Genomic DNA, 56430 nt, shown 5'->3' with positions numbered 1-56430 from the left:
AGAAAGTGCGCAACTTCCTCGGTTCGCCCGAGGATGCACGCGCCTTTGTCGAAGCGGCCATGGCCCGCTTCGGCGTTCCCCTGGAACCAAAGAAATCCCTGCTGCTGGCTCATGCCCACGGCCTGGATGCCGGTTTGCGCGAGCGCCTCGAACAACACAATCTGAAGGGTTCGGTGCGCCTGGCTCTGGCGGAGCCGGTTCCGTCGGGTGCAACGCTTTTGACCCGAACCCATCCCTTGACCGCGACGCTAGCCGAATCCTTGGTCGAGGCATCGCTTGATCCCGAAGCGCTCGCGTCGCTTGGCATCGGGCGCGTCGGGGCCTGGCCGACGGACGCCGTCGCCAAGGTGACACGCATCCTGCTGCTCAGGATCCGCTACAAGCTCACCATCCATGGGCGACGCGAACGGCTGCTTCTGGCCGAGGAAGCGGCTCTTGTCGCCCTGCAAGGCGGCGAGATCGTCGCGACTGGTGACGACGCCCGTGCCCTGCTGGCCGCTCCGGCGACCGCCGATCTTGCGCAGTCCGCCCGAGAGCGATTCATCGCCAAAGCCCATGATGAACTCCAGGCCCAGATTTCCGGGCCGCTCGCGGACTTCGTTCGGCAGCGGGCCGAGGCCTTGATGGAAGACCACGCCCGCCTTCGCGCCGCTGCTGGCACCGGTGCACGCGTCACAGTCGAGGCAGTGATCCTGCCCGATGTTATCGGCCTCTTCACCCTTCTGCCGAACGAGGGCTGATCCATGGCGCGCAAACCCGTCATCGACATGTCCGCATGGCCCTCCCTTACGCTTGAGGGGAACCTGATCGCGCCCGCCATGGTCGCCCAGATCGCCGCACCGAGCGAGACCGACGATACCAAGGCCAGCTACCGCATCCGCAAAGGCCTGACGATCCGCGAGGAAATCTCGACGGCTTTCCGCGTCGGCCAGTCTCATTTCGACGCCTTCGCCAAGATCGCAAACCCCTCGGCCGATGCAACGCGGCGCTTCGTCAAAGCCTTCCTGACCGAAACCTTCGGCTTTGACGATCTCGCATTAGGCAACGGCGTCACCGCCTTCATTGCAGGTGGCCGCGTGCCTGTCGTCGTTGTCCCGCCAACAGAGGATAAGCTCGACCGCCGCAGCCCGACTCTGTCGGTCGATCGCTCCCGCTCGCCCGCTTTCGCGCTGCAGGATTACCTCAACGACCATGACGATGCGCTCTGGGGGCTGGTGACCAATGGCGCCCTGATCCGCCTGATGCGCGACAACGCTTCGCTCACCCGGCCCGCCTATATCGAGGCTGACCTCGCGCAGATCTTCACCAATGAGGACGCTGCCTCCTTCTCCACCCTTTGGCTCCTGATCCACCGCACCCGCTTTGGTGTCGCTGGCACCCCCACTACCGATTGCGCGCTGGAACGCTGGCGTGATGCGGGGTCGAAGGAGGGCGAAGCCGCCCGTGACAAGCTGGCCGGCCAGGTAGAAAAGGCCCTGAAAACCCTCGGCTCCGGCTTCTTGGAAGCCAACCCCGACCTTGCCGCACGTCTGGCCTCGGGCGAAGTGAACCTGACGGAATGGTTCAACGAGCTTCTACGCCTCGTCTACCGCCTGATCTTCCTGATGGTAGCCGAAGATCGCAACCTCCTTCACCCCGAGAACGCTCCCGCTGATGCCCGCAAGCTTTATGCCGAAGGCTACAGCCTCGCCCACCTGCGTACCCAGTGTTTCCGCGCGGCGACCTGGGACAAGCACCATGACCGCTTTGAGGGGATAAAGGTCGTCTTCCACGCGCTCGCGGAAGGCCAACCCGCCCTCGCGCTCCCCGCACTCGGCGGGCTCTTCGCGGCGGACCGTCTGCCGCACTTGGAATCCGCCCGCCTGCGCAACCGCGCCTTCATGGAGGCGCTCTACCGCCTCTCCTGGCTTGCCGACAAATCAAGCATGATCCCCGTCAACTGGCGCGCGATGGAAACCGAAGAACTGGGTTCCGTCTACGAGTCCCTCCTCGAACTGCAGCCCCAACTGGGTGACGACGGCAAGATGCTGCTCTTTGCGTCCGAAGCCGCCGAGCAGAAGGGCAACCAACGCAAGACCACCGGCTCCTACTACACGCCCGACAGCCTTGTTCAGGCGCTGCTCGACACCGCGCTCGATCCCGTACTCGACAAGACAGAGGCAGAGGCGGACGAGCCCGCCAAGGCCCTTCTGAAGCTGTCGGTCATCGACCCCGCATGTGGTTCGGGCCACTTCCTTCTGGCCGCCGCCCGCCGGACCGCCACGAGACTTGCCCGCATCCGGGCTGAGGGTACGCCCTCGCTCGGGGATTTCCGACATGCCCTGCGCGACGTCGCCCGCTGCTGCATCCATGGCGTGGACCGCAACCCGATGGCGGTGGAGCTGACCAAGGTCGCGCTCTGGATCGAGACGGTGGATCCCGGCCTTCCCCTCGGTTTCTTCGACGCGCAGATCCGTTGCGGTGACGCACTGCTGGGGGTGTTCGATCTGAAAGTGCTGCAGGACGGAATCCCCGACGCCGCCTACAAGCCTCTGACAGGTGACGACAAGGAAACCGCGAAATACTACCTCAAGGCCAATCGCGATGCGACGGCGGGGCAAGGCGGGTTCGATTTTGGCACCGGCCAAGCGTCTTTGCCGGCGATGAAACCGCTGGCGCTGGATTTCTCGGGCTTCCGCGATCTCCCCGAGGATACGGTCGAGCAGATCGGGGCCAAGGCCAAGCGGTTCAAGGAACTGCGTAAGGGGCAAACCTTTGTCCGCGCCAAGGCGGCGGCGGACCTTTATATGTCAGCCTTCCTTCTGCCCAAGGTCGGCGGCGCACCGGCGGGGGCTTCGGCCCGTACCGTGCCGACGACCGAAGAGACTTGGATGGCCCTCAATCAGGGCAAGATTCGCAACGTCATGATAGACGCGCCGAAGGCTGCCCGCCAGGCGCGCGCTTTTCACTGGCCGCTGGAATTCCCTGACATCATGCAGCGCGGTGGGTTCGACGTGGTGGTGGGCAACCCGCCGTGGGAGCGGATCAAGCTGCAGGAGCAGGAGTTCTTCGCCAGCCGCTCGCCAGAAATTGCTGGTGCCCAGAACAAATCGGAACGAAGCAAGCTGATCAAGGCGCTTGCAACAGCACTTGAGGGAAGCTCCGAACACGCATTGCATCTCGCCTTTGAGACCGCCAAGCGCGAGGCAGAGGCGACCAGCGAGTTCGTCCGAGTGCCGGGTGAGGATGGAGGTCGTTTTGCCCTGACCGGCAGAGGTGACGTTAACACGTATGCCCTTTTTGCTGAGCTCTTCGCCAAATTGGCCAGACATCGCGCCGGCGTTATCGTGCCGACAGGTGTTGCAACCGATGCAACTACTGCACCGTTTTTCGCACATCTAGTTTCCGAGAGGCGGCTAGCACAACTGGTAGATTTCGAGAATTCTGCACCGCTTTTTGTCGGCGTGCATCGTAGCTTCAAGTTTAGTTTGCTAACACTTGGCCACAATCAAGGAACAGCACGTTTTGCGTTTTATATCACGTCTCCATCACAACTGACCGAGCAAGAAAGAAACTTCAGCCTTACGTCAGCGCAGATTGCTCGGCTGAACCCAAATACAAGAACTGCCTCAGTCTTCAGAACCCGATCCGATGCAGAAATCACAACGAAGATCTATGAGAACTCAACAATCCTAGTGCAAAATGACCTCGGGACCGATGGCAACCTTTGGGGTGTTAAGTTTTCAATTCTGTTCCATATGGCTAACGACAGTCATCTGTTTCAGACTGCTTCATCTCTTGCGACCTCAGGTTATGTCCAACATGGAGCAAATTGGGTTTCAAAGGAAAGCACGCCGGATCAGGAGGTATTCCTGCCCCTGTTCGAAGCAAAGATGTTCGATATATACGACCACCGTTCTGCGTCATATGAAAGTCGCGGAGATGATCGAGGCAATCGAGTTCTGCCCGATACAGAACTTCATAACCACACGAACCCAGAGTATGAAGTTCAGCCTTTCTACTGGGTCTCAAAAGCTGATGTGACCACAGCCCTGAACGACTATTCGCTTGGGGCAATGTTGGTGTTCAACAAGGTAACAGGCATCGGGAATGAACGATCCTTCATTCCAACCCTTATGCCCATTGCAGGGTTTGGGGACAGCTTGAATCTGATGAAATCTAAGCAACCGGCGCCCCTCTACGCATGCCTTTATGCAAACTGTGCATCCCTTTGCTTTGATTTTGTTGTTCGCCGAAAAGTTGGCGGGGTGAATATCAACTTCTTTCACGTTGAGCAGTTACCTGTGTGCCCCCCTGACTTCTACACCGAACAGCGCCTCGCCTTCATCACCCCGAAAGTGCTGGAACTCACCTACACCTCGCACAGCCTGGCCCCCTTCGCCCGTGATCTGGGCCATGACGGTCCGCCCTTCGCTTGGGACGAGGATCGCCGCGCCAGCCTCCGCGCCGATCTCGACGCCTTCTACGCCCGCGCCTACGGTCTGACCCGTGACGAGCTTCGCTACATCCTTGACCCGGCCGACGTGAAGGGCTCGGACTACCCCTCGGAAACCTTTCGTGTCCTGAAGGAAAAGGAAATCCGCCAACACGGGGAGTACCGCACCCGCCGCCTTGTCCTCACCGCATGGGACCGGATGGAGGCAAGCGGGGAGTTCACGGCGATGGGGATATGATGATCGAGATCCCCCAGTCCTTCGTCGTTCGCGAGGAATGCGAGAAGGCCACTTGGCAGAATGGCTTTCGCCGCAAGGTAGGTGAGATTGAGGGATGGGCTGGTTTTGCCTCGACAACGGTTCCCGGCACAATCTATCTCGCCGCGGTCGGAGCGAGGGGGCCGTGGTTTCTTGCACTTGATCATGCAGGCGTCATCGGTGAGCTAGGTTCCCCTGTCTCGGAGATGCCGGGCCCCGGGCTTGCTCGCTATGCGTTCGAGTCGCTGGGTAGGCTCTATGTTGTGTTGGAGCGCACCTACCAACTGGCAGCGAGTTTGCCCGACGCGCCACTGCGGGAGTTTCAGGTAAAGGTCGCGAACCTGCGCAAGTCCACCGAGGCGGAGCGGCTGGTGATCCAACGGATCGGGCAGGATGTTTTTCGCGCTTGCCTCATGGACTATTGGCAGTGCCGCTGCCCCCTGACCGGCATCACCGATCCGGCACTGTTGCGCGCCTCGCATATCGTGCCTTGGGCGCAATGCGACAGCGACGCCGAGCGCTTGGACATTCACAACGGTCTGCTGCTTTCCGCGCTCTGGGATGCGGCCTTCGATCGCGGACTCGTGACTTTCAACGACGAAGGCGAACCGCAATTCGCGCAAGCCTTGAGCGACGAAGCACGACGAGCACTTCTCTGGCAGGGGCCACTACCATTGACCGATGGGCACCGAATTCGCTTGGCCAAGCACCGGACTGAAGTGTTCGCCCGGCAGCGAAACACAGAATTCCCGCGATTAACCACTCACCCCTCGATTACCCTGTGAACATCTTGCAGGGCGCCGACGATCGTGCTCCTCACGCGCATAAGGGCTCAGTTCGAGCTGATGCCGTGCAATTAATTGCACGGATGATTCTATAAGTGTTTGTTGTTGCTAGTTTTTTCGTGACATGTCAAAGCTCGGCGGCAAAAGTAAGCAAAAACAGATCAAAGAGCCTTCAACGCAGCCTGCTGCGAAACAAACGCGGGGTCAATGCGGGCAATCAACGCCTGCTGATCCGGACGCAGAGCATCAAATTTGATGAGCCTCCTACGGAATTTCCACCAGTTGGGAAGCTTGTGGGCAAGAAAGCCCTCCCACAGAATTTCAAGGTAAGCGGGCTCCCACTTGGAGGTTTTGGCGTCTTCGAAGAAATACGGGAGATGCTCCATCAGGTCCAATTCAGGATGCTCGGCATCGGCGGCACAAAGTTCGTCCGGTGTCTCAGGGAAAGGTTCTTCTCCGGTTTCTTCGCGATAGATGTCTATGTCCTGCTGTATGGCCAGAAGCCGCAAGGTCGCCTCGGCGTAATCGGCATCTGAGGCATGCTTCATGAACACGGAAAGGCGCTCCTCGAACTCAGAGAACGACATGAGACTTACCTGCGGAGCATGAGACGCCTTCGGCGTGGGCGCATTGGGATCTACGAGTTTGTGCGCATGATCGGGTGCAGAGTTATCGGGAACGAGCACAGGCTCTGTCCGCTCGCCTTCGATGATTTCATCATCCGTCCATCCCCGCTCCCGCCTCTTCCTGATGGCGGCGGCAGAAACTCCCCTCAATTCAGCCAATCGAGAGGTGGTGTAAACGTCCCCCGTCCGGGAGTAGAGGAAAGTCAGGGTATCGCTTTTGTTGCTGTTCTGAGTTGCCTTGTCTGCCCAGCGCACCTTTCCAGGTGCGTATTCGGGGTCCTCGTTGTTGATCCGGTCGAGGGTGTAGTTGCCGATAGGCATCGGCCCTACATGGCGAAGGAAGGAACGGAATTCCCCGAAAGCCTGATGAATGATGGCGCCTTTGGATTTCTGCCGATTGAGCATGTTCCGATGCGAAGTGGCCTCCCTCGGGTAGAGACGGCGCAATTCCATTGCGGGCCGGTCAAAGATATCGCCTGCCGGCGAAGGAGTGGGGCAGGGCGTGGCAGAGCGATGGGTGTTCGGCAGGGCGGTGGGTACGAGGCAGGGCAGGTGATTGTTCGGCAGGGCAGGGGGATCATTTTCTCCCTTGGGGTGACATGCTTCATAATTGCTTTCGAACGTGACATTCACCCTATAGGGGGACAGCTGACAGAGCGCAGAAAAAATCCCCGTAGTATCAATGGAGTTAGCAGGCTTTTCCGGCGTGACGGCATGTCGCGTCACTTGAGAAAATTTCTCATCGCCAGAGGTATCCCGATCCGGCTTAAAAGCGATGATATTGGGCATAAAAAATCTCCACCATGTTGCATCGCAGATTGCGGAACGGGGCGCATGATGGCCAGAATCTCGCCGTCGTTCTTCATTGCGCCTTCGGACCTCGCAAGCCACGAAGGTCATCTGCCCGTCTTCAGTTGCTGCCAGCGGCGGGCAATTTCGTTCAGGTGCCTGCACAGAAAATCAGACTCGACGGCCTGGGGCCACGTGAGGTGGGTAACAGTGCCGGACAGCATTCTGTGAGACGCCTCGATCATCGCGTTGAGATGCTTTTCGATTTCGTCATTCTTGTCTCGACCGTTGGGGGGGCTGTCGGGATCCTGGTTCGGAACCACATAGTCAGGACCGATCATAAGCGGTCATCTCAAAGGCGTCTCCGGGCATCGCGGCGGCTGGCGTCAATCTAGGTCCAGCCCGGAAACGGGCATATGCCGGGAAAATGGCGAGCCCAGACTTGCAGCTGCCGCCTGCTCGCGCGAGTTCGTGGAGGCGTGCAACCTCTCGAGACGACAGTAGTGCCATGGCGGCTATGCGCGGCGATCGCGCACAGTTCGTGCCTGATGGGGCAGCTGTACATGCGAATGGCTGTAGTTTTCGACCGAAGGGCGGAAAGTTATTTCTAAGATTTATCATAAGCATAGATTTTTTTATTTGTTAGGCGTATAATATTTGAATAAATTATTGAAACAATTGTTTATATATATAAAGTTATTTTTCAATATATCGAAAGGAATGCACGTGGACTTGGATGATATTTGGTATGAGGTTCGTCAGGAAGCGATCGAGAGGCCTGATAATTTTCCCAAGATCGGGAGATTGCTTCTGATTCTGCAGGACCACGGGGAGCTCGACGTCCCCGGATTTGTGAGGGTGACGGGGATCGAGCGGCGCACCTGCTATCATTTCTTGCAGATCGCCAAAACCGTTGAGCACCTTCACATACCGGACGAACAGCAGCTGTCCATCGGCTGGACCAAGATGTCGATAATCTGCCCTGAGCTTGATGCTTCCAACATGACAGCTCTTCTGGAGGCGGCGGAGAAACTCACCGTTCGCGAACTCAAAGCCTTCGTTGCGGGAGAACCGGTACCCGGACCGGCTCGATGTGTCCTGCTCTATTTCAGACCGAAGGAGTTCGTTGTTTTCGAGACGGTCTTGAGCAAGCATGGCTACGATACACTGCACCCTTCGCCGGAGGCCCGCGTGGCGGCATTGATGAAGGCGTTGACGAACGATTCGACGTCCGGCCGAGGGAGGCTTAGATAAAGATTGCGCGGAGGCGCCGGCGCTGGTGAAGTCGACAATCAATGCTCGCTCTCAACCTACGTGCGTCGGCAAGGTGCAATAGGTGAGGGGAGACGGAGGAGATCGGTGCCGCCGCCAAAGGGGATACACTCCGGGCAAAGGCGCGAATCCCCTGGAACAGGTCCGCATCCGCCTGCCGATTTTCTTGTTCCCTTCAGCACAATGGTGATCATTATCTGGCTCGCCTTCGCCACGGTGGCGAGTGGAAATGATGATCGCATCACGCATGAGAGCCAGCCGCCTTGGTGCGCAGGCTCACCGGCATTGATAGCCAGACGATCACACTTCCTCTCTCCTTGGGCGTTCAACCGGGAGAGACAGCATGGCCTCCATCGTCATTCGTAAGCCCCGTACGATTGAAGCGGCCGCCGAATCCGCATGTACGAACGGTCGGTCCAGCGCAGTGCCGGAGATGTTGCTGACGCTCCGCCAGGTCATGGCCTTTGCCAGTGTGTCGGACGCCACCGTTCGCCGCTGGATCCGCCATGGGCATCTGCGTGTCTACAGGGCAGGGCGGCAGGTGCGCGTGGACAAGGCAGATCTCGTCAGCTTTATGCGCGGAAGTATTCAACTCTGATCATTGTGAATACCTTCAATAACTACACGCAGGGAATAATATATAAGGGCATTCATAAAATTACGGCTTTGAATGTTGGTAAATAACAATGACCAATTCTGATCATAACAACAACTCTTTCGTGACGAAGATGCCGATATCGACGCTTGGTGAACTGCGTGCGTTCGTTCATGCCTGCGACCTTCCCACGGACAAAAAGAGCCAGATCTGCTCCGCCATCAAGCGCGTCGATGAGTTGGTCGGACACAGCATGCTCGACCTTCCTGCCGACCCGCGCCTGATCCTCGACCGGCTGAATGGCTGGTCCCCCGCGATGGCCGGCATGAGCCCCGGCGCCTTCGCCAACCTCAAGTCGCGCCTGCGTGCCGCCTTCCAGCTTGCCGCGGCACGGCTGTCCAACCCGAGGGCAAGGCCTGCGTTGGAAGGGATCTGGGGCGATCTCCAAGCAAGCCTCGATATTGGCAGCCAGCGCAATTTGTCGCGCTTGCTCCACTTTGCCGACCGTCAGGGCTGGACGCCGAATGGCATTGGCGATGCCCACATGGAACGGTTCGCCATTCACCTGCGTGACGAGGCACTTGTTCAAAATTGGGATGGCGTCGTCCGCTCGACCATCCGGGCCTGGAACCGGCTCACCGAGAGCGGCGATCACACGGGACTTGCCAGGCTGACATCCCCGCCGATCAAGCGCTCGCCCTATTGGGTCGACATGGCCCAGTGGCCGGCGGGATTGCGAGCCGACACGGAATCCTTCCTGGCGCATCTGGTCAAGCCTTCGGCCTTCACCGGTAGGAAGGTGCGTAGCCTGAAGCCCACAACGGTGCAGCAATATCGCCATGTCATCGCTACGCTGGTATCGGCGGCGGTCGCGAGTGGGGTGGCCCTCGAAACCATGCCGCGCTTGGCAGACGTGGTTGATCTCGACCGTCTCAACCGTGCGCTGATGTTTCTCTATGAGCGGGCAGGTGGGCAGGTGACGAAGCATATCTTTACGCTCGCGATGCGAGCCCAGAAGATTGCCGAGTGGTGCGAAGTTCCGGAGGAAAACCAGCGCCGCATTGCCGAGCTGTTCGCCAACGTTAAGGCAGAGGCGCCGCCAATGCGCGGCATGACGAAAAAGAACCGTAGGCTGCTCGACAAGCTTGATGACCCGCGCTTCCACGACCTGGTTCTCATGTTGCCTCAACTTCTGTTTCGCAGAGCGCGTGAGCAGGCCCACAACCGCTGGTCTCCCGCCATGGTTCGCTCCGCGTTGGCCATCGAGATCCTGCTGACCTGCAGTTTGCGGCGAGAGAATCTCGTGTCCCTCGAACTCGATCGTTCGATCCGCCGGATCGGCGATGGGAAGGAGGCATCTTGGATCATCGAAGTCACGCCTGAGGAGGTCAAGAACGGCGAGCCGCTGCGCTTCACCTTGCCGGCGTCGACGGTGGAGCTCCTGGAGATCTATCTCGCCGAATGGCGTCCGAAGCTCTGTCTCGCACCCACTCCCTGGCTGTTTCCTGCCGAGGACGGCGGTCGCGTCGATCCCCGGTCCTTGGCCGCGGCCATCCAGAGCCACTCCCGCCTGATTCTGGGGCAGGCAATCACACCGCATCAGTTCCGGCATCTGAGTGCGGAGACCTATCTGCTGAACGATCCGAACGGGCTTTTCGTGGTCAGCCAGCATCTGGGCCATCGCGATCCCAATACCACGAAAACCTTCTACTCCAGGCCCAAGCAGCGTCAGGCAACGCGCCACTACCAGGCGCAGGTTCTGCGCACTCGCACCCAGGCGGAAATCCGAATCCGGCGCGGCAGCAGGCGGCGCCTGGATCCGCTCGTCGACGACAGGGAGGACGTGCTGTGAGTGACGCGCTTTCCCTCAAGCCCGCCGACTGGCCGCCGATCGACCAGCAGCGCTGGCGAGAGGCCCGCATGACGGTCGGCTTCCTGTCGGAACGGCGTCCCGCCCGTAACTGGAGCCTCAAAAGGTGCCGGATTGTCGAGCAGGGATATGGCCAGTGGCTCGCCTTTCTGGTCCGAACCAGTCAGCTCGATCCCGACCTTCAGCCCGGTGATCGCGTGACGGTCGAGCGTTTCCAGGCCTTCGTGGCAGAGCTTCAGGATCGTGTGTCTCCCTGGAGCACAGCTATGATGGTCCAGGCCGTCGCGCGCATGTTGACGGTTATGGCTCCTGGTCACGACTGGAACTGGCTCAAGACGGTGGTGGCCAATCTCAAGCAGAACGCCCAGCCGAGTCGCGATAAGCGCGGCCACTTGGTTGAGGCACGCCAGCTCTATGCGCTGGGGCTAATGCTCATGGATCGCGCCGCCGAGCAGGATGAGGAGCACCGCTATCACGCTGCCACCATGGCGCGGGATGGGTTGTTGATCGCCATGCTGACCTGCTGTCCGGTGCGTATCGCCAATTTGGCTGCGATCAGGATCGGCATGCATCTTTGGTTCGATGGGGCAGGCTACCATCTGCGTTTCGGCAAGGAGGAGACTAAAAACGGAAACGCCTTTGAAGGCGATCTGCCGCACGAACTCAGGCCCTATATCGAGCACTATCTCCAGGAGCATCGCGCATATCTGCTGGCACAGGGGGAAAGGAAAGCAAGCGATCACCTGTGGATCAATCGCTGGGGGTTGCCGATGCAAGACAGTGCGATCCGCGTCCAGATCGAGAAGCGGTCTCGCGATGCCTTTGGCCGTCATGTCTGGCCGCATTTGGTTCGCACCATCGCGGCTACGGGATTTGTCGACCACGCTCCCGAGGCGGTCGGGATGGTTTCTGATCTGCTCGGCCACACCGACACTCGCACGGCCCACCGATATTACGTCCTCTCCACCGGTGCCCTTGCCCACAAGGCCGTGCAGTCGTCGCTTGAGGCCCGGCGCGCGGCGGCGCAAGAGCGGGTGATGAGCAAAAGGAAGCGTGAGACATGAGGCGGGGCCTGTGCTTGCTCGCCGATCGTTCTCAACGCGTCCAGGCGGAACAGGACCGCTCCGAACTCACAACGGCCGAAAGAAGATCAGTGCAATTAATTGCACTGAATGGAACGCGTCGACCGCTGATCGGGTCTTCAAGGCCCGGATCAGCGATGAGTCCACTCAGGTCCCCACCATCTGGTTGCGGTTCGCGCACCGCTCTAGACAATCAGGGATGGAAGACAGGCGCACCTATTCCCGAGGATTCGATGGCGGCATCAAGCCGGCGTCCTCGCATGGCTGCGTCGCTCCAGAGGGAAGCGGAAAGAAGGAAGCTGCGCGCGTTGGAGGCGGTGCAGGGCGGCGGGAGGAACGTCAGGTGGTGAACGCGTTGCCTGCCACGTTGCCTGTGACCAGAGGTGAGATCGCGCTGCTTCGTGCCTTCCTCGGCCGGGAGATCAATGCCATCCTGTTCGAGGAGGATGACGCGCCATGAGCCAGGTTGCCATCTATGTTCGTGTGTCGACCGTACGCCAGGCCGAACGCGATCTTTCTCTGCCCGACCAAATTGCCCAGTGCCGTGCCTGGTGCGAGCATCGCGGCTGGACGGTTGCGGAAATCTTCTCCGAGCCTGGTGCATCGGCGCTCGACGACGACAGGCCTGTTTTCCAGGAAATGATCTATCGGGCGACGCGCGCAGAGAGGCCCTTTTCGGCCATCATCGTGCATTCGCTCAGCCGTTTCAGTCGTGATTCGCTACATTCGGAAATGTATGTGCGCCAGCTTGCCAAGGCCGGCGTGCGGCTGATCTCGATCACGCAGGACATCGGTGAGGATGCGAGTGGAGAGTTCATCCGCAAGATCCTGAACGTCTTCGACGAACACCAGTCACGCGAGAACGCCAAGCATGTGCACCGCGCCATGTGCGAGAATGCTCGCCAGGGGTTCTGGAATGGCGCCAAACCGCCCTTTGGCTACGGCCTCGAGATTCGGGAACGGCGTGGCACCAAGGACAAGAAGGTCCTGGTGATCGACAAGGATGAGGCGGCTGTCGTGCGCCGCATCTTCGACATGGCCTCTGGTCGGGATGGCCCGGTCGTCGGTGTCAAGGCAATCGCCGTTCATTTGAACGAGCGGGGAATCACCCGGCGTGGCCAGATATTTTCGACCGGAAGTGTCCACGGCATCCTGACCATGACCACTTATCATGGCCGCCACATCTTCAACCGCTTCGACAGCCGCAACAAGAAGCCCCATCCGCCGTCCAAGTGGATCAGCATCGAGGTGCCGGCGATCGTCGAGGAAGGGCTGTTCAATGAGGTCCAGGCCTGGCTGCAGAGCCGCGATCCCCGGCGCATGCCGCCCAGGGTCGCCAATGGACCGACCTTGCTCGCTGGCATCGCACGTTGCGGGCACTGCGGCGCGGCGCTGATCATCAACACCGGCAAGGGTGGGCGCTATCGCTATTATTGCTGTGCGTCGAAATTGAAGAAAGGGGCGATGGCCTGCACGGGGCTGCGGATGCCCATGGACAAGCTTGATGAGATCGTCATCGATGTTGTCACCAGGAAGGTCCTGCAGCCCGACCGGCTCCGGGACCTGCTTCAGGCCTATCTCGATGCCTCGAGCGACCGTACGGATGTACTCAAGGACAAGCTCTCCAAGCTGAGGGCCTCCCATCGCGATGCGGAGGCTGCCTTGACGCGACTTCTGCAGCTTGTCGAGCAAGGGTTGATGGAGGCGGACGATCCTAACCTCCGCCAGCGCCTGACCTCGCTCAAACTGCAACGTGACGAATACGGCCGCGAAGCAGCCGAACTGGGCAAGCGCGTGGGAACGGGGCGGCCCGAACTGACGCCGGAGAAGGTGGAAAGAATCGCCGTGTTGCTTCGCGATGCGCTTCACGGTGGCTCAGATGAGCTTCGGCAAGCCTATGTGCGACTGGTGCTGCAGGACGTCACTGTCGACGACAGCGAAATTCGGATCAGCGGGTCGAAATCAAAATTGGCGAAAAGCGCAGCAGATGGGCTTGAAAGCTCTACACCTGCGGTTCTCTCTTTTGTTCGAGAGTGGCGCGCCCTAGGGGAATCGAACCCCTCTCTCCACCGTGAAAGGGTGGCGTCCTGACCGATAGACGAAGGGCGCGGCGGGCGGACATATAGAGGGGTGAATCGCAGGCGGCAAGAGGAATATGCCGCCTTTGTGAAATTAGTTGTGCCGAGCGCTTTAGGTGCCGGTTTTGGGGCAAAAATGCCCCGTTTCACCACACGCCGGTGTTGGCCATCGAGGACCAGGGCTCGGCCGGCGGCAGAGAATCGCCCTTCTGCAGGATCTCGATCGAGATCAGATCCGGGGAGCGCACGAAGGCCATGTGGCCGTCACGAGGCGGGCGATTGATGGTGATGCCGGCCTGCTGCAGCTTGGCGCAGAAGGCATAGATGTCGTCGACCTCATAGGCGAGGTGGCCGAAATTGCGCGCGCTGCCGTAGTCTTCGGTATCCCAGTTGTAGGTCAGCTCGAGGGCAGGGGCCTTGCCGGCCCTGAAGGCTTCGAGATCCTCGGGGGCGACCAGGAAGACCAGGGTGAAGCGACCCTTCTCGTTTTCATAGCGACGGCCCTCGACCAGGCCGAAGATGTCGACGTAGAATTTGAGCGAGGCATCGAGGTCGCGCACGCGAACCATGGTGTGCAAATATTTCATTGGATCCTCATCGCAATTGGGGAGGTAAGGCCTAATGCCGATTGCCGCCGCCGACAAGGACGCCGTGCATCGCGAAAAACTTCTTCGCTTTGCGCAGATGCTGGCGCGAGCCGATCGCGTCGTCGCCTTTACCGGCGCCGGGCTGTCGACCGAGGCCGGCATTCCGGACTTCCGTTCGCCCGGCGGCCGCTGGAGCCGGATGAAGCCGATTCCCTTCGATGAGTTCCTGGCCGACGACGAGGCCCGGCGCGAGAGCTGGCGCCGGCGTTTCGACATGGATGACGAGATCCGCCTGGCACGACCGACGCGGGGCCATCAGACGATCGCTTCCTGGGTGCATGCGGGCAAATGCCCGGCGGTGATCACGCAGAATATCGATAATCTGCACCAGGATTCGGGCATTCCTGCCGATGCCGTGGTGGAAGTGCACGGCAACACCACCTATGCGACATGCCTCGACTGCGCCAGGCGCTATGAGATTGCAGCCTTGCGGGGACCGTTCCTGGCGAGCGGGCAGGCGCCGCGCTGCGATGATTGCGGCGGTTTCATCAAGACGGCGACGATATCTTTCGGGCAGCCCATGCCGGAGGCGGCGATGCGACGGGCTACGGAACTCGCCAAGACCTGCGATCTTTTCGTGGTCGTCGGCTCGTCCTTGGTCGTCTATCCGGCTGCCGATCTGCCGCGTCTTGCCCATCGCCAGGGCGCACGCGTGGTGATCGTCAACCGGGAGGAGACGCCGAGCGACCCTTATGCCCAGTTGCTGCTGAGGGGAGAGATCGGCGATTTACTCGAGGGGTTCACCCTGTAAATGTGGCCGGTTTATCGAGAGTTCGTCGATTTTAGGGACGTTTTGCGATTGTATGAAGATGAGGCACAAAAATGTTAATTCGGGCTTTCCGTTGAGCCTGGGGGTGTTATCGTAGCAGCATCAAGAATCGTGCGGCGGCCCAGTCCGTGGGCAATGTGTTGGATGGCGTAGATGGGTACGAACGATTTTGAAGCGAGGTTCGAGCCAGTTCGCGACTCCGGGGGACATCCGGACGAGAGGCCGGCAGGCTTGCTGGAGGTCGCCGGCACCATCAAGTGGTTCGACATTGCCAAGGGCTATGGGTTCATCGTTCCGGACAATGGCGGCCAGGATATCCTGCTTCATGTCAGTGTCTTGCGTCGGGACGGCTACCAGGCGGCCTTTGAAGGCTCGCGTGTCGTCGTCGAGGCCACGCAGCGCGCCAAGGGCCTGCAGGTGTTCCGCATCCTGTCGATGGACGAATCCACCGCTGTCCATCCCGCCCAGCTCCCGCCAGCGCGCACCCATGTGCAGGTGACGCCGACCGGCGGTTTCGAGCCGACGACGGTGAAATGGTTCAACCGCTTGCGCGGTTTCGGTTTCGTCTCGCGGGGAGACGGCACGCCGGATATCTTCGTCCATATGGAGACCTTGCGGCGGTTCGGCATCATGGACCTCAAGCCCGGTCAGATCCTGATGGTACGCTTCGGCACGGGACCCAAAGGGCTGATGGCTGCCGAGCTCAAGCTTGCGGATGGTCCGTCTGGTCCTCAGTCCCATTGACGAGAATGCGCAAGAACCCTCTTCTTTCAATAGTTTATACTACTGTTCTCGCGTTATTTGTGAGTATTGCCGGTCTTTCGGCCTCACCGGCCGAGGACGGCGTGTTCGAACCCTTGTCGATTGCCACCACAGGTGGTCAGCGCGACTTCCAGGTCGAAGTCATGCGGACCGAGGACGAACAGCGGCGCGGCATGATGTTCAGGCGCAGCCTGGAGCCGGACAAAGGCATGCTCTTTCCATTCGCGGCGGAGCGCATCGCTTCGTTCTGGATGGAGAATACCTATGTTTCGCTCGACATGATCTTCATTCGCGGGGACGGCACGATCCAGCGCATCGAGAAGCGTGCCGAGCCCTTGTCGACGCGTACGATCATGTCCGGCGCACCGGTGCTGGCGGTTTTGGAAGTGGTGGCCGGAACGGCGGACAAGCTGGGCATCAAGCCCGGCGACAAGGTGAGCTATCCGATCTTCAAGCCTTGACGAGCTGACGCAGTCATACAACTTTTTGAAATCGGAGCGCCCAGACCCTTGCGGTTCTCTGCGAGGCCCCTTAGTAAGCTCACATTCGTCCTGAACGGGGTATGGCGCAGCCTGGTAGCGCGATAGTTTTGGGTACTATAGGTCGCAGGTTCGAATCCTGCTGCCCCGACCAGCGACGGATGAGACGAAAGGCGGACGGCGAACGATGACAGCGAGAATCTACAAGCCGGCACGTACGGCCATGCAGTCCGGTTCGGCGAAGACGAAGGACTGGCTCCTGGAGTTCGAGCCGGAGGAGCCGCGCTCGGTCGAGCCGCTGATGGGCTGGACCTCCTCGGGCGACATGAAGCAGCAGGTCAAGCTGCGTTTCGCGACCAAGGAAGAGGCCATCGCCTACGCCACCCGCAACGGCATCGCCTATCAGATCTTCGAGCCGCAAGAGGCGACGACGAAGATCGTATCCTATTCGGACAACTTCAAGGTTTCGCGCATCGGTCAGTGGACCCATTGAGCGTTTGCGTCCGGCTTTGGACTGGCCCCATAGCTCAGCTGGATAGAGCGAGCGCCTTCTAAGCGCTAGGTCGCAGGTTCGAGCCCTGCTGGGGTCGCCATCCCGCTGGACAACCGGCCATGGGCCTGGGCAATAGGCAGCGCACGGCGGTCTTCGTTCCTTATCGAAGATCGGCGAGACCGGTGGAGGTTAGCATGGCCGCCTTATCCGAAGCACCTGCCGCCGCCCACGGGCCGGTTCGTATGGTCGATCGGCTGGCTGGTTCCAACCTGCTCGCGCTTGCAACGCTCCTGCTCGTAACCTTCCTGGCCCTCGCACCCGGCTTCACCGGTCTGCCGCCGATGGATCGGGACGAGCCGCGCTTCGCACAGGCCTCCAAGCAGATGCTGGAGAGCGGCGATTTCGTCAGTATCCGCTTCCAGGACGAGGCCAGGCTCAAGAAGCCGGTCGGCATTTACTGGCTGCAGACGGCTGCCGTCAGCCTGGGGGAGAGCCTTGGAGTTCCAGAGGCGCGCACCACGATCTGGCTCTATCGCATTCCCTCGCTGATTGCCGCGATCGGTGCGGTGCTGCTGACCTGGTGGACTGCCATTCCGCTCGTGGGCCGCCGCGCGGCCCTGCTGGCAGGACTGATGATGGCCGGCTGCCTGCTGCTTGGCGTCGAAGCGCGCCTGGCCAAGACGGACGCGACCCAGCTTTTGACGGTGATGGCGATGGTGGGTGTGCTGGCCCGCTTCTTCATGGCCTCCCGGCGTGGCGATCCCTTGCCGGTGGGCTTGAGCCTGCCGGCCGTGTTCTGGATCGGCATGGCGGCGTCCATCCTGATCAAGGGGCCGATCGGAGCCCTTCTCGTGGCCTTGACCATTGCCGGTACGGTGGCTGCCACGCGTGACTGGCGCTGGCTCGGAAACCTGCGCTGGCTTTGGGGCATCCTCTTCACTCTCGTCCTGGTGTCGCCCTGGTTCATCGCCATCATGATCCAGACCAAGGGTGCCTTCCTGCAGGAATCGGTCGGCAAGGACATGCTGAACAAGGTGGCGGGTGCCCAGGAATCCCATGGCGGCTGGCCCGGGACCTATCTCGCCGTCTTCTGGGGCACGTTCTGGCCCTTCGCGCCGCTGGCCGCCCTGGCCGTGCCATGGATCTGGCGGCAGCGCCGAACCGCATCGGTGGTCTTCCTGCTGGCCTGGTTGGTGCCGTTCTGGCTCGTCTTCGAATTCTTCCCCACCAAGCTGCCGCACTACGTCCTGCCGGTCTATCCGGCGATCGCCATCCTGATCGCTGCGGCTGTTTGCGACGATGGACTCTCGCGAAGCCTGTGGGCTCGCATCGTGGCGGGGCTCATTCCCTTCCTGGCGCTGGTGTTGGCCGTCGTCGCGGTCGGCGCGGTGTGGTTCTATCAGCGGGAGATTGCCTGGCTGACACTGCCCTTTGCCATCCTGGCGATAGCGGCGGCATGGTTGGCCTGGCGGCGGCTGGGAGAGGACAGAGGCGCCGAGGCCGTTCTGGCCTGTCTCGCCACCAGCCTGTTGCTCTATTGGGGCATCTATGCCGGTGCCATTCCCAAACTGCAGGCCATGGCCATCAGCCCGCGCCTGGCCGCGGCGGCACAGACGTCGCAATGCCCGCATGTTGCAGCCGCGAGCGTTGGCTTCCGCGAGCCCAGTTTGGTCTTCCTGGCCGGGACGGATCTGGATATGCCCAGCCCCGAAGGCGCAGCGGATTTCCTGGGGCAGGGCGCCTGCCGGGTCGCCTTTGTCGACAAGCGTTTCGAGCCTGCGTTTCTGGCCCGCCTCGCTGCGAACGGCACAAAGGCTGATCCGGTTTCCAGGGTTGCGGGAATCAACATCAACGGCGGCAAGAAGCTGGATATCGGCGTCTATCGCAGCCCATAGCGTTGCCTGCGGCTGTAGGTCATTGTTGTCGCATCGCTTTTGCCGAAAGGCGGCGCCCACTTTTCGGTACGATGCTCTAGGTCTCGCTTTTGTCGGGCTTGAAGGCGATGCCCTTTTGCATGGCGGTCTTGCCGAACTTCGCCCGGACGGCATCGATGGCGTTTTCGGTCGCGACCAGGCGTTTGGCGTTGGGGTCGGCGAGATCGCCGTGATCGGCATCGGCCAGATCGGCGAGGCCGGTGACCCCGATGCCGATCAGGCGATATTGGGTGCCATCCGTCTCCTTCGCCAACAGTTTCTTGCCGGTTTCGAAGATGCGGGTAGCCAGGCGTGTCGGTTCATGCAGGCTCTGGGCGCGAGTGCGGAGACGAAAATCGGCCGATTTCAGCTTCAACGTCACGGTCGAGCCGGCAATGGCGGATTTCTTCAGCCGGGACGACACCTTTTCCGACAATTGCCAGAGAATCGGCAGCAGGCTTTCACCGCTGGCAAGATCATGATCGAAGGTGGTCTCGGCCGAGACGGATTTGCGGTCGCCCTCTGGGTCGACCCTGCGGGCATCGCGGCCAAAGGCGAGGCGGGCAAGCCGCTGTCCTTCGACGCCGTAGCGCCGCATCAGAGGCAGTTCTCCGGCCTTCTGCAGATCGGCGATCGTGCGAAGCCCGTCCTTTTCGTAACGGGCTGCCCCGGCCTTGCCGACGCCCCAGATGAAGGAGATCGGGCGCGGGGCGAGAAAGTCCGGTGCCTCCTCGGGCGAGAGCACGGCAAAGCCGCGAGGCTTTTCCAGATCGGAGGCCGTCTTGGCCAGGAATTTGTTGGCGGAGAGCCCGATGGAGACGGTGATCCTCAGTTCCTTCTCGACCTGGTTGGCAAAGCGCAGCAGCGTGCGCGCCGGGCTGGCATGGTGCAGGCGGTCCGTGCCGCTGAGGTCGAGAAAGGCTTCGTCGATCGAAAGCGGCTCGACCAGCGGCGTCAGCGCCAGCATCATGTCGCGGACCTGGCGGCCGACCTCGACATATTTCTCCATATTAGGCCTGACGACCACCGCGTCCGGGCAGAGCTTGAGTGCCTGGAACATCGGCATGGCCGAACGGACCCCATAGGTGCGGGCGATGTAGCAGGCGGTTGAGACTACGCCGCGCTTGGCGCCGCCGACGATGACCGGCTTGTCGGCCAGCGAAGGATCGTCGCGCTTCTCGATGGTGGCGTAGAAGGCATCGCAGTCGACATGGGCGATCGTGAGGCGCTCGAGTTGCCGATGCCGGATGATGCGGGGCGAGCGGCAGGCAGGGCAGCGATCCGCCTCGCCAGCCTCGCCAAGACAGTCTCGGCAGAGCGCGCTCATCAATCCCAACGAAGGCCGAGCTGGAACGCCGCCCGTTGCAGGTCTTCGGGGGAGAGGCCATTTTCCGCGGCAAAGCCGGCAGCACTCTCTTCATCCGAGAGGACGTGCTGCAGCACCGAAGCTAGAAATCCAGGCTTGGCTGCGGCACTGCGAATCTCCTCGGGTGACAGGCCGGTTGCCATGAAGAAACCATTGAGTCGATCTTCATTGGCAGCAATGAAGCCGAGAGCCGCCGTCGCGATTTCTTCGGCACGTTGCTTTTGAGCTGCCTGCCCGGCGGTTTGCCTGAACATTTGATTTCCCGTTTGGTAAGGACTGACTGCTAACAACATGCCGGTAAGCGGGCGTGGTTGAAAACAGATTCGCAGCCCCGATATCCGCGGTTCATTCTAGAGCAAAGTGCGTTTTGCTGAAAACGCTTCCTTGTTCTAACTCTTTGTATTGACGCGTCTTTGCGATTCCCGGCGATTGTGCCGGATCGAAAGATGCTTTGGCGCAGACGAGGGTCTTCATGGCCAAGAAAGTCCTGATCGTGGAAGATAACGAGCTCAACATGAAGCTCTTCCATGATCTGTTGGAAGCCAACGGCTACGACATCGTGGAAACCCGCAGTGGCATCAATGTGATGAACCTGGCGCGCGAGCATCGTCCCGACCTGATTCTGATGGATATCCAGCTGCCGGAGGTTTCGGGCCTCGAGGTGACACGATGGCTCAAGGATGACGATGAGCTGAAATCGATCCCGGTGGTCGCCATCACCGCTTTCGCCATGAAGGGCGACGAGGAACGCATCCGCCAGGGCGGGTGCGAGGCCTATCTGTCGAAGCCGATCTCGGTGGCGAAGTTCCTGGAAACGGTGCGCGGTTTCCTGGGAGAGTAGCGATCTTGAGGGGCATCGAGGGATGCCTGGATCCCAGAAGTTCTCGTTGTGTCAGTCGTGGCTGAGGGGCGGGCGCGGCAGGTATTGAGACGCCTCCCTGGCAATGAAATCGAGCGCTTCCTGGGCCGGGGGGAGCAGCACCTTGTCGACCCGGCGTACCACGAACCATTGCCGCGTCACCGGCAGGCCTGCCACGTCCAAGGTCACCAGGCGTCCGTCTTCCAGTTCGGTCGCAACCGTATGGGCCGAAAGGAAGGCGATGCCGAGATCGGCGATCACACTCTGCTTGATCGTCTCGTTCGAGTCGAACTCCATGCCGATATGGGGCGCAAGTTCCGTCTGCTCGAACAGGCGTTCCATCAGCATGCGCGTGCCCGATCCGGGCTCGCGCGTGAGGAAGGTCTCATGCGACAAATCGACTGCGGCAAGGCCTCGCTCCTTGGCCAGCCAGTGAGTGTGCGATGCGATGATGACATGCGGGTTCTGGCCGATCAGGTGCTTCTCGACCTCGATGTCGGGCGGCGGGCGGCCGGTGATGGCGACGTCGAGCTTGTAGTCGCGTAAGGCCTGCATGATTTCAGCGCGATTGCCGATCGACAATGTCACTTCGATCCGAGGATGCGCGCGCGAGAAGGCCGCGATGATGAAGGGGACGAAGTACTTGGCGGTACTGACGGCCCCGATCGAGACACGTCCGGCAGTTTTCCCGGAGATGATGCCCAGTGTCGCTTCGCAATCGGCAATGGCTGCCTCGATACGGCTGTGCAATTGCAGCATCTCGACGCCGGCATCGGTGAGGATCATGCCGTCGCCGGTCCGTTGCAGCAAGGGCAGGTCGGCAAGGTCCTGCAGATTGCGCAGCTGCAATGTCACCGCCGGTTGGGTGAGGTGCAGGGCCTTGGCGGCCGACGTCACCGAGCCGCTCGACGCGATGGCGGCGAGGGCACGCAGCTGCCGACGGGTGATGTCTCGCAGGCGAACGGCCATATAAGGAAAACTTTTGCAAAGGCGAAGAAAACAAAATTTCGATTATTTTCTATTTTCGGTCAAGCTCCTCGAAAGATCGCGAAATGACGATGCCTCGCAGGAGGCGTCATCCGGGGGAGAATGCCGATGACCGACAAGCCGACTCTGGACGCCTATCTCACCCGCCACGCTGGCAGTGACATGCTCAGGGTTGCGGTTGCCGAAGTCGTCGCCAGCCTCGCCGCGGCGGCCATCCGCGTGTCGGAGGCAGTGTCGCTGGGGACCCTCGCCGAGATCGTCGAGGAGGCCCGTGGCCACAACGCCGGCGGAGACGAACAGAAGGATATGGACGTCTGGGCCGACCGCCAGTTCCGGGAAGCTCTGAAGGTCTGCGCGATTGCGGCCTTCGCCTCGGAGGAAGTCGACGAACTGGAGATCTGGGATGCGAGCCAGCCTCTCTGTGTCGCCATCGATCCGGTCGACGGCTCCGGCAATCTCGAGCTCAACATGCCCGTGGGCACGATCTTTTCCATCATGCCGACACCGGATGAGTTCGTGCTGGCATCGGCGGCCGACCGCACCCTGGTCTGGCCGGCAGGCACCAGCCAGCTTGCCGCGGGCTTCGTCATCTACGGCCCGCAGACGACCTTGGTGCTTTCGCTCGGCGAGGAGGTGGACATTTTCACGCTCGACCGTCGCAGCGGCCACTTCCGCCTGACCCAGGCCAATGTCCGCCTGCCGGACCAGGACCAGCCGGAATATTCGATCAATGCCTCCAATTACCGGCATTGGGAGGAGCCGGTGCGGGCTTTCATCGACGAATGCCAGGCTGGCGCCGATGGTCCGTCAGGGCGCGACCACAACATGCGCTGGCACGGGGCACTGGTGGCCGACACGTTCCGGGCTCTCACCCGAGGCGGCATCTATCTCTACCCGGCCGACGCCAGGAGCGGCTACGGGCAGGGGCGCCTGCGACTGATCTACGAAGCCTATCCCATGGCTTTCCTGATGGAGAGGGCGGGAGGGGCGGGGTCGAATGGCCGTATCCGTATTCTCGATATCCGCGCGACCTCGCTGCATCAGCGTGTACCGCTGATCCTCGGGGCCACCAACAAGGTCGCTCGTTTGGAAACGCTGCATAACAGGCCGGGCTTGTGGCCGCCGACCTCGGCGCCCTTGTTCGCCAATCGCGGCCTCTTCCGCGTTTGAGCTCGGGGAATACCATGTCGATCAAGCATCCGATCATTTCCATTACCGGCTCGTCCGGCGCCGGCACGACCTCGGTCAAGCGGACCTTCGAGCAGATCTTCCGCAGGGAGAACATCGAGGCGGCCTATGTCGAGGGCGATTCCTTTCATCGCTATGACAGGGCAGAGATGCGGGCCCACATGGCGGATGAGGCGGCCAGAGGTAACAAACATTTCAGCCATTTCAGCCCGGAAACCAATCTGTTCGCGGAGCTGGAGGCACTGTTCCGCGACTATGGCAACCATGGAACCGGCACCACGCGCCACTATGTCCATGATGACGAGGAGGAGATTCTCTACGGGGCCCCGCCCGGCACGTTCACGCCCTGGAAGCCGCTGCCCTCAGGCACCGACCTGCTCTTCTATGAAGGGCTGCATGGAGCGGTGGTGACCGACGAGGTCGACGTTGCCAAATATGCCGATCTCAAGATCGGCGTCGTGCCGGTGATCAATCTCGAGTGGATCCAGAAGCTGCATCGCGACCGTAGCACGCGGGGTTATTCGACCGAAGCGGTGACCGACACCATCCTGCGGCGCATGCCGGACTATGTGAATTATATCTGCCCGCAATTCACCCATACCGACATCAATTTCCAGCGCGTGCCGACGGTGGATACCTCCAACCCCTTCATCGCGCGCTGGATCCCGACGCCGGATGAGTCGATGGTGGTGATCCGCTTTCAGGTGCCGCGGGGGATCGATTTTCCCTATCTGCTGTCGATGATCCCCAACAGTTTCATGTCGCGGGCCAACTCCATCGTCATCCACGGCTCCAAGCTGGATCTGGCCATGCAGCTCATCCTGACGCCGCTGATCCTGCAGCTGGTCGAACGCAAGAAACGCGCTGCCTGACAGCGCGCCCACAAGACACAGAGCCTTTCCGTGAACCACACCACCGTCTGCCCAGGGCAGCGGAATGGGAGGACATGCCCGTGAATATCTCGACACCATCAGCCACTTTCGAGACCTCGGTGCCGCATCGCGACATGGCCAATGCCCTGCGCTTCCTGGCCATTGATGCCGTGGAGAAGGCCAAGTCCGGCCATCCCGGCATGCCCATGGGCATGGCCGACGTCGCCACCGTGCTGTTCTCCCGCTTCCTGAAGTTCGATCCGTCGGACGCGGCTTGGCCGGATCGGGACCGCTTCGTGCTCTCGGCTGGACATGGCTCGATGTTGCTCTATGGCCTCCTGCATCTCACCGGCTACCCCGAACTCACGCTGGAGGAGCTGAAGTCCTTCCGGCAATGGGGCTCCAGGACGCCGGGACATCCCGAATATGGCCACACGCAAGGCGTGGAGACCACGACGGGCCCGCTCGGGCAGGGATTGGCGACGGCCGTCGGCATGGCCTTGGCCGAGCGCCTCGCCAACGCCCGCTTCGGAGACGATCTCGTCGACCACCATACCTATGTCATCGCCGGCGATGGCTGCCTGATGGAAGGGATCAGTCACGAGGCGATTTCGCTGGCCGGCCATCTCAAGCTCGGCAAGCTGATCGTGCTGTTCGACGACAACGAGATCTCGATCGACGGGGCCACCTCGCTCTCCTGCTCGGACGACCAACTCGCGCGCTTTGCGGCTTCCGGCTGGTCGGCGCGCCGGGTCGACGGCCATGACCGCGAGGCCGTGGCCAAGGCGATCGCCGAGGAACGGGCGACGGAACGGCCCTCGCTCATCGCCTGCCGGACCATCATCGGCTTCGGTGCGCCCAACCGGCAGGGCACCGAAAAGGTGCATGGTGCGCCGCTCGGTGCCGAGGAGAACCAGGCGGCGCGCGAGGCCCTCGGCTGGCCATACGAGCCCTTCGAGGTTCCGTCCGAGATCCGCGAGGCCTGGCTGGCCGTGGGTGCCCGCGGCAAGGCTGAGCACGAAGCCTGGCAGCAGAGGCTGCGCGATGTCGGCGAGGCCGAGAGGCGGCAGTTCGACGAAGCCCTCAAAGGCAAAGTGGGTGCTGAACTGAAGCGTGCCTTGGCCGATATCCGTCAGCGCTTTGCCAGCGAATGCCCGACGATCGCCACGCGGCAGGCTTCCCAGCAGGTCATCAATGCGATCGTTGCCGCTCAGCCCAATCTCCTGGGAGGCTCAGCCGACCTCACCCATTCCAACCTCACCCAGGCAAAGGGATTGCAACCGGTCCAGGCCGAGGATTTCTCCGGCGGCTACATCCATTACGGCGTGCGCGAGTTCGGCATGGCCGCGGCGATGAACGGCATCGCCCTGCATGGCGGCTTCATCCCCTTTGGCGGTACCTTCCTGGCCTTTGCCGACTATTCGCGACCGGCGATCCGGTTGGCGGCCCTGATGGGGCTACGCGTGATCCATGTGATGACGCATGATTCCATCGGTCTCGGCGAGGACGGCCCGACCCACCAGCCCGTGGAGCATCTGGCGGCGTTGCGGGCCATTCCCAACCTTCTGGTGTTCCGGCCAGCGGATGCCGTCGAGACCGCCGAGGCCTGGGAGTGCGCGTTGACGGCCGAAAGGCAGCCTTCCGTGCTCTGCCTGTCGCGCCAGGCGCTGCCGACGCTGCGTTCCGACTGCGGCGTGAATGGGGTCGCGCTCGGCGCCTATGTCCTGGTCGAGCCGCCAGGGGTGCGTGACGTTACCTTGATCGCCACGGGCTCGGAGGTTTCGATCGCCGTGGAGGCGGCCGAACTCCTGGCGAAGGAGGGCATTCGCGCCGCCGTGGTGTCGGCACCCTGCTTCGAGCTCTTCCGACGGCAGGGGCCGATCTATCGCCAGGCGGTCTTGGGAACGGCTCCGCGCATCGGCGTGGAGGCGGCGGTCGAAGGTGATTGGCCGCGCCTGCTCGGGGCGGACGGCGTCTTCATCGGCATGACAGGCTTCGGCGCCTCGGCGCCGGCCGGCGACCTCTACCGGGAGTTCGGCATCACCGCCACCGTCATCACAGAGGTCGCGCGCCGGCTCGTGTCCAGGCCAGCCGAATAGTTTGTCAGTCTGTAAATTTCAAAAGTCGCATTTGAAACGGAGGGCAGCATGGCCCGTATCACCCTCAGGCAATTGCTGGATGACGCTGCCGAGCATGGCTATGGCGTGCCAGCCTTCAACATCAACAATATGGAGCAGGCCCTCGGCATCATGGAGGCTGCGGCAGCCGTCGATGCGCCCGTGATCCTGCAGGCCTCTCGAGGCGCGCGCTCCTATGCCAACGACATCATGCTGGCGAAGATGGTCGAGGCCCTGGAGGAGATGTATCCGCAGATTCCCCTCTGCCTGCATCTCGACCACGGCAATGAGGAGGCGACCTGCGCGACGGCGCTGCGCTACGGTTTCACCTCCGTGATGATGGATGGCTCGCTCGAGGCCGACGCCAAGACACCGGCAAGTTACGACTACAATGTCGCGATCACCCGCCGTGTCGTCGATCTCGCCCATTGGGTCGGTGCTTCCGTCGAGGGGGAACTCGGTGTGCTCGGTTCGCTCGAGCAGGGCGGAGGTGAGCAGGAGGATGGCCACGGCGTCATCGGCGAAGTCAGCGATGACCAGTTGCTCACCGATCCCGATCAGGCGGTGGATTTCGTGCGGGCCACCAGGGTCGATGCCCTGGCTATCGCGATGGGTACCTCGCATGGTGCCTACAAATTCAGCCGCAAGCCCGATGGCGACATCCTGGCCATGCATGTGATCGAGGAAATCCATCGTCGCATGCCCGGTGTGCATCTGGTCATGCACGGTTCCTCCTCGGTGCCGCAGGAGTTGCAGGACATGTTCAACGCCTTTGGCGGGGAGATGCCGCAGACCTGGGGCGTGCCGGTCGAGGAGATCGTCCGGGGCATTCGGCATGGCGTGCGCAAGGTCAATATCGATACCGATTGCCGGCTCGCCATGACCGCAGCCTTCCGCAAGGTCGCCAGCGAGAACCGCAGCGAGTTCGATCCACGCAAATTCCTCAAGCCTGCCATGGAAGGGCTGAAAACCCTCTGCCGCGAACGTTTCGAGGCGTTTGGCACGGCGGGACACGCCTCGCGGATCAAGGTCGTTCCGCTGCCCGAAATGGCCCGGCGCTATCGCGCCGGCAGCCTGGAACCGAAAGTTGAAGGCCTGGCGGCCGCAGCCTGAGGCGCTTTGCGATGCAAGGGCTCATCAAGCTCGCAAGGACGCGTCGAGACCAGGGACTGGCGCAATCCACCCAATCAAGGAGGACGAGATGAATGTGAATACGCAAACCGTCCGCGGCAAGGATCGCTACCGGTCCGGCACGATGGAATACAAGAAGATGGGCTATTGGGAGCCCGACTACGAACCCAAGGACACGGACGTCATCGCGCTGTTTCGGGTAACCCCCCAGGACGGTGTCGATCCTATTGAGGCCTCGGCGGCCGTGGCGGGTGAATCCTCCACCGCCACCTGGACGGTGGTGTGGACGGACCGGCTGACGGCAGCGGAAAAATACCGGGCCAAGTGCTACAGGGTCGATCCGGTGCCGAACGCGCCTGGCCAGTACTTCGCCTATATCGCCTACGACCTCGATTTGTTCGAGCCGGGTTCGATCGCCAATCTCTCGGCCTCGATCATCGGCAATGTCTTCGGCTTCAAGCCCTTGAAGGCGCTGCGCCTGGAAGACATGCGCTTCCCCGTGGCCTATGTGAAGACCTTCCAGGGACCGGCGACCGGCATCGTGGTCGAGCGCGAGCGGCTCGACAAGTTCGGCCGGCCGCTGCTAGGGGCCACCGTCAAGCCCAAGCTCGGCCTGTCGGGCCGCAACTATGGACGCGTCGTCTACGAGGCGCTGAAGGGGGGGCTCGATTTCACCAAGGATGACGAGAACATCAACTCGCAGCCCTTCATGCATTGGCGCGAGCGCTTCCTCTATTGCATGGAAGCCGTGAACAAGGCACAGGCCGCGTCCGGCGAGATCAAGGGGACCTATCTCAACGTTACCGCCGGCACGATGGAGCAGATGTATGAGCGGGCCGATTTCGCCCGGGAGATCGGCTCCAACATCGTGATGATCGACCTGGTGATCGGCTATACCGCGATCCAGTCGATGGCGGCCTGGGCGCGCCGCAACGACATGATCCTGCATCTGCACCGGGCCGGCCACAGCACCTATACGCGCCAGAAGAGCCATGGCGTGTCGTTCCGCGTCATCGCCAAATGGATGCGGCTCGCCGGCGTCGACCATATCCATGCCGGCACCGTGGTCGGCAAGCTCGAAGGCGACCCGAATACCACGCGCGGCTATTACGATATCTGCCGCGAGGACTTCAATCCGACCAACCTCGAACATGGTGTCTTCTTCGACCAGCACTGGGCCAGCCTCAACAAGCTGATGCCGGTGGCGTCCGGCGGCATCCATGCCGGCCAGATGCACCAGCTTCTGCACCTGCTCGGCGAGGACGTGGTGCTGCAATTCGGCGGCGGCACCATCGGCCACCCTCAGGGAATCGCCGCCGGCGCCACGGCCAACCGCGTGGCGCTGGAAGCAATGATCCTCGCCCGCAACGAAGGGCGCGACTACCTGCATGAGGGCCCGGAAATCCTGGCCAGGGCGGCCAATAGCTGTACCCCGCTCAAGCAGGCGCTCGAGGTGTGGAAGGACGTCACCTTCAACTACGAATCCACCGACACGCCGGACTTCGTGCCCACCGTCGCCGTCACCGCCTGAAGGGAGAAAGACGATGCGTATCACACAAGGGTGTTTTTCCTTCCTGCCCGATCTCACCGACGAGCAGATCGGCCGGCAGGTGCAATATTGCCTGGAACAGGGCTGGGCGGTGAACATCGAGTTCACCGACGATCCCCATCCCCGCAACACCTATTGGGAGATGTGGGGCCTGCCGATGTTCGACTTGCGCGATGCGGCGGGCGTGATGATGGAACTGGCCGAATGCCGGCGCGTCTATGGCGATCGCTATATCCGCATCTCGGGCTTCGATTCCACGCATGGCTGGGAGTCGGTGCGTATCTCCTTCATCGTCAATCGCCCGAAGGACGAGCCCGGCTTCCGCCTCGAACGTCAGGAAAGCGTCGGACGCAACATCCGCTACACCACCCACAGCTATGCCGCGGACCGGCCGGAAGGCCAGCGCTACGGCTCATAGGCTCGGATTTGGGCGGAAGTGGACAGTCTCGTTACCTTCCCCCTCCAGGGGAGGGTAAGCGCGGCGCCCACCGGCTCTATGTCTAGTCGTTCCCAGTCCGGCTGATGACGGCAGTGCCTCCCGTCTCTGGCGACCAGCCGGACAACTTGCTCCGTCGCCCCTGGGGCGGCGGAGTCTTTATCGGCGAGGATCACCATGCTCGATGCAAACACCGTGAAAGTGGCCGCCGAGACCGGTACGCCGGCAGCTGAGACCATCGATCTCAGGCAGGAGTTCGAGGCGGTCGGCATTGCCGATGTCTTCGCCCAGCTCGATCGCGAACTGGTCGGCCTCAAGCCGGTGAAGACGCGCATCCGCGAGATCGCTTCGCTTCTCATGATCGAGCGCATCCGGCAGAAGATCGGCCTGGCGAATGATCCGCCGACCCTGCACATGTCCTTCACCGGCAATCCCGGTACCGGCAAGACCACGGTAGCCCTGCGCATGGCCGACATCCTGCATCGCCTCGGCTTCGTGCGGCGTGGACATCTGGTTTCGGTGACGCGGGACGATCTCGTCGGCCAGTATATCGGTCACACCGCACCGAAGACCAAGGAGATCCTCAAGAAGGCGATGGGCGGCGTGCTGTTCATCGATGAGGCCTATTACCTCTACCGCCCCGAGAATGAGCGCGACTACGGCCAGGAATCCATCGAGATCCTGCTGCAGGTGATGGAGACGCAGCGCGACGATCTGGTGGTGATCCTGGCCGGTTACGAAGATCGGATGCAGAAATTCTTCGCCAGCAATCCCGGCTTCCGCTCGCGGGTCGCCCATCACATCGATTTTCCCGATTATGAGGAAGGCGAACTGCTGTCGATTGCCGAGCTGATGCTGCAGGAGCGCAATTACCGCTTCGATGCGCAGGCGCGGGCGGCGTTCATCCGCTACATCGAGTTGCGCAAGACCCAGCCCTTGTTCTCCAATGCGCGCTCCATCCGCAATGCCCTCGACCGCATCCGCCTACGCCAGGCGAGCCGGCTTGTCGACGACCTCGACCGCAGGCTGACTGCGGACGACATCATGACCATCGAAGCGGCCGATGTTCTGGCGAGCCGCGTCTTCGCCAAGGGCGCACAGCCCGATGGCGGAGGCGCCTGACCAAGATTGCAAGGGAAAGGAAGATCATCATGGCAGAACCGATCGTGATCGCGCCCTCCATCCTGTCGGCCGATTTCGCGCGGCTGGGCGAGGAGATCAAGGCTATCGACGAGAGCGGGGCGGACTGGATCCATTGCGATGTGATGGACGGGCATTTCGTGCCCAACATCACCTTCGGGCCCGATGTCATCAAGGCCGTCAGGCCCTACACGAAGAAGCCCTTCGACGTGCATCTGATGATCAAGCCGGCCGATCCCTATCTGGAAGCCTTTGCCAAGGCTGGTGCCGACATCATCACCGTGCATGCCGAATCCGGCCCTCATCTCGATCGCTCGCTGCAGGCGATCCGCTCGCTGGGCTGCAAGGCGGGGGCGACGATCTGCCCGGCGACGCCGGAAAGCGTGCTGGATTATGTGCTCGACCGTCTCGACCTCATCCTGGTGATGACGGTCAATCCGGGTTTTGGCGGGCAGGCCTTCATCACCTCGCAGCTCGACAAGATCCGGCGCATCCGGGCGATGATCGGTACAAGGCCGATCCGTCTCGAGGTCGATGGCGGCGTCAACCCCGAGACGGCAGCCCTGGTAGCCGCGGCCGGCGCCGATACCCTCGTGGCAGGATCGGCCGTGTTCCGGGGCGGGGCTGCAAATTATGCCGGCAATATCGCGGCCATCCGCGAAGCAGCGGAAGACCATGTCCGCAAGGCGGCGTAGCGGCAGGATGCGGCTCAGTCAAAAACGGTCTCGATTTCCGCCCGCCTGGGCGTGGTGACGAACGCAGCCTGCAGGATGAGCACGATCACGCCGAGAGCTGCCGAAGCGAAGGCAATGTCGCGCCAGCTATAGAACGCCGTGACATAGCCTGCCACGCCGGGACCCACTGCGGCGCCGAGGAAATAGAGGGCGAGCAAGATGCTTATGGCATCGCTCCGCCACTGGCGTCGCGCATTGTCGGCCGCAAAAGCAAGGCTGACGGAAAGAAGGCTGCCGGTCGCGGCTCCCTGAAGCAGGCGGCCGATGGCCCAGACGGAAAAATCGGGAGCAAGTCCCCCCAGCGTTTCGCCAATCACGAAGACGGACGTTGCGGTCAACAAGAAGGGTTTGTCACCGACCACCGCCCGCAGGCGTCCGCCCAGTGCGAGGAATACGATGAGGAACAGGAAAACGCCGGAGGTGACGGCGCCTATGAGCGCGTAGGAGAGCGCGAATTCCTGAAGGATGGCCGAGAGGCTGACCGTGGCGGCGCCGGAACCGAAGCCGACGACCAGGAGGGTGCAGGCGAGGATGAAGAACTGCAAACCGCGCGAGGGCCCGCGAGTTTCGCCGGATATCGACATCTGTAACCTCCCACGAACCTTGCAAAAACAAAGGGCGCCCCGAAGGCGCCCTTGATTCCGATCCGGAAACCGATCTTACTTGATCTTGGTTTCCTTGAACTCGACGTGCTTGCGCGCGACGGGGTCGTACTTCTTCATTGCGAGCTTTTCGGTCTTGGTACGGGTGTTCTTCTTGGTGACATAGAAGTAGCCCGTGTCTGCCGTCGAAAGCAGCTTGATCTTGATGGTGGCGGCCTTGGCCATGGTGATGCTCCGAATATTGCTACCGGACCGTATCGGCTAAGGCAGCAAAGCCGCGCAATGGCGCGGCCCTTTTGAATCTTGGCGCACACTACTCATGGAAGAGCCGAAGTCAACCAAAAGAAGCGCATGCCGGCTGGAATTGTGCGGCCATGATGGCCATTCGTGCCTCTCCTAGATCTCCTCCCGGCTCCGCACCCCCCGTTGCTCACGATAGAAGGGCACGGGGACATCCTTCTCCAGGCCGATTTCCAGTCTCTTGGCGACTTCCTCGAGAATGGTGCGGGTGATCCAGACCAGATCTTCCGCCCGGGCTTCGTCGAAGGAGAGCCATTTCGTCTCGATCAGCTCCGAGTCGGGCCCCACGACGCCTTCGGTCCGGTGCGCGATGGAGTTCGCATCGGCCACGAAGAAGCGCGTGTCGAATCGGCGCTTCATCGCCGGCGGCGTGATGGCGCGGGCGACGAAATGCAGGCTTTCGGGCGAGGGGAACACCTCGTGTTCGGCAAAGGCGCGCCAGTGCTCGCTGCTGGTGGCGGGAGCACCGAGCCCTTTTTCGCCGAGCAGGATGCCGGTTTCCTCGAAGGTTTCCCGGATCGCGCACAGGGCCAGTGCCCTGGCCTTGGCCGGGGAAGGGCTGACGACACGCGTGAGCAAGCCGCGTTCGGTATGGGCGGCCAGCGTGCCATAGGCGCTCATGCTGCGATCGGCCGGTTCGACGCGCCCGCCGGGAAACACCATCACGCCGGGCATGAAGGCATGACCGGCATGCCGCCTTCCCATCAGGACGCGCGGCGTCTTGCCGGTGCGATCGAGCAGGATCAGCGAAGCGGCATCGCGGGGCCGGACGGGACGGGGTTTGGAGGGCGAGGACGGGATTTCGGACATCGGTTCAGCAAGAAGGAAATGGCTCAGTACGGAGAAAGCGTATCGGGATCCGGCTTGCCGGAAAAACCATGCATGCGATTCGCCCATTGCAGCCCGATGATGGCGCCCTTGATCATCGGCAGCAGGACCAGCGACAGCACGATGGTCAGCGTACCGAAGATCACGCCGAGCGACCAGAGCGGCATCTCCGTCTCGATCACGCAGGTGAGGATGCCTGCAACCACGATGTGGCCGACGATCAGCATGGTGAAATAGGGCGGAGCGTCGTCGGCACGGTGATGCGACAGATCCTCCCCGCAGACACTGCAGCGAGGAGCGACCTTGAGATAGGAGGTGAAGATCTTGCCCTTGCCGCAATTGGGGCAACGCCCGAAGGCGCCCCGCCGCATGGCGAGGGCCGCATCGCGCTGCTCGGGCCGATATTCGTTCATCGCCGACTTCCCTTCCCGGCGCGCTTGCCTTTGAGCGCCTTGGCCTTGCGTTTGGCCGCATTGCCCTTGCGATCGGTGATGCGCGGCCGCTTGACCACGCCGACCTTTCGGCTGGGCGCGCGGCGCCGCTGGCCGTCCGAGACGATCTCGAAGCGCAGCGCACCGGCAAAGGGCGCCGCCTCCACCAGCTTCACCGACACCGTGTCGCCAAGCTGGAAGGATTCACCCGTGGCTGCACCGATAAGCTGATGCGCGTTCTCTTCGAAGCGATAATAGTCGTGACCGATCGTCGCGGCGGGCACGAAGCCGTCGGCGCCGGTTTCGAGGAGCTTGACGAACAGGCCCGACTTGATCACGCCGGACACGCGGCCCTGGAAGATCTCGCCGACGTGATCGGCGAGGAAATGGGCGATCAGGCGGTCGATGGTCTCGCGCTCGGCCGTCATGGCGCGTCGCTCGCAGGCCGAGATCTTGCCGGCGATCTCGCTCAGCATGGCAGGCGTCATTTCCGTCGGCAGGCCGTCATCGCCCAGATGCAGGGCCCGGATCAGGGCGCGATGCACGATCAGGTCCGAATAGCGGCGGATCGGCGAGGTGAAATGCGCATATCGGCGCAGGTTCAGGCCGAAATGCCCGATATTGTCGGCTGAATATTCGGCCTGGCTCTGCGAGCGCAGCACCACGTCGTTGACGAGATGAGCGTTATCGGTGCCTGCGACTCTTCCCAGGATGGTGTTGAACTGGCTCGGCCTGAGCGCTCCCTGCTTGGAGAGCGGGATGTCGAGCGTGTGGAGGAACTCGCGCAGGGCGATGATCTTCTCCATCGAAGGCTCGTCATGCACGCGGTAGACCAGCGGCGTCTTCTTGGCTTCCAGCGTCTCGGCAGCCGCCACATTGGCAAGGATCATGAACTCCTCGATCAGCCGGTGGGCGTCGAGGCGCTCGGGAACGACGACCCGGTCGACCATGCCGTTGGGCTTCAAGAGGATCTTGCGCTCCGGCAGATCGAGATCGAGCGGCCCGCGGCTGTCACGCTCCGTCCTGAGGCAGGCATAGGCGGCCCACAAAGGCTGGAGCACAGGAGCGAGCAACGGGCCCGTGACTTCGTCGGTATCGCCGTTGATGGCGCGCTGGGCCTGCTGGTAGGAGAGCTTGGCGGCCGAGCGCATCATCACGCGATGGAAGCTGTGGCGCAGCTTGCGCCCATCAGCGGCGATGATCATGCGCACGGCCAGCGCCGGCCTGTCCTCGTTGGCCCGCAGCGAGCACAGGTCGTTGGAGATGCGTTCCGGCAGCATCGGTACGACGCGGTCGGGGAAATACACCGAATTGCCCCGGATCAAGGCTTCACGATCGAGGGGCGAATCCGGCCTGACATAGGCGGCGACATCGGCGATCGCCACGGTCAGGATATGACCGCCTGGATTGGCCGGATCGGGATCCGGCTCGGCATGGACGGCGTCGTCGTGATCCTTGGCATCGGCCGGGTCGATGGTGATTAGCGGCAGGCGCCGCCAGTCTTCGCGACCGGACATCGTCGCCGGCTTGGCCGCCTCCGCCTCCTCCAGCGTGTCCTTGCGGAAGACATAGGGAATATCATGGGCATGGATGGCAATCAGGCTGATCGCTTTCTCGCTGCCAACCTTGCCGACGCGCTCGACGATGCGCGCCATGGGCGGGCCATGGCGGGCGCCACGCAGGGGCTCGATGGCGACGAGTTCGCCATCTTCCGCCTTTGCGGCATCGTCGGGACGCACGAGCATTTCGCGCCCGGCATTGCGCTTCTCGATCGGAACGATCTGGCCTTCGCCGTTTGGAAGGCGGCGGAAGACGCCGAGAATACGCTGGCGCAGCCGCTCCAGCACCTTGATCACCCGCCCGGTCGGCTGATGATCCGAGCTGCCGTCGGCCATGCGCAGCAGAACCCGGGAGCCAACACCGGGGGCAGCCCCGCCGAAGCGCTTGGGAACGGTCACCACGATGCGTGGCGGCTTGCCATTGTCCTCGTTCCAGTCCGAAGGCATGGCGACGAGTTCGCCATCGCGGTCACGGCCGGTGATGTCGGCGACGAGGGATGAGGGCAGGGCGCCGGGCGCATTGAAGCCCTTGCGGCTGCGCTGCACCACACCTTCGTCGGCAAATTCGTTGAGCAGATGTTTGAGGGCGATCTTCTCGGCCCCGCCCAGGCCGAATTCACGGGCGATCTCCCGTTTGCCGGCGCGGCCATGCGACCGGGCGATGAAAGCGAGGATGTCTTCGCGGCTGGGCAGGGCGGGTTCCAATGCCTCGGCTTGTTTGTTTTTACGAACCACAGAAATTATTCCGAATTGGCGTTGGCGGCCCGGCATGCCCGGGGAAAGCGGGCAGTGGATCCGGTGTCATCATAGACCAACGCATGGGGTATTTGTCGAAGCCAATCGTGGACATCGCGCATTTCCGCAACGTCCTGCGCGATTGGCAGCTCTGTCTGTCGAAGGAAGAGATTGTCGAAGCGCTCTGCGCGGCGATCCGGATGGATCCCACAGCGCGGCAGAGCCATGTTTGGCAAAACGCGGAACGGCAGGAAACTCAACGTGCCGGGACAGACTGTCCAAAACCCTCGAGCGATCCACAGGCACTGGCGGACGGAGGGACGGTTCGATCGAACCGGACATGGAGCCATATAAGTCCCCATGCTTGGTTTGTCAACGAAAATGCTGCGTTGCAGCATTCTAGCCGCGTGTCCTCGAGAACATGCCGCGTTGACCCACCGGGGAGCGATGATATCGTTTCTGTTTTGCGGGTCCAAACCGGGAGTACGGTATGCGTGGTGCACTGATCGGACTTTACCTCTCATCGACGCTTGTCGCGGCTTCGGGCATACCTGCTCCGGCCCAGGCGCAGGACAGCGCCAAGCCCGACGACAATCTCAATGCCGTGCTGTGGGATCAGACCGCCGTGGAAGCCAAGGCCAATGCGACGGCCATGTTCGCCCTGGCGAAGATCAGGCTCGACCAGGCCCTGGCCGACCCCGCTTGGACGGCCGCGCCCGTCGAGCAGACCGGCGATTTCAAGGATCATCCGCCGGCGATCGTCCTCGATGTCGACGACACCTTGCTGAACACCTCCAACTACCAGGCCTGGAACGTCAAGGCGGGGACACGGTTCACGCCGGAGACCTGGACGAAATATGTCAAGGCGCAAGTCGATACCGTCATTCCCGGCGCGGTTGAATTCACCCAATATGCGGCCTCGAAGGGGGTGAAAGTCTTCTACGTCACCAACCGCACAAAGGAGGAGGAAGAACCGACGGTGCAGTTGATGACCAAGCTCGGCTTCCCCGATGGCGGCAATGTCGACACCTTCCTCAGCGCCAAGGAGCAGCCGGACTGGAAGTCGGCCAAGGGCACAAGGCGGGCCGTGATTGCCAAGGATTATCGCATCCTGCTGCTGGTCGGCGATAATCTCGGGGACTTCACCGATGCCTATAAGGGAACGCCGGAAGAGCGCGACAAGGTCTTTGCAGACAATGCGTCCCATTGGGGACATGACTGGATCGTGATCGCCAATCCGACCTATGGCTCGTTCGAATCCGCGCCCTACAAGAGCAATTACGAGCTTTCGGCTGACGAGCAGCGCAAGCTCAAGATCGAGGCGCTGAAGAGCTGGGATGGCCAGTGAGATTGTAAAAGCCGGCGGCGCCCGTCCCCTCACGGTCTGGTACAACACCAGATGCCCGGTCTGCGATGCCGGCATCCGGCATCAACGCAACCGGCTCGTGGAAGCGGTCAAGGCCGGACGCATCGAGTTTCTGGACATCAATCTCGAACCGGATGCCCTCGTGCGTTTCGGCGCCAGCCTCGACGATATCAGGCGACGCCTGCATGCGACGGACGAGGAGGGCCGTCTGCTGGTCGGCGCCGACGTCGCTCTGGCCATCTGGCGGCGCACGCCGGGACAGGCCTGGATCGCCGGCCTGCTCGGTGCACCGGGGATCCACACGCTGACCTGCTTCGCCTATGACCGCTTCGCGGACTTGCTGTTTGCCTGGAACAAGCGCCACGGGCGGTGGTAGCGGACCTGGCTTCCATCACGGCAAGGGAACGGGGATGGCGAGATGGCGTCGGTCAGGTTCCTCCCAGCTATGAGGCCAATAGCTCACCAATGCCACGAGCCGCGGCTTGGCATTGGCCGGCTTGTAGACGAAAAGCGCATTCAGTCCATTGGACTGGGAACAGCCGCGCTCTTGCCCGGAAGCCTCGTCGACATAGACGATTTCATTGTCCCTGTTGTTCTCAGGCAAGGTGCGCACCAGTGAAAAGCTCTTGAGCTTGTCGCGTCCGAGAGCCGAGCAAGCCGCATCGGTGATCGTGCGGGGCAGGACGTCCACCGTGACGTCCCCTCCGGGAACAGCATCGCCGATGCTGAGATTCGTCGCTTCGGCGGCCATGGTGGCGTAGGCCTGGTCGGGGAGTGGTGGATCGAAGAGCCGTGCGCCCTCATACACGGCCTGTCGGGTCGGTTTCTCGCCGATTCCGAGCCTGGTCAGCAGCGGCTCCACCTTTTTGCGCGCCTCGGTGCGGGCGGCGTCTTCGGGGCCTTCCTTGTCATGCTCGATGGTGAAGGGCGCGTCGGGCACGGATTTGCCCGTGTCGAGATCGATCACGGAGATCGTGCTGTAGGGATGGATCGAGGCATCGTGCGTGCCGTATTCCTCGAAGGCGAAATAGCGACCGTCCTTGGAAAAGCCAATGATGTCGGGCGTGGCGGCATCACCGGCGAGGGCGGCTGCAAGGGCCAGGCCGTTCAGAAGGACTGCGCCGATCAGCCCTGCAACGCGACGAACCATAACACTTGCCTCCAGCCTGCATGAGAAGAGCAGGCTAGAGGCCTGGAGCGCCCTGAGGAAGTCCCGGCGGGAACAGGGTTCCAGCTGGGCCCAGTGATCAATCGGTATCGAACGGTACCTCGTCGGAATCGACGATTGCCTTGGTTGCCTTCTTGGCAGCGGTTTTCTTGGTGGCCGTGGCTTTCTTGGCCGGCGCCTTTTTGGCGGTCGCTGCCTTCTTGGTCGCCGGCGCCTTGCCGCCCTTGGCCGCAATGAGCTCGATGGCCTGTTCCAGGGTCACCGCGTCGGCTTCCATGCCCTTGGGCAGGGTGGCGTTGACCTTGCCATTGGTCACATAGGCGCCATAGCGGCCGGGCTTGACCTCGACGCTGCCGCCACCGGGATAGTCGCCGAGGGGACGGCCCGCCGGCGCACCGGCGCCGAAACGGCGGCCTGAACCTCCGCTTTCCTTGGTGAGGATCAGGGCGATGGCCCGGTTGGCGCCGACGGCCAGTACGTCGTCATCCTTGTCGAGATTGGCGTAGGTCTTCTCATGCTGGACATAGGGGCCGTAGCGGCCGATGCCGACCAGGATCGGCTTGCCGCTGTCGGGATGCACCGCGACTTCCTTCGGCAAGGAGAGCAAAGCCAGGGCCCGTTCGAGATCGACATTGGCCGCGCTCATGCCGCGGGGCAGGCTTGAACGCTTGGGCTTCTCGCCTTCGCCGAGCTGGACATAGGGACCGAAACGCCCATCGCGGAGGGTGACGTCGAGGCCGCTCTCGGGATCCGTGCCAAGCTTGCGCGTTCCGGCTTCGCCACCGCCATCCGCTTCGCCATTCTGACCGGCGCCGGCGGAAAAATTCCGGGTGTAGCGGCATTCGGGATAGTTCGAGCAGCCGATGAAGGGGCCGCGCTTGCCCAGTTTCAACGAGAGCGTGCCGGTACCGCAGACCGTGCATTGGCGCGGATTGGAGCCATCGCCCCGGTCGGGGAAGATATGGGGCCCGAGCAGGTCGTTGAGGGCGTCGAGCACCTGGGTGGTGCGCAATTCCTTGGTGCCGTCGATCGCGGCGGAGAAGTCACGCCAGAAATCGCGCAAGACTTCCTTCCAATCGAGCTCGTGGTTGGAAATGCGGTCGAGCTGTTCCTCCAGCGCCGCGGTGAAGTCATATTCGACATAGCGGGCGAAGAAGCTCTCCAGGAAGGCGGTAAGGAGACGGCCGGTGTCTTCGGCCTTCAGGCGCTTCTTGTCGATCGAGACATAGTCGCGGTCGCGCAGCGTGGCGAGGGTAGCGGCATAGGTCGAGGGCCGACCGATGCCGAGCTCTTCCATGCGCTTGATCAGCGTGGCCTCGCTGTAGCGCGGCGGCGGCTCGGTGAAGTGCTGGGTGGCGGCGATCGACTTCTTGTCGAGCGTTTCACCGGCGCTCATGGCCGGGAGGCGCTTGGCATCCTCGTCTTCGCCTTCATCGTCGCGGTCTTCATTGTAGAGCGTCAGGAAGCCGTCGAACTTCACGACCTGGCCGGTGGCACGCAGGTCGAGCTTGCGCCCGCCCGCCTCGACCAGGATGTCGACCGTGGTGCGCTCCAGCTCTGCCGATGCCATCTGGCTGGCAACGGTGCGCTTCCAGATCAGCTCGTAGAGGCGGGCCTGCTCGTTGTCGAGGGAACGGGCGACGTCCTTGGGCGTGCGGAAAGGATCGGTCGGCCGGATCGCCTCGTGTGCTTCCTGGGCGTTCTTGGCCTTGGTGGTATAACGGCGTGGCATTTCCGGCAGGTAGCCCGGCGCATAGCTCTTGCCGATCATGCTGCGCACGGCGGCGATCGATTCCGGCGCCATGTCGACGCCGTCGGTACGCATATAAGTGATCAGGCCGACCTGCTCACCATTGAGGTTGACGCCTTCATAGAGGCGCTGGGCGATCTGCATGGTGCGGTTCGGCGAGAGACCGAGCTTGCGGCTGGCTTCCTGCTGCAGCGTCGAAGTGGTGAAGGGCGGGAACGGATTGCGGCGGGCCGGCTTGGCCTCGACGCTGGCAACGGCATAGCGGCCCTGGTCGAGGGCCGCGCGGAAGGCGAGCGCCTCCTTTTCGGTGCCGACATCGAGCCGCTGGATCTTCTGGCCGTCGGCGCCGACGAGGCGGGCCTCGAAGACATCGCCGCGCGGCGTCGCCAAGGTGGCGACCAAGGACCAGTATTCGCGTGCGACGAAGCGCTCGATTTCCAGCTCCCGGTCGCAGACCAGGCGCAGCGCGACCGATTGCACCCGACCGGCGGAACGGGCGCTGGGCAATTTGCGCCAGAGCACCGGCGACAGGCGGAAACCGACGAGATAGTCGAGGGCACGGCGGGCGAGATAGGCGTCGACCAGGCCTTCGTCGATCTCGCGCGGCGCCTTCATCGCCTTCAGGACAGCGTCCTTGGTGATGGCGTTGAAGGTCACGCGTTCGACCGGGATATCCTTGATGGCGCGCTTCTGGCGCAGGATCTCCAGCACATGCCAGGAGATCGCCTCGCCCTCGCGATCAGGGTCGGTTGCCAGAATGAGCTTGTCGCTCTCCTTCACCGCCTTGGCGATGTCGCTGAGGCGCTTGCCGGCCTTGGCGTCGTTCTCCCACACCATGGCGAAATCGGCGTCGGGCTCCACCGAACCATCCTTGGCCGGCAGGTCGCGCACGTGACCATAGGAGGCGATCACCTGGTAGTTGGAACCGAGATATTTGTTGATCGTCTGTGCTTTGGCAGGCGACTCAACGATGACGACAGGCATGGGCGGGCCGTTCAATACGCGGAAAACGAAATCTCCCCTGCCAGGAGCTCACCTCGGTGGCCGGCCAAACAGGGCATGGAAACGAGCAGGCCGTCCGGCTTTTCGGCGCGAATAGGCGTCCTGGAGCCGTCGGCTAACTGCCAAATAAGGGTAAATCCGAAAATTGCAAACTGGCGCATTTGTCAGATTAGGTGGTGTTGCAACCACCAAGGCGGCGGCAAGATGGGCAAAAGCCGGGCTCAAGTCAATTCGACCGACCGGCTTACAACAGCGACACCATACCATTGCCGTGCCGTTCGATTCGTCCCGACATATCGAGCTCGAGCAAGGCGAGCTGAACCCGTCGGGCATCGAGTCCACAGGCTCGCACCAACTCATCCATGGCCACGGGAGAGGGGCCGAGGGCGGCGATCAGCCGATCCTGGTCGGGGTCGCCTGTCGAGACGGCTGGTGGAGTGGAAGGGGAGGCGGGTGAGGTGTCGTCGAAACTGAAGCGAGGTTGAACGGGTCGGCGCGGCGGCGGCGCGGGACGTTCGACCAACGGTGTCAGGGCTTCCAGCACATCGCCGGCATGCCGGACCAGGATGGCTCCCTCGCGCAGCAATTTGTTGCTGCCTTCGTTGCGCGGGTCGAGCGGGGAACCCGGGGCTGCCATCAGTTCCCGGCCTTGCTCCAAAGCCAGGCGGGCGGTGATGAGGGAGCCGGAGCGTGCAGCGGCCTCGATGATGACCACGCCGAGCGAAAGGCCCGAGACGATGCGGTTGCGTTTGGGAAAATCGCGTGCCGTCGCCACCCAGCCGAACGGCATCTCGGACATGACGCAGCCGGTTGCGCTGATGTCTCTTGCGAGCTGTGCGTGCTGGGGAGGATAGATGTTGCCCAGGCCGCCACCGACCACGGCGACGGTGCCGTTTGCTATCGTGGCGCTATGGGCCGCTTCGTCGATCCCTCGCGCCAGGCCTGAGACCACGGTGAAACCGGCATTGGCGAGTTCGGTCGCCATGACAGCCGCGAATCGACGCCCCAGCGCGGAGGCATTGCGGGCCCCGACGATGGCGACCATCGGCCGGGACAGGGGGGTGAGCGAGCCCCAGGCGGCGAGGAGGGGCGGGGCCGAATCGATGGCAGCCAGGGAGAGCGGGTAGTCGGCTTCGCCCAGCGCCACGAAGCGGGCACCAAGGGTGGCCATCGCCTGCAATTCACGCTGGAGGCTGGCATCGGACGGCAGCTTGAGGGCTCGACCGCTGCGTCTGGCAATGTCGGGCAAAGCCTCGATCACCGCCCGGGCGGAACCGTGGCTTTCCAGGAGACCCTTGAAGCTGATGGGGCCAATGCCGTCACAGCGGATCAGGCGCAGCCAATCCAGCTTTTCTTCGTCCGAGAGGGTAGGTCCCGGCGAGGTCACGCCTTCTTTCCGATGCGGCTCTCCGTGCCGTTGAGAAGACGGCCGATATTGGCGCGGTGCATGACCCAGAGGGCCACCGAGAGGACTGTAAAGAGCAAAGCTTCACGCTGATAGCCCATCAGCAGCAGCCCGATCGGGCTCAGCAGGCTGGCGGTCAGGGCGGAGGCGGAAGAATAGCGGGTGGTGAAGGCCACCAGGACCCAGACCAATGCGAAGAAGATGGCGATAGGCCAGGCAAAGGCGGCGAGGAGGCCGAGATAGGTCGCCACTCCCTTGCCGCCCTTGAATTTCAGCCAGATCGGGAAGAGATGGCCGACGAAAGCGGCTAGCCCTGCAAAGACCGCAGCCCCATCCCCCCAGAAATGGCGGGCAAGCAGCACGGCGGCCGTGCCCTTGAGGGCGTCGAGAATCAGGGTGGCGGCTGCCAGGTCCTTGCGTCCGGTGCGCAGGACATTGGTGGTGCCGATATTGCCCGAGCCGATGGCGCGGATGTCGCCCAATCCTGCCAGGCGGGTGAGGATCAGGCCAAAGGGGATCGACCCGAGCAGATAGCCGAGCAGCAGCGCCGCCAGCGTCGTCGTCAGGGTCAGGTCGGCAAACATCGGCAGCTCGCTTCGGGAGGAAAAGGCTCGTGCGGCACACTATCGCCACTCGCCAAGGCCCGGCCACGAAAATTTTTGTCCCTATGGGGAGCGGGAGATCAAGGCAGGAGTTTTCCTCAGCCTTTGTCGGGTCGACGGATTGCGATGACCCGGGAGCACGCTAAGGCTTTCCTGGTGAGCCGAGCTGGTTCAATGCTGTATGACACAAGGGCATGCCGCATTTGTAGGAATCGGCCGGCTGAAGGAGATTTGGATGCGTCTTATCGTGGCTTCGGCCTTGTTTTTCGGTCTCGCCGGCGTTGCTCTCGCGCAGCAGCCGACCTACAACGAGCAGGTCGAAAAGGAGTTTCCTGCCTTGGACCGGCTGGTGAAGACCCAGCCCTACAAGGGGGCCTATGGTGCCCTTTTGAAGGAATTGTCGCCCGTTCCCGACTATCTATCCGATGTGCTCAGGCGCAAGGGCGACTACATGACCTTCGGCTCCAAGCAGGTGAGCGTCGATGGTTCGCCTCACCGCGTTGCCATGGTCTGCCCGACCAACGTGACCTGTGCCGAATATGGCAGCGTCTTCCTGTTTACGGCCGATGGCCGCCAGGCCTGGGCGGAGGTCCGCGACGGCGACAAGCCGGTCTATCTGGGCGGGCCCAGCACGGCGCAGAAACAGGCCCTGGACCAGGCCTTCGACGAGTGAGGCGAGAAGTCGGTCGTCATCCCCGGCTGAGCCGCTCACAAGCAGAGCTTGCGAGGATACGGTCGGGAAGGACGAGCTACCCATTTCGGACGCGGGTCCTCAGCCCCGCTCGAACACCTGCTTGCCGGCGACGAAGGTCCGAGAGACCAGGCCGCTGAGGCGAGCGCCGTCGAAGGGCGAGTTCTTGCAGCGCGAACGCAGCCTGGCGGCGTCGAGCACGAAGGGCACGTCGGGATCGAAGACGATGACGTCGGCGCTGGCGCCCTTGGCGAGGGTGCCGCCGGGCAGGCGCAGGATCTCGGCGGGGCGGGTCGAGAGGGCGCGCAGCAGGCCGATCAGGTCGAGCGAGCCATCATGCACCAGGCGCAGGCCGGCCGAGAGCATGGTCTCCAGGCCGATGGCGCCGTCAGCCGCTTCCGCGAAGGGCTGGCGCTTGGTCTCGACGTCCTGCGGATTGTGATCGGAGACGATCGCATCGACCAGCCCGTCCTTGATGGCCTGCACCAGGGCCATGCGGTCATCCTCGTGACGCAACGGCGGTGACACCTTGCAGAAGGTGCGGAAGCCATCGATGTCGTTCTCGTTGAGGGTCACGTGGTTGATCGAGGTGGAGGCGGTGACGTCGAGTCCGTCCTGCCTGGCCCGGCGCAGCACTTCGATCGAGGCGCGGCAGGTGACAGTGGCGGCGTGATAGCGCCCGCCGGTCAGGGCGACCAGGCGCATGTCGCGTTCCAGCAGCATCGCCTCGGCCTCGGCGGGAATGCCGGGCAGGCCGAGGCGGCTGGCGAACTCGCCCTCGTTCATCACGCCATCGCCGGCCAAATCCCTGTCCTGGGTGTGATGGATGATGAGGGCATCGAAGTCACGCGCATAGGTCAGCGTCCGTCGCATCACCCGCGCATTCATCACGCTGCGCGCGCCATCGGTGAAGGCGAGGGCGCCGGCTTCGCCGAGCAGGCCGATTTCGGTCATCTCCTGGCCGGCGAGGCCCTTGGTCAGCGCCGCCATGGCATGGACATGCACAATGGCGGTGTCGCGGGCGCGGCGCAGCACGAAATCGACCACGGCCGGATCGTCGATCGGCGGATGGGTTTCCGGCGTGCACACGATGGTGGTGACGCCGCCGGCCGCCGCGGCCTGCGAGGCAGTGGCGAGCGTCTCGCGATGTTCGGCGCCGGGTTCGCCCGTCACGGCGCGCATGTCGATCAGGCCGGGGGCGACAACCTGGCCCTCGCAATCGAGGACGGCCGTGTCCGGCCCGACAGCGCCGGCGGTGAGATGAGGCCCGGTATCGGCGATGACGCCGTCTCGAATCAGCAGACCGCCATGCTGCTGGGTCCGGGCAGCGGGATCGGTCAGCAGGGCATTGGCCAGAAGCAGGGGGCGAGTGTTCGTCAACTTTTCATTCCCCTCAGACATTCGGCAGGTTGCGGGCGAGCGCTTCGAGCACGGCCATGCGGACGGCGACGCCCGCTTCCACCTGCTCGCGGATGAGCGACTGGGCACCGTCTGCGACGGCGGTGTCGATCTCCACCCCGCGATTCATCGGCCCGGGATGCATCACCAGCGCATCCGGCTTGGCATGGCTGAGTTTTTCTTCGTCCAGGCCGAAATAGCGGAAATATTCTTTGATCGAGGGAATGAAGGCGCCGGCCATGCGCTCGCGTTGGAGACGCAGCATCATCACGATATCGGCATCGCGCAGGCCTTCCTTCATGTCCCTGTGGATCTCGACGCCAAAGCGGTCGATGCCGGCCGGCAGCAAGGTGGAAGGAGCAATCAGCCGGACCCGGGCCCCGAGCGTGGCGAGCAGCAGGATGTTGGAGCGGGCAACGCGCGAATGCAGGATGTCGCCGCAGATCGCCACCGTCAGCCCGGCGATTCGTCCCTTGTTGCGGCGGATGGTCAGAGCATCGAGCAGGGCCTGGGTCGGATGCTCGTGGGCACCGTCACCGGCATTGACCACGGCGCAATCGACCTTTCGGGCGAGGAGATGCACGGCGCCGGCCTGGTTGTGCCGGACCACGATCACGTCGGGCCGCATGGCATTGAGGGTGATGGCCGTGTCGATCAGCGTCTCGCCCTTCTTCACCGAGGACGAGCCGACCGACATGTTCATCACGTCGGCGCCGAGGCGCTTGCCCGCCAGTTCGAAGGAGGACTGGGTGCGTGTCGAGGGCTCGAAGAAGAGGTTGATCTGGGTTCGCCCGCGCAGGGCGGACGACTTCTTCTCCACCTGCCTGTTGAAGGCGATGTGCTCGTCGGCCTCGTCGAGCAGGCTGATGATGTCGCTCTCCGTCAGGCCTTCTATGCCGAGGAGGTGGCGGTGCGGATATGTCGCTGAAGCTGGCTTGGTCATCAAAGCCGACTTCATAGGCCTCACAGGTGACGGCAGCAAGGCAGGAGATGCGCCTTGCCCGTTTTTCCACCGCGGGCGTTGGGCCGGATCCCTTGCCTATCCCTCGGACCAATGCTATCGGCGAGGCGATACTCGAACCCGGAAAGGAGGGCTGCGCATGATTATTCGCTGCGATCATCATCGCCAGCGTGGCCCAGTTCAGGCCCTGCAGACGCGTTTGCAGGGCTGACCAGAGGTCGTATCTCCCCTTGCTGGTCCGCCCTTCGTGGCCGTGCAGGATGCGCTCGCATGCGCACCCGCACATCGTCAAACGCCGTGCCTTCGCCTGCATTTCCCGATGGCTGCGTGCCCGGGATGCCGCGTTCGCCGGTCCGGACCAGAGAATAGACCCATGAGCCTGATCACCCTGCGCAATCTCGGCGTGACGCTGAGCGCACCGCTGTTTTCGCAACTCAACCTCAGCATCAATGCCGGCGACCGTATCGGCCTGGTGGCCGCCAATGGCCGCGGCAAGTCCACTTTGCTGCGCTGCATCGCCTGCACGATGGAGGCCGGGGAGGGCGACATCACGAGGTCGCGCGGCCTGACGGTCGGCCACGTCGAACAGCAGGTGCCGCCTGCGCTCCTCGAAATCCCCTTCTACGACGCCGTCCTCGCGGCGTTGCCCGAAGAAACGCAGGCCAGCGAAGCCTGGCGGGTCGACGTCACCCTCGATTCGCTGCAGGTGCCGGACGACTTGCGCCAGCGGGCACTCGGGCAGTTGAGCGGCGGCTGGTTGAGGCTCGCCATGCTGGCCAGGGTCTGGGTCAGGGACCCCGATCTGCTGCTGCTCGACGAGCCGACCAACCATCTCGACCTTGCCAAGATCGCCCTGCTGGAAGACTGGCTCAATGCCCTGCCACGCGACGTGCCGGTGCTGGTGGCGAGCCATGACCGCGCCTTCCTCGATGCGACCACCAATCGCACGCTGTTCCTGCGTCCGGAACGCTCGCAGCTCTTCCCCCTGGCCTATTCCAGGGCGCGGGCTGCGCTGGAGGACGCCGACGCTGCCGAGGAACGACGCTATCAGCGCGACATCAAGGCGGCCCAGCAATTGCGCAAGCAGGCGGCGAAGCTGAACAATATTGGCATCAATTCCGGCAGCGACCTCCTGGTGGTCAAGACCAAGCAGCTCAAGGAGCGGGCCGAGCGCCTGGAGGAAGCGGCAAAGCCGGCCCATCAGGAGCGCTCGGCAGGTGCGGTTCGCCTCGCCAGCCAGGGCACGCACGCCAAGGTGCTGGTCACGCTGGAGGATGCCGCCGTGACGATCCCGGATGGCACGCTGCTGTTCCGGACCGGCCGGCGCTTCATCTGCCAGGGCGATCGTATCGTCCTGCTTGGCCGGAACGGCGCGGGCAAGAGCCGCCTCATCGCCATGCTGCGCCGTGCCATTGCACAGCCTGATGCCAGCGTGGAGGGCGTCAAGGCAACGCCTGCGCTGGTCCTGGGCTATGGCGATCAGGCTTTGGCCGATCTCGACGACGGACAGACGCCACACCACGCCCTGACCCATCGCTTCGAGGTCGGTGACCAGCGGGCTCGCTCGCTGCTGGCCGGGGCCGGCATCGCCATCGAAAAGCAGGCCCGCCCGATCGGCCAGCTTTCCGGCGGCCAGAAGGCGCGCTTGGGCCTGTTGATGCTGCGCCTGGCCGAACCGAACTTCTATCTCCTCGACGAGCCGACCAATCATCTCGACATCGAGGGCCAGGAGGCGCTGGAAGGGGAATTGCTGCGCCCCAATGTCAGCTGCCTGCTGGTCTCGCATGACAGGAGCTTCGTGCGGGCCGTCGGCAGCCGCTTCTGGCTGATCGAGGGCCGGAAACTCATCGAGGTGGACGGACCGGAGGCATTCTTCGCCTCTGCCAGCCAAATGGAAGGCTGATTCTTCAGGTCGGCTCTCTTGTCTGGCCATGCGCACGATCGGGAGAACGGGCAGGAGACCCCGGCATTGCCGTGTTTTTTGGATGGGCCCTTTCGCATGTTTCGAAAGGGCCTTTCCCCTCCGGAGGTTGGAATATTTCCCTTGTCCGGGCACGGGGGCTGGCTCTTAATGCCCGTGCCGGGGGGCGCCAAACAAGAACAGCGGGGGAGAACGCTCATGGCAGGCGCGGCGGCAGGTCAGTCGAAAGCGGGAACCGTACTCAGGGTCACCAGCGGCAACTTCCTCGAAATGTTCGATTTCTTTCTGTTCGGGTTCTACGCCACCCAGATTTCCCAGGCCTTCTTTCCCTCCCAGAACGAAACGACGTCTCTTCTGCAAGCTTTCATGACCTTCGGGGCCGGTTTCCTGATGCGACCGCTCGGCGCACTGTTCCTGGGCGCCTATATCGATCGCATCGGCCGACGGCAGGGGCTGATCGTCACGCTCGGCATCATGGCAATGGGCACCGTGCTGATCGCCTTCGTGCCGGGCTATCAGACCATCGGCGTGCTGGCCCCGATCCTGGTGCTGGTCGGACGGTTGCTGCAGGGGTTTTCGGCGGGCGTTGAACTGGGCGGCGTCTCCGTCTACCTCGCGGAGATGGCGCCTCCGGGCAACAAGGGCTTCTATGTCTCCTGGCAATCGGGCAGCCAGCAGGTCGCCATCGTCGTCTCGGCCCTGATCGGCTATGCGCTCAATCACCTGTTCGTGCCGGAGACCATCAGCGATTGGGCCTGGCGTATACCCTTCTTCATCGGCTGCATGATCGTGCCGCTGCTGTTCTTCCTGCGCCGGAGCTTGGAAGAGACGGCCGAGTTCGAGGCGCGCCAGGTCCGCCCGACCCTGCAGCAGGCCGTGTCCTCGCTCCTGCAGAACTGGCAGGTCGTGCTGCTCGGCGTGATGCTGGTGCTAATGACCACCGTCTCCTTCTATCTCATCACCGTCTACACGCCGACTTTCGGCAAGAGCGTGCTCAAGCTCTCCGAATCCGATGCCCTCGTGGTCACTCTGTGCGTCGGCATCTCCAATTTTATCTGGCTGCCGGTGATGGGCGCGTTGTCGGATCGGGTCGGGCGCTTTCCCATCCTGGCGATCTTTTCCTTCCTGATGCTGGTGACCGCCTATCCCGCGCTTTCCTGGCTGGTCAGCGCGCCGAGCTTTGCGCGCATGCTGGAGGTCGAGCTGTGGTTTTCCTTCCTCTATGGCAGCTATAACGGCGCCATGGTGGTGGCCTTGACCGAGATCGTGCCGGCCCATGTCCGCACCACCGGTTTCTCCCTGGCCTACAGCCTCGCCACGGCGCTCGGCGGTTTTTCGCTGGCGATCTCCACCTGGCTGATCTCCCTGCTGCAGAACAAGGCGGCTCCGGGGCTGTGGCTCTCGGTGGCGGCTGCTTGCGGATTGATCGCGGCGCTGCTCATCTATCGCACGAAGCTGGCGAGCAGCCGGCCGGATCCGGCTTCGGCGTTCTAGAACAACCGGGCCTTCATGCCTGAAAGCTGGTTTTCTCCAACCTTTTGTTGGATAAGGCCCTGTGTATTCCGGCAGATCGCGGAACGCTTCGGGGGATGATTGTCGCAAATGTCGGATGTCGTGAGATTGGGGCGAGAGGCCGCCTGGACACTCGCCCATGGCGCCTGCCGGGGGGCGGGTGCCAGTGAGGTGATTGCAAGGTCGCTCGCCGATGCCATCGTCGCTGCCGAATGGGCCGCGCGCCCCTCGGTGGGCCTTGCGCATCTGCGCGATTATCTGGCCGGCTTTACCTCGGGGCGGATCGCCACCAATGTGGAGCCGGAATTCGACGATCCGGCCTTGGCCGTCATCCGCTCGGATGCGAAGGGCGGCATCGCCCAGCTCGGCTTCGACAGGGCCTACCGGGAGTTATGCAGCCGGGCCGGCCGCTATGGCCTGGCGGTCTTCGCCCAGCGCAACAGCTATACCACTGGCGAGCTCGGCTATTATGTGCGCCGCCTGGCCGAACAGGGATTGGTGGCTATCGCCGCGTCGAATGGCCCGGCCCTGATGGCGGCCGCATTGGGCAGCGAGGCGGTGTACTGCACCAATCCGCTGGCGTTCGCGGCACCTGTCGCAGGCGGGCCGCCTTTGGTGATCGACCAGGCCTCCAGCGCCACGGCCTTCGTCACTGTCCGGAAGGCTGCCGAGAAGGGCGAGGCCATTCCCGAGGGCTGGGCGGTCGATGCACACGGGCAGCCGACGACCGATGCGAGCGAGGCCGTCAAGGGAGCACTCCTGGCTTTTGGGGGCGCACGAGGCGGCAATATCGCGCTGATGGTGGAGGTGCTGGCAGCCGGCATCAGCGGAGCGAACTGGTCGCTCGATGCCCCTCGTTTCATGACCGGCGAGAAGAGCCCGGGCACGGGCCTGTTCGTCCTCGCTCTGAAGCCTGATCTCCTGGAGCCGGACTTTGCCGATCGCCTGAAGAAGCAGTTGGAAAGGCTGTCCGGCAAAGGCGTGCATATCCCCGGCCGCAAGCGTGCCGAGGACACTATCGAAATTCCCAAGGCTGTGATCGAGGCGCTGGAGCGGCACGGACGCTGAGCGGTCTCGCCGTTGCGGCTCCGTCTGACGATTTTCGCCAAATCTTTGATTCGGTTTCGAAAATCGTCAAGTGTCCAAGGCTCGGATGCGTCGGTATCTTCCAGACTCGGTATATTTTCAATGGATCCGCGCGCCTTGGCGGCGCAGTTCCTGCTGGACCTGCGCGATCTCCAGATCGCGGAAGGAGCGCCCACTCTTTAGGGAAACTGCGGCAGCCGCGCCTGCGCCCTGGCCGGCGACGGCGCAGCACATCATGTTGCGCACGGCGGCATGTGAAACCTTGTCGCCGCCAATGCTGCGGCCGGCAACGATCAGGTTTTCGATCTTCTGAGGCAGCATGGCGCGATAGGGCACATGGAAATAGCGTCCGGTCGTCGGCAGGATCAGGATGCCGTAGCCGTCGATGAATTCGGGGAAGATGCCGATCGAATCATCAAAACGGGCCTGCTCGCGCACATCGGACCCGACCATATTGTAGAGGGCGTCGATCTTGCGGGTATCGCGGATGCCGATCGTCATGCCGAAATTGCGGAGCTTGGCGGTTTCGCAGCCCGGCATGTAGCGGCGCAAGGCCTCTACCGCCATCACGGCCTGGCGCCGCCCCTCGATCTCGCCCTTGGTGAGGTCGTTGGGATCCGTCCCGTCCAGCTCGGGCAGATGCACCAGATTGAGATAAGTGAGGTCGCCCTGGTCGGAAACCGCGCCCCAGGTGCCGCAGATCGTCGACAGATTGGTGGGAATTTCTCCCGCTTCGATTGCCTTCCTGAACGGCTTGCGCAGGAAGGGCGAGAACATCGCGTCCTCCTTGCCGGTGGTTTCGACCGTCCATTCGCCACCACCCCAGTCCTTGTAGGTCTGCGGATCGGTCTTCACCGCCTCGAGGAAGCGGCGTTTGTCGACGCCGCACATCGAGAACATCACCGAGGCGGCCTGCATCTCTTCACGCGGCGTCTTGTAGGTAGGAGCACCCGCCCGGAAGGCGATATCGGCATCACCGGTCGCATCCACCACACGCCTGGCCAGGATGGCTTCGCGGCCGGCCTTGCTTTCGGTGATCACACCCCTGATCGCGCCGTCCTCGACGATGGTGCCCACCACCAGCCTGTGGAGCAGGGGACGAATTCCGGCTTCCTGCACCAGGACATCGGCGACATATTTGAACAATTCGGCGTCGAGCGCCTGGCTGTCGGATTGCGGCTCGGGTTGGGCCGCACCCATGGCCTTGGCGCGCTGTTCGAACTCGATGCCGATGCCCTCGCTGTCGACCGTGTTTTCATGCCGATACCAGGCAAAGCCTTCGACGCCGACCTGCGTGATGTTGCCACCGAAGCAGCCATGGCGCTCCAGCAACGTGGTTTCGGCACCGGCCCGGGCGGCGGCGAGGGCGGCTGCCAGCCCCGCCGGGCCGCTGCCGACCACCAGGACGTCCGTTTCCAGGATGACGTCGATCCGGCGCGCCGGTTCAGTGATCGTTCTCATGATGCTATCGCCCATAGCCCAGGCGATCCAACGCGCCTTGCAGAATGAAGGATGCCGCCATTTTGTCGACGACTTCTGCCCGCCTGCGACGCGAAGCGTCGGCTTCGAGCAAGGTTCGGGTCACGGCCGCCGTGGACAGGCGTTCATCCCACAGGGCAACCGGCAGGTCGCTCAGGCGCTGCAGGTTGCGGGCGAAACTCTCCGAGGCCTGAGCGCGCGGACCTTTGCTTCCATCCATGTTGAGGGGATAGCCGAGTACCAGGCCGCCGACCTCGTGTCGGGCGCAGAGAGCGAGCAGCTGCTCGGCATCGGCGGTGAATTTGGTGCGGCGGATCGTTTCCAGGGGCGAGGCGATGGTGAGCATCACGTCGGATAGTGCCAGGCCGATCGTCTTGGTGCCGAGATCGAGGCCGAGCAGGCGCTGGTTGGCGGGCAAATTTTCGGCGAGGTCGAAGAGATCAACAATCAAGGAAATATCTCTGGGGGCGAGCGTCCCGGGATTGGCGCCCGGCTGCAATGCCGATAGCATTTTGGGGGCTGCGGGCGTTATGGTTTTCTAGGGCATCGCGCCGAAAAGTGGAGGCCGGTTTTCGGCAAAAAGATGCGAGAGCAACGGGCTTCCGCATCGGACCCGATTTTGAGATCGGGTTCGTTGCTGTACTCATGACACCAACCTCATTGTTCAAGGAATTGTCCAAATGCGTATTACCTGGCTCGGCCACGCCGCTTTCCGGGTCGAATTCGACGGCAAGGCCGTGTTGTTCGACCCCTTCCTGAGCGGGAATCCCTCTTTCAAGGGAGACCGTGCCGCCGTCAGCGCCGGCATCAGCCACATATTGCTCACCCATGGCCATGCCGACCATGTTGGCGACACCATCGAGCTGGCGCGGGAAACCGGTGCGACGGTGGTCTCCAACGCCGATCTGGTGACTTTCCTGGCGGGTAAGGGCGTGGAGAAGGTCGAGCCGATGAACACCGGCGGTACAGTCGATCTCGGCGGATTCAGCGTCACGATGGTGAGAGCCGATCATTCGGCCAGCCTGATCGACAATGGCGTCAGCATTGCCGTCGGCAATGCCAATGGCCTCATCCTCAAGGCGCCGGGCCAGCCGACGCTCTATCATCTCGGCGATACCGACATCTTCTCCGACATGGCCTTGATCGCCGAATTGCATCAGCCCAAGATCGGCCTGGTGCCGATCGGAGACCGCTACACCATGGGCCCGCAGACCGCGGCACTGGCGGTGAAGCGCTATCTCGGCCTCGATGTCGCCATTCCCTGCCACTACGCCACCTTCCCCGGCTTGGTGAGCAATGCCGATACCTTCGCCGCGGGGCTCGCCGGCACCAAGACGCGGGTGCTTGCGCCCAAATCCGGTGAGAGTGTGGAAGTCGGGTGAGGATGCATGGCCGAGTCGCGGGTAGCCTGCCTGCGACTCGGCGTCCAAAGCGGTGGCTATTTGTAACTCGGCCTCAGCGATACCGGCAGTAGCGCTTGCTGTAGTCGGCGGCGTTGACATCCCCGAGGCTGGAGCCCTTCTGCCAGAGATCGCAGGCCTTGTTGCGGTTTCTCGGCATGCCCGTGCCGTCATAGGTCATGATGGCGAGGCCGACATAGCCTTGTGAATCGCCGGCTGCGATGGCCTGGTTATAATAGTCGATCGCCTTCGGGTAGTTGCGGCGCCCCCCGACACCAAGGCGGTAATAGTCGCCAAGGCCTGAAAGGGCGAACATCACTTTCTCGTCTGCGGCCCTCTCCATCAGTGCCAAAGCAGCGGCAGGGTCTTTCTTGACGCCGCGCTGGTTCTTCATCAGGCCGGTCGCCACGTTGTAGATCGCCCGTTTGTGTCCCTTTTCCATGGCAGCCTTGTAAGCCACCATGGCTTCCTTGTAGTTCCCGGCCTTGTCATAGCTGCGTCCGAGCTGGAAGAACTCCCTGGCCGGCGCATCAGCAAGCTGCGTCGCCCTGAGACAGGCTGTGATGGCCGCCGAGGTGTCGAGCTTGTCGAAGGTGACGCCGGGCAGGTTGGCCGGCTTCTGCTCGTCCATCGCATGAGCGGCCGCGCGATCGCAGGCCTCGATATCGGGTGACAATGCCCCATCCTGAGCAGTCTGGGCGGGAGGGGACGAGGTTGTCGGTTCCGTTGCCGGCGGCGGTGTGGCGCGGTCTTGGGCCGTTGTCTCCGGCGCCGGCGTGGACGGTGCCGCAGCCTTGCCCAGGGCTTTCAACTTGATCTCGGCCAGCGGCTTGTAGATGCCCTTGAAGGTGCCGTTGGCCACCTGGTCGAGATAGGCTTGGAACATGGCGGGATCGGTGCTGTTTTGCACCGATTGCCAGAAGATGTCCTCGGCCGACTGGCTCGCCTGGGCGAGCAGCAGCGGGCGGGCAGGATCCGCCAGCCCCGGCGCGCTCCAGGACAGCGCCAGCGCCGTGGCGATCAGGGACCCTGCCAGCAGTTTCATCGACATCTGCGCTCTCCGCTCATTTCCAACCGTCCGACTGAATCTGCCTGCGCCTGTCGCTCAGCCCGGCGGGCATTTGGCATTGAGATTGCCGGCTGCGTCGGCATCCCCGGCGGCTGCACCCTGCCTGAAGAGATCGCAGGCCTTGCCGACATCCTTGGTCACACCCTGACCTCTGAGATAGAGCAGGCCGAGGCCTGAATAGGCCGTCGGTTCCTTGCTCTTGACTCCGAGTTCGTAGATCGCCGCCGCCTTGCGATAATCGCGGCTGGCGCCAAGGCCGTTGGCATACATCCAGGCGATTCGACTGACGGCCGGCGCATAGTTTCCATCGATCGCCTTGTAGTAGAGGCTGAGGGCCTTGATGGCATCCTTGGGAACACCGCGGCCAGCCAGATAGCGCCCGGCGAGCTCGTAGAGAGCGAGGCCGTGGCCGAGCGAGGCCGCCTTCTGGAGTTGGGCCAGCGCGAGCGAATCCTGTCCGGCCTGTGCGTAGGCGAGGGAGAGCTGATAAAAGACGCGGCGCGGCGCTGCGGGCACCGCAATGGCCTTGCTGCACGCGGCTATGGCCGCCGAGGCACCGTCGCCGGACAATCTTGCTCCGGCAATCGCGGCCGGCTTGTCGGGGTCGCGCGCATCCGCGGCTGCCTGGTCGCAGGCCGTCACAGCGGCGTCGGCGACCGCGTTACCGGGCGTGGGCTGCGGCGACAGGGTGGCTTGCTCGGCAGGTGGCGGCGAGGAAGGAGCAGGTTTCGCTGCCGGTTGCTGCGCGGCTTTGGGCTGCAGCGCGGCAAGCTTGATCTGGGCGAGCACCTTATAGGTCCCCGTGAACGTGCCGGTGCCCACCTGGTCGAGATAGGCCTGGAACATGGCGGGATCGGAGCTGTTCTGGATCGATTGCCAGAACAGGTTTTCCGACTGGCTGGTGCCGGCGGCATTGGAATCGGGCGTGACCGGTGGCGGCGGAGCACTCACGCGGGCGGCCGGCAACTCGCCCGTCAGAGTGACGCGGCCGACGATGCCGTCATAATAAGCGGGGATCTGCTCCCGCCCGGCGCTGCGGGCGAGGGTCCGCACCTTCTCCTGCGTTTCCTTGGCCATGTCGATCAATGTCAGGTCCTGGCGGCCCAGCAGGGGCAGGAAGGAACGTACGAAGACGGAGGTCTTTTCCGAGTCGGCCGGCGACAGGCGGTCCAGCGCCTCCTGCTTGGTCCCCGCCGAAAACATGATGAAGACGCCACCGTCGGCTTCCATGCGCGCGAGGCCGCGTGTGGTCGGCAGGGCGCGCGTGCCGCCCTGGGCGAAGGGATTGTTGCGGCAGGCATCGAGAATGGCCACCACCTGTCTTGCGCCCTTCGCCCGGAAGCGGTCGATGATGTCGGCGGCATTGAAGGATTCATCCTTGACGAGCCCGGATTCGCCCTCCCTGGCGGTGGGAACGTCGACGGGCAGGAGCCAGTTCTGGCCCTCGATCTCGACGCCATGGCCGGAATAGTGGAAGAGGACGGTGTCACCGGGGCTGATCGCCCCCTCCACCGCGGCCATGGCCCGGCTGATCTGGCGCTTGGTGCCATTCTCCACCAGCGTGACCGTGAAGCCCGCCCGCTGCAGGGCGTCCCGCATGGCCTGGGCATCGTTCACGGCGGTCTGCAGCGGCGCGACTTCCTGATAGGCATTGTTGCCGACGACCAGAGCCAGGAGCTTGGCCGAAGCCGGCATGACGCCGCCCCCGAAGGCCAGCATGGCAAGGAGAACAAGGGCGAGGCGTGCACTCATGGCGGTTCCCCGGTCACCGAAGAAGAATATCTTACGCAAGGGCCTCATGCGAAGGACTTCGCGCAAATGGCGTCAAACGAACGTGACTCGTTCCCCCGCTTTACGACATCATGGGGGACAAGATCGGTTGCGCCTGCAAAGCTACGCGTGATAGACCGCGCCGTTCCGTGATTTCGCGCACAA

The 56430-nt window shown here is 62.7% G+C and carries 50 protein-coding genes, 3 tRNA genes and 1 pseudogene (1 of these 54 running past the window's edge); 31 read left to right on the top strand and 23 right to left on the bottom strand.

Annotation, left to right across the window (positions count from 1 at the left end; all coding sequences use genetic code 11):
- The 3 genes in view from QM672_RS06490 to QM672_RS06480 are tightly spaced (at most 3 nt apart) and all read left to right on the top strand, a layout consistent with a single transcriptional unit that may run on beyond the window.
- Nucleotides 1–740, top strand: the 3' end of a protein-coding gene (locus tag QM672_RS06490; RefSeq protein WP_415081370.1) for a helicase-related protein. 2026 nt of this gene lie to the left of the window's left edge; the window shows 740 of its 2766 coding nt (coding positions 2027–2766); its start codon lies off the left edge, out of view; the stop codon is at nucleotides 738–740.
- 3 nt (nucleotides 741–743) lie between these two features.
- The gene (locus QM672_RS06485) at nucleotides 744–4673 is read left to right on the top strand and encodes an Eco57I restriction-modification methylase domain-containing protein (RefSeq protein ID WP_415081368.1); all 3930 of its coding nucleotides are present in this window, start codon (nucleotides 744–746) and stop codon (nucleotides 4671–4673) included.
- On the top strand, nucleotides 4670–5476 hold the full coding sequence (locus QM672_RS06480) for an HNH endonuclease (RefSeq protein WP_415081366.1): 807 nt from the start codon (nucleotides 4670–4672) through the stop codon (nucleotides 5474–5476). The genes QM672_RS06485 and QM672_RS06480 overlap by 4 nt, the downstream gene beginning before the upstream one ends.
- A 161-nt stretch (nucleotides 5477–5637) precedes the next feature.
- Here QM672_RS06480 and QM672_RS06475 read toward each other — a convergent pair whose 3' ends face one another.
- Together QM672_RS06475 and QM672_RS06470 are read right to left on the bottom strand one after the other, a co-directional pair.
- Entirely contained in the window at nucleotides 5638–6891 is a 1254-nt protein-coding gene (locus QM672_RS06475; RefSeq protein ID WP_415081364.1) for a hypothetical protein, read from the bottom strand.
- Nucleotides 6892–6998: 107 nt separating this feature from the next.
- Nucleotides 6999–7232, bottom strand: a complete 234-nt coding sequence (locus QM672_RS06470; protein ID WP_415081362.1) for a hypothetical protein — start codon at nucleotides 7230–7232, stop codon at nucleotides 6999–7001.
- A gap of 385 nt (nucleotides 7233–7617) precedes the next feature.
- Here QM672_RS06470 and QM672_RS06465 point away from each other — a divergent pair, with 385 nt between their 5' ends.
- The 5 genes and pseudogenes from QM672_RS06465 to QM672_RS06445 all read left to right on the top strand — a co-directional run.
- Nucleotides 7618–8145 carry a hypothetical protein gene (locus QM672_RS06465; protein WP_415081360.1) on the top strand — a complete coding sequence of 176 codons (528 nt, stop codon included), beginning with the start codon at nucleotides 7618–7620 and terminating at the stop codon, nucleotides 8143–8145.
- 361 nt (nucleotides 8146–8506) lie between these two features.
- Nucleotides 8507–8761 (top strand): helix-turn-helix domain-containing protein, encoded by a 255-nt coding sequence (locus tag QM672_RS06460; RefSeq protein WP_415081358.1) that lies wholly within the window; start codon nucleotides 8507–8509, stop codon nucleotides 8759–8761.
- Nucleotides 8762–9011: 250 nt separating this feature from the next.
- Complete coding sequence (xerC, locus tag QM672_RS06455) at nucleotides 9012–10610, top strand: site-specific integrase (RefSeq protein ID WP_415081356.1); 1599 nt, start codon at nucleotides 9012–9014, stop codon at nucleotides 10608–10610.
- A complete protein-coding gene (locus QM672_RS06450) occupies nucleotides 10607–11692 on the top strand; it encodes a tyrosine-type recombinase/integrase (RefSeq protein WP_415081353.1) in 1086 nt (361 codons plus the stop codon). The genes xerC and QM672_RS06450 overlap by 4 nt, the downstream gene beginning before the upstream one ends.
- Nucleotides 11693–12166: 474 nt before the next feature.
- A pseudogene (locus QM672_RS06445) lies at nucleotides 12167–13177 on the top strand (recombinase family protein); the annotation flags it as partial.
- 567 nt (nucleotides 13178–13744) lie between these two features.
- Here the strand turns inward: QM672_RS06445 and QM672_RS06440 are convergent.
- Nucleotides 13745–13819, bottom strand: a tRNA-Glu gene (locus QM672_RS06440).
- A gap of 115 nt (nucleotides 13820–13934) precedes the next feature.
- A complete protein-coding gene (locus QM672_RS06435) occupies nucleotides 13935–14375 on the bottom strand; it encodes a VOC family protein (RefSeq protein ID WP_311934845.1) in 441 nt (146 codons plus the stop codon).
- A 34-nt stretch (nucleotides 14376–14409) separates the two neighbouring features.
- Between QM672_RS06435 and QM672_RS06430 the strand changes: the two genes are divergently transcribed.
- The 7 genes from QM672_RS06430 to QM672_RS06400 all read left to right on the top strand — a co-directional run bounded on the left by QM672_RS06430 (nucleotide 14410) and on the right by QM672_RS06400 (nucleotide 18833).
- Nucleotides 14410–15186 (top strand): SIR2 family NAD-dependent protein deacylase, encoded by a 777-nt coding sequence (locus tag QM672_RS06430; RefSeq protein WP_415081351.1) that lies wholly within the window; start codon nucleotides 14410–14412, stop codon nucleotides 15184–15186.
- Nucleotides 15187–15357: 171 nt separating this feature from the next.
- On the top strand, nucleotides 15358–15948 hold the full coding sequence (locus QM672_RS06425) for a cold-shock protein (protein ID WP_105864580.1): 591 nt from the start codon (nucleotides 15358–15360) through the stop codon (nucleotides 15946–15948).
- 59 nt (nucleotides 15949–16007) lie between these two features.
- The gene (locus QM672_RS06420) at nucleotides 16008–16427 is read left to right on the top strand and encodes a DUF192 domain-containing protein (protein ID WP_415081348.1); all 420 of its coding nucleotides are present in this window, start codon (nucleotides 16008–16010) and stop codon (nucleotides 16425–16427) included.
- 95 nt (nucleotides 16428–16522) lie between these two features.
- A tRNA-Pro gene (locus QM672_RS06415) sits at nucleotides 16523–16599 on the top strand.
- Nucleotides 16600–16632: 33 nt separating this feature from the next.
- Nucleotides 16633–16938, top strand: coding sequence for an ETC complex I subunit (locus QM672_RS06410; protein ID WP_311934843.1), 306 nt, complete (start codon nucleotides 16633–16635; stop codon nucleotides 16936–16938).
- A 23-nt stretch (nucleotides 16939–16961) separates the two neighbouring features.
- Nucleotides 16962–17038, top strand: a tRNA-Arg gene (locus QM672_RS06405).
- Nucleotides 17039–17132: 94 nt separating this feature from the next.
- Nucleotides 17133–18833 carry an ArnT family glycosyltransferase gene (locus QM672_RS06400; RefSeq protein WP_415081346.1) on the top strand — a complete coding sequence of 567 codons (1701 nt, stop codon included), beginning with the start codon at nucleotides 17133–17135 and terminating at the stop codon, nucleotides 18831–18833.
- A gap of 76 nt (nucleotides 18834–18909) precedes the next feature.
- On the opposite strand, the gene QM672_RS06395 is transcribed toward QM672_RS06400, so the two are convergent.
- From QM672_RS06395 to QM672_RS06385, 3 genes are all read right to left on the bottom strand, one after another.
- Nucleotides 18910–20178 (bottom strand): DNA polymerase IV, encoded by a 1269-nt coding sequence (locus QM672_RS06395; RefSeq protein ID WP_415081344.1) that lies wholly within the window; start codon nucleotides 20176–20178, stop codon nucleotides 18910–18912.
- On the bottom strand, nucleotides 20178–20471 hold the full coding sequence (locus QM672_RS06390; RefSeq protein WP_311934840.1) for a DUF3572 domain-containing protein: 294 nt from the start codon (nucleotides 20469–20471) through the stop codon (nucleotides 20178–20180). The genes QM672_RS06395 and QM672_RS06390 overlap by 1 nt, the downstream gene beginning before the upstream one ends.
- Nucleotides 20472–20562: 91 nt before the next feature.
- Nucleotides 20563–20691, bottom strand: a complete 129-nt coding sequence (locus tag QM672_RS06385) for a hypothetical protein (protein ID WP_311934839.1) — start codon at nucleotides 20689–20691, stop codon at nucleotides 20563–20565.
- Here QM672_RS06385 and QM672_RS06380 point away from each other — a divergent pair.
- Nucleotides 20690–21058, top strand: coding sequence for a response regulator (locus QM672_RS06380; protein ID WP_068297025.1), 369 nt, complete (start codon nucleotides 20690–20692; stop codon nucleotides 21056–21058). The genes QM672_RS06385 and QM672_RS06380 overlap by 2 nt on opposite strands.
- 51 nt (nucleotides 21059–21109) lie before the next feature.
- Here QM672_RS06380 and QM672_RS06375 read toward each other — a convergent pair whose 3' ends face one another.
- Nucleotides 21110–22045 (bottom strand): LysR family transcriptional regulator, encoded by a 936-nt coding sequence (locus tag QM672_RS06375; RefSeq protein WP_311934838.1) that lies wholly within the window; start codon nucleotides 22043–22045, stop codon nucleotides 21110–21112.
- 126 nt (nucleotides 22046–22171) lie between these two features.
- Here QM672_RS06375 and QM672_RS06370 point away from each other — a divergent pair, with 126 nt between their 5' ends.
- The 8 genes from QM672_RS06370 to rpe all read left to right on the top strand — a co-directional run bounded on the left by QM672_RS06370 (nucleotide 22172) and on the right by rpe (nucleotide 31191).
- The gene (locus QM672_RS06370) at nucleotides 22172–23233 is read left to right on the top strand and encodes a class 1 fructose-bisphosphatase (protein WP_311934837.1); all 1062 of its coding nucleotides are present in this window, start codon (nucleotides 22172–22174) and stop codon (nucleotides 23231–23233) included.
- 14 nt (nucleotides 23234–23247) lie between these two features.
- Entirely contained in the window at nucleotides 23248–24123 is an 876-nt protein-coding gene (locus tag QM672_RS06365; RefSeq protein WP_311934836.1) for a phosphoribulokinase, read from the top strand.
- 74 nt (nucleotides 24124–24197) lie between these two features.
- Nucleotides 24198–26222 (top strand): transketolase, encoded by a 2025-nt coding sequence (gene tkt / locus QM672_RS06360; protein WP_415081340.1) that lies wholly within the window; start codon nucleotides 24198–24200, stop codon nucleotides 26220–26222.
- Between the two features lie 48 nt (nucleotides 26223–26270).
- Nucleotides 26271–27353 (top strand): class II fructose-bisphosphate aldolase, encoded by a 1083-nt coding sequence (gene fba / locus QM672_RS06355; protein WP_415081338.1) that lies wholly within the window; start codon nucleotides 26271–26273, stop codon nucleotides 27351–27353.
- Nucleotides 27354–27441: 88 nt separating this feature from the next.
- A complete protein-coding gene (locus QM672_RS06350) occupies nucleotides 27442–28902 on the top strand; it encodes a form I ribulose bisphosphate carboxylase large subunit (RefSeq protein ID WP_311934833.1) in 1461 nt (486 codons plus the stop codon).
- Between the two features lie 13 nt (nucleotides 28903–28915).
- On the top strand, nucleotides 28916–29338 hold the full coding sequence (locus QM672_RS06345; RefSeq protein ID WP_311934832.1) for a ribulose bisphosphate carboxylase small subunit: 423 nt from the start codon (nucleotides 28916–28918) through the stop codon (nucleotides 29336–29338).
- Between the two features lie 195 nt (nucleotides 29339–29533).
- Complete coding sequence (gene cbbX, locus QM672_RS06340; RefSeq protein ID WP_394308786.1) at nucleotides 29534–30478, top strand: CbbX protein; 945 nt, start codon at nucleotides 29534–29536, stop codon at nucleotides 30476–30478.
- A 29-nt stretch (nucleotides 30479–30507) separates the two neighbouring features.
- Nucleotides 30508–31191: a ribulose-phosphate 3-epimerase gene (rpe, locus tag QM672_RS06335; protein ID WP_311934830.1), complete on the top strand. Its 684-nt coding sequence runs from the start codon at nucleotides 30508–30510 to the stop codon at nucleotides 31189–31191.
- 14 nt (nucleotides 31192–31205) lie between these two features.
- Here the strand turns inward: rpe and QM672_RS06330 are convergent, their stop codons facing one another.
- The 5 genes from QM672_RS06330 to rnr all read right to left on the bottom strand — a co-directional run bounded on the left by QM672_RS06330 (nucleotide 31206) and on the right by rnr (nucleotide 35685).
- The gene (locus QM672_RS06330; protein ID WP_311934829.1) at nucleotides 31206–31814 is read right to left on the bottom strand and encodes an MFS transporter; all 609 of its coding nucleotides are present in this window, start codon (nucleotides 31812–31814) and stop codon (nucleotides 31206–31208) included.
- A 75-nt stretch (nucleotides 31815–31889) separates the two neighbouring features.
- Nucleotides 31890–32057 carry a 50S ribosomal protein L33 gene (rpmG, locus tag QM672_RS06325; RefSeq protein ID WP_068297055.1) on the bottom strand — a complete coding sequence of 56 codons (168 nt, stop codon included), beginning with the start codon at nucleotides 32055–32057 and terminating at the stop codon, nucleotides 31890–31892.
- A gap of 171 nt (nucleotides 32058–32228) precedes the next feature.
- A complete protein-coding gene (locus tag QM672_RS06320) occupies nucleotides 32229–32942 on the bottom strand; it encodes an NUDIX hydrolase (protein ID WP_415081333.1) in 714 nt (237 codons plus the stop codon).
- A 23-nt stretch (nucleotides 32943–32965) separates the two neighbouring features.
- Nucleotides 32966–33373 carry a DUF983 domain-containing protein gene (locus QM672_RS06315; RefSeq protein ID WP_311934827.1) on the bottom strand — a complete coding sequence of 136 codons (408 nt, stop codon included), beginning with the start codon at nucleotides 33371–33373 and terminating at the stop codon, nucleotides 32966–32968.
- On the bottom strand, nucleotides 33370–35685 hold the full coding sequence (gene rnr / locus QM672_RS06310) for a ribonuclease R (RefSeq protein WP_415081331.1): 2316 nt from the start codon (nucleotides 35683–35685) through the stop codon (nucleotides 33370–33372). Before rnr ends, QM672_RS06315 begins: the two co-directional genes overlap by 4 nt.
- A gap of 490 nt (nucleotides 35686–36175) precedes the next feature.
- On the opposite strand from rnr, the gene QM672_RS06305 reads away from it, so the two are divergent.
- The gene (locus tag QM672_RS06305; protein ID WP_311934825.1) at nucleotides 36176–37033 is read left to right on the top strand and encodes a 5'-nucleotidase, lipoprotein e(P4) family; all 858 of its coding nucleotides are present in this window, start codon (nucleotides 36176–36178) and stop codon (nucleotides 37031–37033) included.
- Entirely contained in the window at nucleotides 37023–37427 is a 405-nt protein-coding gene (locus QM672_RS06300; RefSeq protein ID WP_311934824.1) for a thiol-disulfide oxidoreductase DCC family protein, read from the top strand. The genes QM672_RS06305 and QM672_RS06300 overlap by 11 nt, the downstream gene beginning before the upstream one ends.
- Nucleotides 37428–37442: 15 nt before the next feature.
- Here the strand turns inward: QM672_RS06300 and QM672_RS06295 are convergent, their stop codons facing one another.
- The 4 genes from QM672_RS06295 to plsY form a co-directional block, all read right to left on the bottom strand.
- Nucleotides 37443–38201 (bottom strand): DUF2259 domain-containing protein, encoded by a 759-nt coding sequence (locus tag QM672_RS06295; protein ID WP_415081328.1) that lies wholly within the window; start codon nucleotides 38199–38201, stop codon nucleotides 37443–37445.
- Between the two features lie 97 nt (nucleotides 38202–38298).
- Nucleotides 38299–40953: a type I DNA topoisomerase gene (topA, locus tag QM672_RS06290; RefSeq protein ID WP_415081326.1), complete on the bottom strand. Its 2655-nt coding sequence runs from the start codon at nucleotides 40951–40953 to the stop codon at nucleotides 38299–38301.
- 262 nt (nucleotides 40954–41215) lie between these two features.
- Nucleotides 41216–42358, bottom strand: coding sequence for a DNA-processing protein DprA (gene dprA, locus QM672_RS06285; protein ID WP_311934821.1), 1143 nt, complete (start codon nucleotides 42356–42358; stop codon nucleotides 41216–41218).
- Nucleotides 42355–42960, bottom strand: a complete 606-nt coding sequence (gene plsY / locus QM672_RS06280; RefSeq protein WP_311934820.1) for a glycerol-3-phosphate 1-O-acyltransferase PlsY — start codon at nucleotides 42958–42960, stop codon at nucleotides 42355–42357. Before plsY ends, dprA begins: the two co-directional genes overlap by 4 nt.
- A gap of 253 nt (nucleotides 42961–43213) precedes the next feature.
- On the opposite strand from plsY, the gene QM672_RS06275 reads away from it, so the two are divergent.
- Nucleotides 43214–43651, top strand: a complete 438-nt coding sequence (locus QM672_RS06275) for a hypothetical protein (protein WP_367622822.1) — start codon at nucleotides 43214–43216, stop codon at nucleotides 43649–43651.
- Between the two features lie 99 nt (nucleotides 43652–43750).
- Here the strand turns inward: QM672_RS06275 and QM672_RS06270 are convergent, their stop codons facing one another.
- Nucleotides 43751–45049: a dihydroorotase gene (locus QM672_RS06270; RefSeq protein WP_311934818.1), complete on the bottom strand. Its 1299-nt coding sequence runs from the start codon at nucleotides 45047–45049 to the stop codon at nucleotides 43751–43753.
- 13 nt (nucleotides 45050–45062) lie between these two features.
- Entirely contained in the window at nucleotides 45063–46010 is a 948-nt protein-coding gene (locus QM672_RS06265) for an aspartate carbamoyltransferase catalytic subunit (protein WP_311934817.1), read from the bottom strand.
- Nucleotides 46011–46401: 391 nt separating this feature from the next.
- On the opposite strand from QM672_RS06265, the gene QM672_RS06260 reads away from it, so the two are divergent.
- From QM672_RS06260 to QM672_RS06250, 3 genes are all read left to right on the top strand, one after another.
- Complete coding sequence (locus QM672_RS06260; protein ID WP_415081322.1) at nucleotides 46402–47931, top strand: ABC-F family ATP-binding cassette domain-containing protein; 1530 nt, start codon at nucleotides 46402–46404, stop codon at nucleotides 47929–47931.
- 216 nt (nucleotides 47932–48147) lie between these two features.
- The gene (locus QM672_RS06255; RefSeq protein WP_415081320.1) at nucleotides 48148–49443 is read left to right on the top strand and encodes an MFS transporter; all 1296 of its coding nucleotides are present in this window, start codon (nucleotides 48148–48150) and stop codon (nucleotides 49441–49443) included.
- 108 nt (nucleotides 49444–49551) lie between these two features.
- Complete coding sequence (locus QM672_RS06250; protein ID WP_367622818.1) at nucleotides 49552–50529, top strand: Ldh family oxidoreductase; 978 nt, start codon at nucleotides 49552–49554, stop codon at nucleotides 50527–50529.
- A 117-nt stretch (nucleotides 50530–50646) separates the two neighbouring features.
- Here QM672_RS06250 and QM672_RS06245 read toward each other — a convergent pair whose 3' ends face one another.
- Nucleotides 50647–52008 carry an FAD-dependent oxidoreductase gene (locus tag QM672_RS06245; RefSeq protein WP_415081317.1) on the bottom strand — a complete coding sequence of 454 codons (1362 nt, stop codon included), beginning with the start codon at nucleotides 52006–52008 and terminating at the stop codon, nucleotides 50647–50649.
- Between the two features lie 4 nt (nucleotides 52009–52012).
- Nucleotides 52013–52477, bottom strand: coding sequence for a Holliday junction resolvase RuvX (gene ruvX / locus QM672_RS06240; RefSeq protein WP_245443533.1), 465 nt, complete (start codon nucleotides 52475–52477; stop codon nucleotides 52013–52015).
- A 229-nt stretch (nucleotides 52478–52706) separates the two neighbouring features.
- Here ruvX and QM672_RS06235 point away from each other — a divergent pair, with 229 nt between their 5' ends.
- Complete coding sequence (locus QM672_RS06235) at nucleotides 52707–53408, top strand: metal-dependent hydrolase (protein ID WP_311934812.1); 702 nt, start codon at nucleotides 52707–52709, stop codon at nucleotides 53406–53408.
- Nucleotides 53409–53481: 73 nt separating this feature from the next.
- Here QM672_RS06235 and QM672_RS06230 read toward each other — a convergent pair whose 3' ends face one another.
- Both QM672_RS06230 and QM672_RS06225 read right to left on the bottom strand, forming a co-directional pair.
- Entirely contained in the window at nucleotides 53482–54477 is a 996-nt protein-coding gene (locus QM672_RS06230) for a hypothetical protein (protein ID WP_311934811.1), read from the bottom strand.
- A 54-nt stretch (nucleotides 54478–54531) separates the two neighbouring features.
- Nucleotides 54532–56247 carry a caspase family protein gene (locus QM672_RS06225; RefSeq protein WP_311934810.1) on the bottom strand — a complete coding sequence of 572 codons (1716 nt, stop codon included), beginning with the start codon at nucleotides 56245–56247 and terminating at the stop codon, nucleotides 54532–54534.
- Nucleotides 56248–56430: the final 183 nt, after the last annotated feature.

This window comes from Labrys sp. (in: a-proteobacteria) (assembly GCF_047605565.1).
Lineage (GTDB): Bacteria > Pseudomonadota > Alphaproteobacteria > Rhizobiales > Labraceae > Labrys > Labrys neptuniae.
Note: the sequence above shows the minus strand (reverse complement) of the source record. Positions and strands in the feature narration are given on the sequence as shown.

What these genes read in the sequence shown, in the direction of transcription:
- QM672_RS06430 (WP_415081351.1), top strand. Translation starts at nt 14,410, where the DNA reads ATGCCGATTGCCGCCGCCGACAAGGACGCCGTGCATCGCGAAAAACTT.
- tkt (WP_415081340.1), top strand. Translation starts at nt 24,198, where the DNA reads ATGCCCGTGAATATCTCGACACCATCAGCCACTTTCGAGACCTCGGTG.
- QM672_RS06480 (WP_415081366.1), top strand. Translation starts at nt 4,670, where the DNA reads ATGATGATCGAGATCCCCCAGTCCTTCGTCGTTCGCGAGGAATGCGAG.
- QM672_RS06425 (WP_105864580.1), top strand. Translation starts at nt 15,358, where the DNA reads ATGGGTACGAACGATTTTGAAGCGAGGTTCGAGCCAGTTCGCGACTCC.
- QM672_RS06225 (WP_311934810.1), bottom strand. Translation starts at nt 56,247, where the DNA reads ATGAGTGCACGCCTCGCCCTTGTTCTCCTTGCCATGCTGGCCTTCGGG.
- QM672_RS06410 (WP_311934843.1), top strand. Translation starts at nt 16,633, where the DNA reads ATGACAGCGAGAATCTACAAGCCGGCACGTACGGCCATGCAGTCCGGT.
- QM672_RS06260 (WP_415081322.1), top strand. Translation starts at nt 46,402, where the DNA reads ATGAGCCTGATCACCCTGCGCAATCTCGGCGTGACGCTGAGCGCACCG.
- QM672_RS06320 (WP_415081333.1), bottom strand. Translation starts at nt 32,942, where the DNA reads ATGTCCGAAATCCCGTCCTCGCCCTCCAAACCCCGTCCCGTCCGGCCC.
- QM672_RS06330 (WP_311934829.1), bottom strand. Translation starts at nt 31,814, where the DNA reads ATGTCGATATCCGGCGAAACTCGCGGGCCCTCGCGCGGTTTGCAGTTC.
- QM672_RS06295 (WP_415081328.1), bottom strand. Translation starts at nt 38,201, where the DNA reads ATGGTTCGTCGCGTTGCAGGGCTGATCGGCGCAGTCCTTCTGAACGGC.
- QM672_RS06370 (WP_311934837.1), top strand. Translation starts at nt 22,172, where the DNA reads ATGACCGACAAGCCGACTCTGGACGCCTATCTCACCCGCCACGCTGGC.
- rpmG (WP_068297055.1), bottom strand. Translation starts at nt 32,057, where the DNA reads ATGGCCAAGGCCGCCACCATCAAGATCAAGCTGCTTTCGACGGCAGAC.
- QM672_RS06400 (WP_415081346.1), top strand. Translation starts at nt 17,133, where the DNA reads ATGGCCGCCTTATCCGAAGCACCTGCCGCCGCCCACGGGCCGGTTCGT.
- fba (WP_415081338.1), top strand. Translation starts at nt 26,271, where the DNA reads ATGGCCCGTATCACCCTCAGGCAATTGCTGGATGACGCTGCCGAGCAT.
- rpe (WP_311934830.1), top strand. Translation starts at nt 30,508, where the DNA reads ATGGCAGAACCGATCGTGATCGCGCCCTCCATCCTGTCGGCCGATTTC.
- QM672_RS06460 (WP_415081358.1), top strand. Translation starts at nt 8,507, where the DNA reads ATGGCCTCCATCGTCATTCGTAAGCCCCGTACGATTGAAGCGGCCGCC.
- QM672_RS06235 (WP_311934812.1), top strand. Translation starts at nt 52,707, where the DNA reads ATGCGTATTACCTGGCTCGGCCACGCCGCTTTCCGGGTCGAATTCGAC.
- QM672_RS06275 (WP_367622822.1), top strand. Translation starts at nt 43,214, where the DNA reads ATGCGTCTTATCGTGGCTTCGGCCTTGTTTTTCGGTCTCGCCGGCGTT.
- QM672_RS06255 (WP_415081320.1), top strand. Translation starts at nt 48,148, where the DNA reads ATGGCAGGCGCGGCGGCAGGTCAGTCGAAAGCGGGAACCGTACTCAGG.
- topA (WP_415081326.1), bottom strand. Translation starts at nt 40,953, where the DNA reads ATGCCTGTCGTCATCGTTGAGTCGCCTGCCAAAGCACAGACGATCAAC.
- QM672_RS06245 (WP_415081317.1), bottom strand. Translation starts at nt 52,008, where the DNA reads ATGAGAACGATCACTGAACCGGCGCGCCGGATCGACGTCATCCTGGAA.
- QM672_RS06475 (WP_415081364.1), bottom strand. Translation starts at nt 6,891, where the DNA reads ATGCCCAATATCATCGCTTTTAAGCCGGATCGGGATACCTCTGGCGAT.
- QM672_RS06470 (WP_415081362.1), bottom strand. Translation starts at nt 7,232, where the DNA reads ATGATCGGTCCTGACTATGTGGTTCCGAACCAGGATCCCGACAGCCCC.
- QM672_RS06315 (WP_311934827.1), bottom strand. Translation starts at nt 33,373, where the DNA reads ATGAACGAATATCGGCCCGAGCAGCGCGATGCGGCCCTCGCCATGCGG.
- QM672_RS06230 (WP_311934811.1), bottom strand. Translation starts at nt 54,477, where the DNA reads ATGTCGATGAAACTGCTGGCAGGGTCCCTGATCGCCACGGCGCTGGCG.
- QM672_RS06265 (WP_311934817.1), bottom strand. Translation starts at nt 46,010, where the DNA reads ATGACCAAGCCAGCTTCAGCGACATATCCGCACCGCCACCTCCTCGGC.
- QM672_RS06375 (WP_311934838.1), bottom strand. Translation starts at nt 22,045, where the DNA reads ATGGCCGTTCGCCTGCGAGACATCACCCGTCGGCAGCTGCGTGCCCTC.
- QM672_RS06435 (WP_311934845.1), bottom strand. Translation starts at nt 14,375, where the DNA reads ATGAAATATTTGCACACCATGGTTCGCGTGCGCGACCTCGATGCCTCG.
- QM672_RS06365 (WP_311934836.1), top strand. Translation starts at nt 23,248, where the DNA reads ATGTCGATCAAGCATCCGATCATTTCCATTACCGGCTCGTCCGGCGCC.
- QM672_RS06250 (WP_367622818.1), top strand. Translation starts at nt 49,552, where the DNA reads ATGTCGGATGTCGTGAGATTGGGGCGAGAGGCCGCCTGGACACTCGCC.
- xerC (WP_415081356.1), top strand. Translation starts at nt 9,012, where the DNA reads ATGCTCGACCTTCCTGCCGACCCGCGCCTGATCCTCGACCGGCTGAAT.
- QM672_RS06385 (WP_311934839.1), bottom strand. Translation starts at nt 20,691, where the DNA reads ATGAAGACCCTCGTCTGCGCCAAAGCATCTTTCGATCCGGCACAATCG.
- QM672_RS06345 (WP_311934832.1), top strand. Translation starts at nt 28,916, where the DNA reads ATGCGTATCACACAAGGGTGTTTTTCCTTCCTGCCCGATCTCACCGAC.
- QM672_RS06380 (WP_068297025.1), top strand. Translation starts at nt 20,690, where the DNA reads ATGGCCAAGAAAGTCCTGATCGTGGAAGATAACGAGCTCAACATGAAG.
- QM672_RS06350 (WP_311934833.1), top strand. Translation starts at nt 27,442, where the DNA reads ATGAATGTGAATACGCAAACCGTCCGCGGCAAGGATCGCTACCGGTCC.
- QM672_RS06390 (WP_311934840.1), bottom strand. Translation starts at nt 20,471, where the DNA reads ATGTTCAGGCAAACCGCCGGGCAGGCAGCTCAAAAGCAACGTGCCGAA.
- cbbX (WP_394308786.1), top strand. Translation starts at nt 29,534, where the DNA reads ATGCTCGATGCAAACACCGTGAAAGTGGCCGCCGAGACCGGTACGCCG.
- QM672_RS06485 (WP_415081368.1), top strand. Translation starts at nt 744, where the DNA reads ATGGCGCGCAAACCCGTCATCGACATGTCCGCATGGCCCTCCCTTACG.
- QM672_RS06300 (WP_311934824.1), top strand. Translation starts at nt 37,023, where the DNA reads ATGGCCAGTGAGATTGTAAAAGCCGGCGGCGCCCGTCCCCTCACGGTC.
- QM672_RS06395 (WP_415081344.1), bottom strand. Translation starts at nt 20,178, where the DNA reads ATGAGCGCGCTCTGCCGAGACTGTCTTGGCGAGGCTGGCGAGGCGGAT.
- plsY (WP_311934820.1), bottom strand. Translation starts at nt 42,960, where the DNA reads ATGTTTGCCGACCTGACCCTGACGACGACGCTGGCGGCGCTGCTGCTC.
- QM672_RS06305 (WP_311934825.1), top strand. Translation starts at nt 36,176, where the DNA reads ATGCGTGGTGCACTGATCGGACTTTACCTCTCATCGACGCTTGTCGCG.